The 56,574-nt window shown below is 59.5% G+C and carries 57 protein-coding genes and 3 pseudogenes; 35 read left to right on the forward strand and 25 right to left on the reverse strand.

The annotated features are described in order from the left end of the window. The first annotated feature begins 358 nt into the window (after positions 1–358). Together PMN64_RS06665 and PMN64_RS06670 are read left to right on the forward strand one after the other, a co-directional pair. On the forward strand, positions 359–688 hold the full coding sequence (locus PMN64_RS06665; protein WP_411780129.1) for a hypothetical protein: 330 nt from the start codon (positions 359–361) through the stop codon (positions 686–688). Positions 689–2,048: 1,360 nt separating this feature from the next. Then, positions 2,049–2,234 (forward strand): hypothetical protein, encoded by a 186-nt coding sequence (locus PMN64_RS06670; RefSeq protein WP_083633112.1) that lies wholly within the window; start codon positions 2,049–2,051, stop codon positions 2,232–2,234. An 874-nt stretch (positions 2,235–3,108) separates the two neighbouring features. Here PMN64_RS06670 and PMN64_RS06675 read toward each other — a convergent pair. Further along, positions 3,109–3,573, reverse strand: a complete 465-nt coding sequence (locus PMN64_RS06675; protein ID WP_411780130.1) for a MarR family winged helix-turn-helix transcriptional regulator — start codon at positions 3,571–3,573, stop codon at positions 3,109–3,111. A gap of 1,068 nt (positions 3,574–4,641) precedes the next feature. Then, complete coding sequence (locus PMN64_RS06680; protein ID WP_411780131.1) at positions 4,642–4,833, reverse strand: hypothetical protein; 192 nt, start codon at positions 4,831–4,833, stop codon at positions 4,642–4,644. 574 nt (positions 4,834–5,407) lie between these two features. Here PMN64_RS06680 and PMN64_RS06685 point away from each other — a divergent pair. Then, complete coding sequence (locus PMN64_RS06685) at positions 5,408–5,866, forward strand: N-acetyltransferase family protein (RefSeq protein WP_411780132.1); 459 nt, start codon at positions 5,408–5,410, stop codon at positions 5,864–5,866. Between the two features lie 608 nt (positions 5,867–6,474). On the opposite strand, the pseudogene PMN64_RS06690 reads toward PMN64_RS06685, so the two are convergent. Further along, positions 6,475–6,701, reverse strand: a pseudogene (locus PMN64_RS06690) (ATP-binding protein); the annotation flags it as partial. Positions 6,702–8,105: 1,404 nt separating this feature from the next. On the opposite strand from PMN64_RS06690, the gene PMN64_RS06695 reads away from it, so the two are divergent. Genes PMN64_RS06695 through PMN64_RS06720 form a run of 6 tightly spaced genes read left to right on the forward strand, consistent with a single transcriptional unit; the run spans position 8,106 to position 16,058 of the window. Continuing rightward, positions 8,106–10,517 carry a 2-aminoethylphosphonate--pyruvate transaminase gene (locus PMN64_RS06695; RefSeq protein WP_411780202.1) on the forward strand — a complete coding sequence of 804 codons (2,412 nt, stop codon included), beginning with the start codon at positions 8,106–8,108 and terminating at the stop codon, positions 10,515–10,517. A 29-nt stretch (positions 10,518–10,546) separates the two neighbouring features. Beyond that, entirely contained in the window at positions 10,547–11,605 is a 1,059-nt protein-coding gene (gene rtxC, locus PMN64_RS06700; protein WP_411780133.1) for a dhydrorhizobitoxine desaturase, read from the forward strand. Then, positions 11,602–12,420: a gamma-glutamyl-gamma-aminobutyrate hydrolase family protein gene (locus PMN64_RS06705; protein ID WP_411780134.1), complete on the forward strand. Its 819-nt coding sequence runs from the start codon at positions 11,602–11,604 to the stop codon at positions 12,418–12,420. The genes rtxC and PMN64_RS06705 overlap by 4 nt, the downstream gene beginning before the upstream one ends. After that, positions 12,389–13,444: an EamA family transporter gene (locus tag PMN64_RS06710; protein ID WP_411780136.1), complete on the forward strand. Its 1,056-nt coding sequence runs from the start codon at positions 12,389–12,391 to the stop codon at positions 13,442–13,444. Before PMN64_RS06705 ends, PMN64_RS06710 begins: the two co-directional genes overlap by 32 nt. Continuing rightward, positions 13,441–14,727 carry an ATP-grasp domain-containing protein gene (locus PMN64_RS06715; protein WP_411780137.1) on the forward strand — a complete coding sequence of 429 codons (1,287 nt, stop codon included), beginning with the start codon at positions 13,441–13,443 and terminating at the stop codon, positions 14,725–14,727. The genes PMN64_RS06710 and PMN64_RS06715 overlap by 4 nt, the downstream gene beginning before the upstream one ends. A 26-nt stretch (positions 14,728–14,753) precedes the next feature. Next, positions 14,754–16,058 (forward strand): glutamine synthetase family protein, encoded by a 1,305-nt coding sequence (locus PMN64_RS06720; protein ID WP_411780138.1) that lies wholly within the window; start codon positions 14,754–14,756, stop codon positions 16,056–16,058. Positions 16,059–16,171: 113 nt separating this feature from the next. Here PMN64_RS06720 and PMN64_RS06725 read toward each other — a convergent pair whose 3' ends face one another. The 6 genes from PMN64_RS06725 to PMN64_RS06750 form a co-directional block, all read right to left on the reverse strand. After that, complete coding sequence (locus PMN64_RS06725; RefSeq protein WP_411780139.1) at positions 16,172–16,447, reverse strand: hypothetical protein; 276 nt, start codon at positions 16,445–16,447, stop codon at positions 16,172–16,174. Between the two features lie 150 nt (positions 16,448–16,597). Next, positions 16,598–17,275, reverse strand: coding sequence for a helix-turn-helix domain-containing protein (locus PMN64_RS06730; RefSeq protein WP_411780140.1), 678 nt, complete (start codon positions 17,273–17,275; stop codon positions 16,598–16,600). Between the two features lie 189 nt (positions 17,276–17,464). After that, positions 17,465–17,623 (reverse strand): hypothetical protein, encoded by a 159-nt coding sequence (locus PMN64_RS06735; protein ID WP_283088612.1) that lies wholly within the window; start codon positions 17,621–17,623, stop codon positions 17,465–17,467. Between the two features lie 19 nt (positions 17,624–17,642). Continuing rightward, positions 17,643–18,365 (reverse strand): CBS domain-containing protein, encoded by a 723-nt coding sequence (locus PMN64_RS06740; RefSeq protein ID WP_411780141.1) that lies wholly within the window; start codon positions 18,363–18,365, stop codon positions 17,643–17,645. A gap of 62 nt (positions 18,366–18,427) precedes the next feature. Then, on the reverse strand, positions 18,428–18,736 hold the full coding sequence (locus tag PMN64_RS06745) for a c-type cytochrome (RefSeq protein WP_411780203.1): 309 nt from the start codon (positions 18,734–18,736) through the stop codon (positions 18,428–18,430). 62 nt (positions 18,737–18,798) lie between these two features. Continuing rightward, positions 18,799–19,635 carry a universal stress protein gene (locus PMN64_RS06750; protein ID WP_411780142.1) on the reverse strand — a complete coding sequence of 279 codons (837 nt, stop codon included), beginning with the start codon at positions 19,633–19,635 and terminating at the stop codon, positions 18,799–18,801. Between the two features lie 163 nt (positions 19,636–19,798). On the opposite strand from PMN64_RS06750, the gene phbB reads away from it, so the two are divergent. After that, complete coding sequence (phbB, locus tag PMN64_RS06755; RefSeq protein ID WP_411780143.1) at positions 19,799–20,524, forward strand: acetoacetyl-CoA reductase; 726 nt, start codon at positions 19,799–19,801, stop codon at positions 20,522–20,524. 15 nt (positions 20,525–20,539) lie between these two features. Then, positions 20,540–20,665 carry a hypothetical protein gene (locus tag PMN64_RS06760; RefSeq protein ID WP_411780144.1) on the forward strand — a complete coding sequence of 42 codons (126 nt, stop codon included), beginning with the start codon at positions 20,540–20,542 and terminating at the stop codon, positions 20,663–20,665. Positions 20,666–21,166: 501 nt separating this feature from the next. Here the strand turns inward: PMN64_RS06760 and fixJ are convergent. The 4 genes from fixJ to PMN64_RS06780 all read right to left on the reverse strand — a co-directional run bounded on the left by fixJ (position 21,167) and on the right by PMN64_RS06780 (position 23,880). Further along, positions 21,167–21,775: a response regulator FixJ gene (gene fixJ, locus PMN64_RS06765; protein ID WP_411780145.1), complete on the reverse strand. Its 609-nt coding sequence runs from the start codon at positions 21,773–21,775 to the stop codon at positions 21,167–21,169. Next, positions 21,772–23,202: a PAS domain S-box protein gene (locus tag PMN64_RS06770; protein ID WP_411780146.1), complete on the reverse strand. Its 1,431-nt coding sequence runs from the start codon at positions 23,200–23,202 to the stop codon at positions 21,772–21,774. Before PMN64_RS06770 ends, fixJ begins: the two co-directional genes overlap by 4 nt. Positions 23,203–23,295: 93 nt before the next feature. Further along, on the reverse strand, positions 23,296–23,472 hold the full coding sequence (locus tag PMN64_RS06775; protein ID WP_411780147.1) for a hypothetical protein: 177 nt from the start codon (positions 23,470–23,472) through the stop codon (positions 23,296–23,298). Positions 23,473–23,523: 51 nt separating this feature from the next. Next, entirely contained in the window at positions 23,524–23,880 is a 357-nt protein-coding gene (locus PMN64_RS06780) for a hypothetical protein (protein WP_411780148.1), read from the reverse strand. Between the two features lie 471 nt (positions 23,881–24,351). Here PMN64_RS06780 and PMN64_RS06785 point away from each other — a divergent pair. The 17 genes and pseudogenes from PMN64_RS06785 (at position 24,352) to PMN64_RS06865 (ending at position 38,526) form a co-directional block, all read left to right on the forward strand. Further along, positions 24,352–25,092: pseudogene (locus PMN64_RS06785) on the forward strand (CBS domain-containing protein). Further along, positions 25,089–25,298: a hypothetical protein gene (locus tag PMN64_RS06790; RefSeq protein WP_411780149.1), complete on the forward strand. Its 210-nt coding sequence runs from the start codon at positions 25,089–25,091 to the stop codon at positions 25,296–25,298. Before PMN64_RS06785 ends, PMN64_RS06790 begins: the two are co-directional and overlap by 4 nt. Before the next feature lie 178 nt (positions 25,299–25,476). Continuing rightward, the gene (locus PMN64_RS06795; protein ID WP_028332743.1) at positions 25,477–25,704 is read left to right on the forward strand and encodes a hypothetical protein; all 228 of its coding nucleotides are present in this window, start codon (positions 25,477–25,479) and stop codon (positions 25,702–25,704) included. A gap of 111 nt (positions 25,705–25,815) precedes the next feature. Beyond that, positions 25,816–26,313, forward strand: coding sequence for a hypothetical protein (locus PMN64_RS06800; protein ID WP_411780150.1), 498 nt, complete (start codon positions 25,816–25,818; stop codon positions 26,311–26,313). A 26-nt stretch (positions 26,314–26,339) separates the two neighbouring features. Then, entirely contained in the window at positions 26,340–27,962 is a 1,623-nt protein-coding gene (gene ccoN, locus PMN64_RS06805) for a cytochrome-c oxidase, cbb3-type subunit I (RefSeq protein ID WP_411780204.1), read from the forward strand. Between the two features lie 8 nt (positions 27,963–27,970). After that, on the forward strand, positions 27,971–28,705 hold the full coding sequence (gene ccoO / locus PMN64_RS06810; RefSeq protein WP_411780151.1) for a cytochrome-c oxidase, cbb3-type subunit II: 735 nt from the start codon (positions 27,971–27,973) through the stop codon (positions 28,703–28,705). A 10-nt stretch (positions 28,706–28,715) separates the two neighbouring features. Beyond that, positions 28,716–28,880, forward strand: coding sequence for a cbb3-type cytochrome c oxidase subunit 3 (locus PMN64_RS06815; RefSeq protein ID WP_411780152.1), 165 nt, complete (start codon positions 28,716–28,718; stop codon positions 28,878–28,880). A 6-nt stretch (positions 28,881–28,886) separates the two neighbouring features. Beyond that, complete coding sequence (gene ccoP / locus PMN64_RS06820; protein WP_411780153.1) at positions 28,887–29,759, forward strand: cytochrome-c oxidase, cbb3-type subunit III; 873 nt, start codon at positions 28,887–28,889, stop codon at positions 29,757–29,759. 94 nt (positions 29,760–29,853) lie between these two features. Continuing rightward, positions 29,854–31,311, forward strand: a complete 1,458-nt coding sequence (gene ccoG, locus PMN64_RS06825) for a cytochrome c oxidase accessory protein CcoG (RefSeq protein ID WP_411780154.1) — start codon at positions 29,854–29,856, stop codon at positions 31,309–31,311. Positions 31,312–31,326: 15 nt separating this feature from the next. Then, positions 31,327–31,827 (forward strand): FixH family protein, encoded by a 501-nt coding sequence (locus PMN64_RS06830; protein ID WP_411780156.1) that lies wholly within the window; start codon positions 31,327–31,329, stop codon positions 31,825–31,827. A gap of 11 nt (positions 31,828–31,838) precedes the next feature. After that, positions 31,839–34,025: a heavy metal translocating P-type ATPase gene (locus tag PMN64_RS06835; RefSeq protein ID WP_411780157.1), complete on the forward strand. Its 2,187-nt coding sequence runs from the start codon at positions 31,839–31,841 to the stop codon at positions 34,023–34,025. Next, complete coding sequence (ccoS, locus tag PMN64_RS06840) at positions 34,025–34,192, forward strand: cbb3-type cytochrome oxidase assembly protein CcoS (protein ID WP_411780158.1); 168 nt, start codon at positions 34,025–34,027, stop codon at positions 34,190–34,192. The genes PMN64_RS06835 and ccoS overlap by 1 nt, the downstream gene beginning before the upstream one ends. 353 nt (positions 34,193–34,545) lie before the next feature. After that, a complete protein-coding gene (locus tag PMN64_RS06845; protein ID WP_411780159.1) occupies positions 34,546–34,833 on the forward strand; it encodes a hypothetical protein in 288 nt (95 codons plus the stop codon). An 889-nt stretch (positions 34,834–35,722) separates the two neighbouring features. After that, complete coding sequence (locus PMN64_RS06850) at positions 35,723–35,866, forward strand: hypothetical protein (protein ID WP_411780160.1); 144 nt, start codon at positions 35,723–35,725, stop codon at positions 35,864–35,866. 430 nt (positions 35,867–36,296) lie between these two features. After that, positions 36,297–36,536, forward strand: a complete 240-nt coding sequence (locus PMN64_RS06855) for a hypothetical protein (RefSeq protein WP_411780161.1) — start codon at positions 36,297–36,299, stop codon at positions 36,534–36,536. A gap of 32 nt (positions 36,537–36,568) precedes the next feature. Next, a pseudogene (locus tag PMN64_RS06860) lies at positions 36,569–36,829 on the forward strand (transposase); the annotation flags it as partial. Between the two features lie 536 nt (positions 36,830–37,365). Beyond that, positions 37,366–38,526, forward strand: coding sequence for a sulfotransferase family protein (locus PMN64_RS06865; RefSeq protein WP_411780162.1), 1,161 nt, complete (start codon positions 37,366–37,368; stop codon positions 38,524–38,526). Positions 38,527–38,793: 267 nt separating this feature from the next. On the opposite strand, the gene PMN64_RS06870 is transcribed toward PMN64_RS06865, so the two are convergent. After that, on the reverse strand, positions 38,794–39,048 hold the full coding sequence (locus PMN64_RS06870) for a hypothetical protein (RefSeq protein ID WP_411780163.1): 255 nt from the start codon (positions 39,046–39,048) through the stop codon (positions 38,794–38,796). 477 nt (positions 39,049–39,525) lie between these two features. On the opposite strand from PMN64_RS06870, the gene cysD reads away from it, so the two are divergent. Together cysD and cysN are read left to right on the forward strand one after the other, a co-directional pair. Continuing rightward, positions 39,526–40,425 (forward strand): sulfate adenylyltransferase subunit CysD, encoded by a 900-nt coding sequence (gene cysD / locus PMN64_RS06875; RefSeq protein WP_411780164.1) that lies wholly within the window; start codon positions 39,526–39,528, stop codon positions 40,423–40,425. Then, the gene (gene cysN / locus PMN64_RS06880; RefSeq protein WP_411780165.1) at positions 40,425–42,314 is read left to right on the forward strand and encodes a sulfate adenylyltransferase subunit CysN; all 1,890 of its coding nucleotides are present in this window, start codon (positions 40,425–40,427) and stop codon (positions 42,312–42,314) included. The genes cysD and cysN overlap by 1 nt, the downstream gene beginning before the upstream one ends. Positions 42,315–42,624: 310 nt before the next feature. Here the strand turns inward: cysN and PMN64_RS06885 are convergent, their stop codons facing one another. Both PMN64_RS06885 and PMN64_RS06890 read right to left on the reverse strand, forming a co-directional pair. After that, positions 42,625–43,272 (reverse strand): DUF938 domain-containing protein, encoded by a 648-nt coding sequence (locus PMN64_RS06885; protein ID WP_411780166.1) that lies wholly within the window; start codon positions 43,270–43,272, stop codon positions 42,625–42,627. Positions 43,273–43,711: 439 nt separating this feature from the next. After that, positions 43,712–44,641, reverse strand: coding sequence for a TauD/TfdA dioxygenase family protein (locus PMN64_RS06890; protein ID WP_411780167.1), 930 nt, complete (start codon positions 44,639–44,641; stop codon positions 43,712–43,714). Between the two features lie 440 nt (positions 44,642–45,081). Here PMN64_RS06890 and PMN64_RS06895 point away from each other — a divergent pair, with 440 nt between their 5' ends. Continuing rightward, positions 45,082–45,864: a type IV toxin-antitoxin system AbiEi family antitoxin domain-containing protein gene (locus PMN64_RS06895; protein WP_411780168.1), complete on the forward strand. Its 783-nt coding sequence runs from the start codon at positions 45,082–45,084 to the stop codon at positions 45,862–45,864. Then, positions 45,851–46,765: a nucleotidyl transferase AbiEii/AbiGii toxin family protein gene (locus PMN64_RS06900; RefSeq protein WP_411780169.1), complete on the forward strand. Its 915-nt coding sequence runs from the start codon at positions 45,851–45,853 to the stop codon at positions 46,763–46,765. Before PMN64_RS06895 ends, PMN64_RS06900 begins: the two co-directional genes overlap by 14 nt. Here PMN64_RS06900 and PMN64_RS06905 read toward each other — a convergent pair. Both PMN64_RS06905 and PMN64_RS06910 read right to left on the reverse strand, forming a co-directional pair. Next, entirely contained in the window at positions 46,689–47,273 is a 585-nt protein-coding gene (locus PMN64_RS06905) for a HipA N-terminal domain-containing protein (RefSeq protein WP_411780170.1), read from the reverse strand. The genes PMN64_RS06900 and PMN64_RS06905 overlap by 77 nt on opposite strands. A gap of 58 nt (positions 47,274–47,331) precedes the next feature. Then, positions 47,332–47,586, reverse strand: a complete 255-nt coding sequence (locus PMN64_RS06910) for a helix-turn-helix domain-containing protein (protein ID WP_411780171.1) — start codon at positions 47,584–47,586, stop codon at positions 47,332–47,334. Positions 47,587–48,341: 755 nt separating this feature from the next. Here PMN64_RS06910 and PMN64_RS06915 point away from each other — a divergent pair. The 3 genes from PMN64_RS06915 (at position 48,342) to PMN64_RS06925 (ending at position 49,933) form a co-directional block, all read left to right on the forward strand. Further along, positions 48,342–48,545, forward strand: a complete 204-nt coding sequence (locus tag PMN64_RS06915; protein WP_076865209.1) for a cold-shock protein — start codon at positions 48,342–48,344, stop codon at positions 48,543–48,545. Positions 48,546–49,403: 858 nt separating this feature from the next. After that, on the forward strand, positions 49,404–49,613 hold the full coding sequence (locus PMN64_RS06920) for a hypothetical protein (RefSeq protein ID WP_411780172.1): 210 nt from the start codon (positions 49,404–49,406) through the stop codon (positions 49,611–49,613). Next, positions 49,610–49,933: a hypothetical protein gene (locus PMN64_RS06925; protein WP_411780173.1), complete on the forward strand. Its 324-nt coding sequence runs from the start codon at positions 49,610–49,612 to the stop codon at positions 49,931–49,933. The genes PMN64_RS06920 and PMN64_RS06925 overlap by 4 nt, the downstream gene beginning before the upstream one ends. Before the next feature lie 496 nt (positions 49,934–50,429). Here the strand turns inward: PMN64_RS06925 and PMN64_RS06930 are convergent, their stop codons facing one another. The 7 genes from PMN64_RS06930 to mdcA are packed head-to-tail and all read right to left on the reverse strand — an operon-like array spanning position 50,430 to position 56,445. After that, a complete protein-coding gene (locus PMN64_RS06930; protein ID WP_411780174.1) occupies positions 50,430–51,350 on the reverse strand; it encodes an acyltransferase domain-containing protein in 921 nt (306 codons plus the stop codon). Further along, the gene (mdcB, locus tag PMN64_RS06935) at positions 51,351–52,199 is read right to left on the reverse strand and encodes a triphosphoribosyl-dephospho-CoA synthase MdcB (RefSeq protein ID WP_411780175.1); all 849 of its coding nucleotides are present in this window, start codon (positions 52,197–52,199) and stop codon (positions 51,351–51,353) included. It lies immediately after the preceding gene. After that, positions 52,196–52,843, reverse strand: a complete 648-nt coding sequence (gene mdcG / locus PMN64_RS06940) for a malonate decarboxylase holo-[acyl-carrier-protein] synthase (protein WP_411780176.1) — start codon at positions 52,841–52,843, stop codon at positions 52,196–52,198. The genes mdcB and mdcG overlap by 4 nt, the downstream gene beginning before the upstream one ends. Positions 52,844–52,853: 10 nt before the next feature. Then, complete coding sequence (mdcE, locus tag PMN64_RS06945; RefSeq protein ID WP_411780177.1) at positions 52,854–53,573, reverse strand: biotin-independent malonate decarboxylase subunit gamma; 720 nt, start codon at positions 53,571–53,573, stop codon at positions 52,854–52,856. Then, a complete protein-coding gene (locus tag PMN64_RS06950; protein WP_411780178.1) occupies positions 53,560–54,474 on the reverse strand; it encodes a biotin-independent malonate decarboxylase subunit beta in 915 nt (304 codons plus the stop codon). The genes mdcE and PMN64_RS06950 overlap by 14 nt, the downstream gene beginning before the upstream one ends. Beyond that, a complete protein-coding gene (gene mdcC / locus PMN64_RS06955; RefSeq protein WP_411780179.1) occupies positions 54,471–54,788 on the reverse strand; it encodes a malonate decarboxylase acyl carrier protein in 318 nt (105 codons plus the stop codon). Before mdcC ends, PMN64_RS06950 begins: the two co-directional genes overlap by 4 nt. 10 nt (positions 54,789–54,798) lie before the next feature. After that, entirely contained in the window at positions 54,799–56,445 is a 1,647-nt protein-coding gene (gene mdcA / locus PMN64_RS06960) for a malonate decarboxylase subunit alpha (RefSeq protein ID WP_411780180.1), read from the reverse strand. Positions 56,446–56,574: the final 129 nt, after the last annotated feature.

Here is a 56,574-nt window from a genome sequence, read left to right on the forward strand (position 1 = left end):
TGGATATCGCGGCGACGCGCCACGCGAACAAAATAGGCGTCAAGCGCCATTCAAAAGGGCCGCAGAGCTACGCTTACTCTAGAACGACTTATTGCGTTGAATCGTCGCGCGGCGCTTGAGCGGCTGGCTTCTCGGATTGTCGCTGGGGGGGTGCCCCTCGCAACCTGTCTTGAAGCCGTGGCCTCCAGGCTCATCGCAGCGCCGGTCCTATTTGATGCGCGTCAAAAGCCGGCGTGTCTCTATGAGCTAAGGGTGGCACATGGTTACTCGACCCGAACACAGCGGTAGTTTTTGGCTCTTCGGAAATCTGATCAGCCGGTTACGGACTATTCTGTCTCGACAGTCCGAGCTGGCTTGTTTGAGCCAGCACGATATCGACGCAATCGCGCGTGAGCTCAGACTCTCCACGGCCGAGTTTCGAACATTGGCGCAACGTCCTGGCGTACCCGAGCTTTTAAGTAAGCGCCTCGCACTTGCGGGGCTTCCAGAGCAAGCGTTCGCCGTGCATCATGGCGACGTATTACACGATCTGCAGCGCGTGTGCGGCCTATGTCAGGCCAAACGCCGCTGTGCCGCTGAGCTCAATCAAGAGAAGCATGCAAGCCCTCCAAAATGGTGTCCGAATGAACAAACGCTGCGTGCGCTTAATCGCGAAGCCGCCAGCCACGCACAGCGCTACCTCGATTGATGCCACTCATTCCCCCGTCGCTGGCCACAGCGCGGCCCGCGGCTTCCGTCATCCTCAACCGCATGATGGATCGCCCTCGTAGATCAGCCGACCGAATTACGAGCTCGCTTGGGGCAAATTCGCCTCGATCGATCCGCTCGGCCAGGTCTTACAGAGGGTTCAGTTCGGCGCGGCTTCATGTTCAATGGGCTGCGAGCGCCGAGAACCCGATGGAAGCCCAGTCCATCTGCCTCCGCCGCATTGTCGGGCTGCCGGCATTCTATAGTCATTGAAGAGCGGCCATTATGACGATCTCGATGGCTCGGCCATGGCGTGCCGTCGCCGCCGACGAGCCCGGACACGGCCATTTCGATCCAAACAGTCAAAATGAAACCGTGCGACCGCGGTCCGATCGTCAACGCGCTTCGCCGGCTAGCGCCAACGCGAACGTCCGGTTGGCGTGGCCGCGGTTTGAGTGACGCGGACCTAAGACGAATGATCGGCCTGTCATTGATGGTAGCAAGCCGTTACGGTCGTCAACAGTTCAGCTCGTTCGAGTTGGCAGTTGCGTCGCGCTGTGACAGCAACCGGCTCCATAGTCGCGGCATCGAGCAACACGTCGCCATGGCAAAGGAAAAGCCGACACAATTCCGCTCGTTATTGGTCACCGCAAGTCAGATCGTGCGGTCGCGGGGGACACAGAAATATCTCGCCGTCCAAAGGAGTAGCTGGCTAATAACGAGGTGAATGTTCGGCGCATGAGGCAAGTCACCTGGCATCGGCGAGGCTAAGCATCACACGTCGCATCGCTGAGCGCGACTGACATCGCTCAACGGGGCGCGGTGCAATGGCTCGGTCAAGAAGCGCGTAATCTCTACTCGTAATCGCAGCGATCCGCTCCATCGTAGACCGTTGAGCAGACTGTTGTCGATACTGTTACTGCAACTTCTCGCTTACGGTTTCGCCCGATCTCGATCTACGTTGTCGCGAGTGTTCTCTTCCCAATCGTTGCTCACATGCGAGCAGCCATGGCAGTGATGTGTCGCATATCGCCTGCTTTTTGAATGGTGGACGTGGTTAGTCCGCCATACGGAAAAAATACAAAGTCGCATTGGTTATCTGATATACGTTTGCAATCCAATCATCTGCAAAGTCTAGAAACATGTGCGGCTTCCTCAGCCAAGCCTCGCCTTAATCACGTATGATTGTCGATAGTTTGCTCGATTATTACATTCGAGAACTTATAGCGGGGCCGTGTCAGAGTCACTTACCCAAGCACGTCACCTTGTAAGTCTGCACGAGTTCCTGTGAGTGGCACTTTTAAGGTCGTCGCTCCGAAAAAACTGTGTTACAAGCCGCCCTCTCACAAGGAGCATTCAGGGTGAAGAAAGTAACGAAGAAACGCATCAAGCGGCGCGAGTGGACCAAAGAAGATATCAAGGAGCTCAAGGCCCATTCGAAGGCCCGGACTCCGGTCATAAAAATATCAAAGGTGACCAAACGCACGATCGGTGCGCTGCGTCAGAAGGCCTTACATCTCGGGATCGGCCTCGGTCATCAGCGATAGCTTACTAAGGCGGTACCAAAACTCGCAGAGTAGGGCGGCTGACAGGCCGCCCTTGATCGCTCTTCGAGCTTTGCAATTGCCGGTGAGATGGTCCCCGACCCCAATTCTGCCAGGTCCTGCGCACCGTTTGTTTAGGCGTAGTGATGTCGGGCTTCATCCCGCTTGCCAGCGACTCTGATCCGCTTGGATATGGAGCGGTATGGGGCGGTTATCGTACCGTCCCTTTCGTCGCCGCCTAGAAATCGTCTGGCTCGTCGGTCGCCTAACGGTGCATATGCTGAATCCGCTGTGCACGTTCTTGGCCCGAAGCCTCGCAACGCGTCGACATTCTCTATCGACGAAGGCCTTCTACGTGAACAGGTCGTGTTAGAGGAATGTCGGTGCAGATTCGGCGTCGGCTTTATCTTACAATGAGCCGATCTGCTTCGCCTGTTCGAAGGGGGCCCGGTGGACGTGCTGAGCCACGTGCTGGGCGCGGTGGCCTTCTGACAAGTGCCGAACGCTGACCATCCCGCGGTCCTCCAGACGGGAACGACGTTAAATCAGGTCGTTCGCCGCTGATCGTGATAGCTTTAGAGCTCGGTAAAAAGCGAGCGCCTAGAAACGAGCCTGCGGATTAGCTCAGACTTGTTCCAGTCGAAAGTCCCGAGCGATATGGCGCGCTCAGCAGCAACAGAAAAAGCGCCCTGTTGGCTCCATAGCTGGCGGCAGATCGGCTGTTTCCTGAGCCCGTCATAACCACGGTGCCATCGGTTGCGCATACCGACCACAACCACCTTCGCCCACGCTGCTTCAATAAAACTTCGAAGGTTGGCAGATCAGACATTGCCGCAGTCCAACGTCATTTCCGAGGACCATGCATTGATTCTCAGAATTAGAGAGCGGCTTTCAAGCAAGCGCTCTCCAGGCGATGCCTGACTGCAGCTAGCTTGCTAACTAGCTCGAGGGAGTCCGGAACGCCGAACTCGGCTAAAACGAACTCGTCCAGTGCTTCCAGCTTTGTAGAGACGCTCATGAGATGCTTGCAAGTCTTGTCCGTTAGCGACAATTGTACGACCCGAGCATCGCGTTTGGAGGGCCTGCGTCGAAGAAATCCATTTTTCTCCAGCAGCTTTGATTGGGTCGTCACGAATGAAGCGTCTACGCGCATCAACTTTGACACCACATTGACCGGAATTCCGTCTTCGCCTTCCAAATCCGCCAAGGCCGTCAAGATCGTCCATTGTGGCCCAGTAACGCCAAGCATATTGGCCCGAAACTGGCGAAGCTCCTCCAAACGCGCATTGATGGATCTGATCTCCCACGTGAAACGGCAGACCATCTCCTGCCCGTCGGCCAAATTTGTACCCATCGCGCTTGTTGGACTAGACAAATCTGGCGGCATCGTGTGTGAGGGTTTCCATCCTTGGTTTGCTTCCCCTTAGCGCGAATCAAGAATGTGGACAATCTCATCTGAGGAAAGCGGTCGAATACTTGGTACGATTCGAACGAACGGGGTGCCCCGGGGATGCAGCGACGGAATTCTAGACTCCTCCATGCGCAGTGACATTCCGAGCTGCATTGGCTTCGCGGCGGCCATCATCGACGAGACCTGCATTACCGAGCATCCGATCGAGGCGCAGGAATCGTTGTCAGCGAGGAGTGCGCCTAGGCTGAGAGAGGCTCCTGGTCGCCTGTCGTGGAGAACGAAATTACAAAGGCCATCCAGAATCGACTTGCCGTCCTTGGCCTCTATACCCTCGAGCGCCAGTGCAGCATCCTCGTGTGGCAGACTTCTCGATTCAGCAAACTCGCAGCGAGCATGGAGGCCGCTTCACCAGGCAACTGCCGCGGCTCGGCAGGGTTATCGAGCGTAAAGTAAAAGCGCCCAGCCACGGAGCTGCGGGGTTATCCGGTGGAGAACGCCAGTGAACGGGAGGTCGCGTGACGCCGCACGAGACTGCTGAGCTGGCGCACGTCTCGCGCGCAACGCACTATGTCGCTCTAGGTTTATCCGATTAAGAGGGCGCCTAAGGAATCGGCCGAGAAGTGGATTGATGCCGAAACTCGCGAATAGGCAAATTGCTGAATGCCATCCGCGAATGCCGGCGGGCTCCTTGGTTGTGTGATGTGGCAGACGTGGCACCGCGGTTCCGCGGGCTGCCTGGCGCGTCTCGAGCCAAGGCCGCCGAAACGGCTCTTCATGATGGCGCGGCCGTTTGCCAGAACACTCGCCGAGCGCCGTTTGTGTAATCTGAGGCCGCGAACGCTATGGACACGATAGACAAGCTGACGCGTTGACCGCATGCCGCAGCAACAGCGGCGGCAGCAGCAGACAGAGTCTTTGGCAGCGTGATTAGAAAGAGATGAGAAGCGGTCAATTTCCAACTAACAAACCGGTTCAAGCGGTCCCGCTCCGCGGGCCATTTCAGACGCGACCTTCTTCATCAACCGCATGGAGGTGATAAGCGAACTGCGCGGTGCCCAACCCAATAGTTGCGACGTTCATCTTGAACAACTCCTCTGCAGCCAGCACATCTGGCATCATATCACGGGCGTCGAGAGAGCGGGACCGTCTTCCCATCAACGGCCGGCTGCGTGTTGAAGAGACGTCGTTCACTTCGCTAGCCCAGGCCCGCGTCGGATAGCGAACAGATTCTTTCGCAATTTCGGGATTGCTTCTTCTAGAATGAAGGTACAAGGCTGAATGATGGGAATGCCATGGGTCAGGTGATACAGAATGATGAAGCGCAGATTCGGGATCACCGGGGCGAGATGGTGCGCAGGACGGTCGAAGAGACGCTGAATGCCGTGCTGGAGGCCAAAGCGGACCAGCTTTGCGGCGCTGCGCGCTATGAGCGCAACCAGCTCGGCAGGACACGCGAGCCGGCAGCTACGAGCGAACGTTGCAGACCAAGGCGGGACACATCAATCCGTGCGACTGATTTTTGCATCGAGGGAGCCGCAGAAGGCGGGCCGCTTAGATGCCGAGCAACAGATTAGTCGAGGTCCGGGACCGTGCGTTTCGAACTGGCGACACTCATCTGGCTGAAATCACCAATCGATTGAGAGCGACGGTCCAAACTTGTATTCTGCTAACGGTCTTCGTCGAGCCTGTCGCTAGGATGATTGGGAGTTCTTTCTGGGAAGGTGACAGCAAGGCGCACTTGTCAGTCGAACGTAGGATCCCAAAGATGGCCGAGATCATCACGAGGAGAGTGGCCGCTGCAGATGCAGAAGTCGTCGGTCGCTTTGTCGATGCACTTTTGGTCGAGCTGAGTGGCAATCCGTCCGATGCAAGTCGTAGGGTCGACAGCGCGCGAGCAATCCTCGCAGACAAGGGTAATTATCTGGGGTTTCTCGCAGAAGAGAACGCCGGTCCGCTCGGGCTCATGATGATCACCGAATTCACCGCCGTCTACACGTTGGGTGTCGCCGCGACGATCACCGAATTGTACGTTTTGCCCGCGCATCGCTCACGCGGTGTCGCTGAGCGGTTGCTCGGAGCCGCGATCGACCATGGCAGGCTGCGCGGCTGGAATAGGCTCGAGGTGGGTGCGCCTAGCCAGCCGGCGTGGCAACGATCTCTTCAATTCTACAAGCGAAACGGGTTCACCGAAATCGGACCGCGCCTACGATTGAAACTTGGTTGATCGACTAAAGCCGCTTATCTGATTGCGGTCGCATTTCGGAGCGGTTCCTCGCAACGAGGCAATAATTGAGTTTGCTCGCGTTGACTTCCGCTAACCGGTGTTGCGGGGACGCTGATCTGAAAGAGCCCGTGACCGGTATACCCAGATACAAGGATGATGTGACGAAGACCATAAGCTTCTCGGTCGGACCTGACCGGTGGCAGGTCCTGGTCATGGACCGCCCCGGATTTGCCGGAGGCTCCAAGTCTTGAGAGCATGGAGCTATGATGAGCAAAAAACGAACAAGTGTTCACCCGAGGTCCGGGCCCCAGCGGTGCGGATGGTTCTGGATCATGCCAGCGAGCACCCGTCTCGCTGGGCAGCAGTGACATCGATTGCGGCCAAGATCGGCTGCACGCCGCATTGCATGACTGGGTGAACCGAGGTTGACTGTGAGCAGCGGGGCGGCGTTCCGGTCGACATCGCCGAGAAGCTGAAGGCACTGGAACGCGAGAACCGTGAGCTTCGGCACGTCAAGGAGATCCTGCGCAAGGCTTCCAACTGTGAGCCCTTTCGCGCGGCGTGGTTTGATGGTAGCGCTCGCCCCGTCGGCGCCGGCCGATCGAGCACGCAGTGGTCCCTTTGGCGTCGCCGAACACACTGGGCCATTCTCCGAAGGCGAGATTGGTGGTGACGATGACGAGGGTGCGCTCATAGAGCCGGCTGATTAGGTGGAGAGAAGCTGGCCGCCAGACTAGGCCAAGGGTAAATATCCGAGTTCTCCAAGAAGTCCATCCGGGTGCTCAGCAAGGCGTCCTTGCCGTGCATTGCGGGTCTCGATCTCGAGGCGTTTGACGCCAATGAGCGAGAGGTCGCGTGATGCCACGCGAGCCTGCTGAGCTGGCGCACGGTCTTGCGCACAACGCGCCGAGTCGCTCGACGTTATCCGCGACGGCTGTGAGCTCTCGCTTCTGTGATGTTTGCACACGAGGCACCGCGCTTTCTTGGGCTGCCTAGCGCGAGTGTCAGGCCATTGCCGCCGGATGCCGCCGGGTAGCCTTTGACGATGTCGCAGCTGTTTGCCCGGGCACTCGCTCAGCTGCCTTTTGCGCATCCCGATATTTTCACTTTCGCTCGAAATGCGCTGCGTTGCTCCGGTGTTGCTGCTGCCGTCCCCATGACGACATGCCGACTGATATCTAGCCGGCATCGTTCGCTTGCGTAATGTGTGGGGAGGAGCTCATGTCGGGAGCATGCCACCCGGCCCGGTCCTAACGTTTGCGATCCCGTGCGTCTCGCCAAAGGGTAGCTCGATACACCGCAAGGCCGGGTGATCATAGATAAGCGGCTCGATTCGGCAATCGGCGAGGTGCTCGTGACGGGCGACGGGCGAGGGCATCCGGACCGTGCTTTCGATATGCGGCGCAGAGCAATGTCAACGGCTGCAGCCCGCTTTCCGCCAACCATCCTGCAATGTACGGCTTCGCCGAAGCTGCGTCGACTATCGGATGGTATACGGCCGCGGCCGTTTTCCGTCGGTCCGTGCCCTCAACGGCACCTCTGTCGTTCTCCGCCAGCGCTACGGCCCTGAATTGATCGCGGCAGAAGAGCAATCGCAGGCGCCGCGGCTTGCAGTCAAATCCGACTGGAGAAGCATGCCAAGGCCGCTGTGTTTAGGCGCAAAGGCGTCATGCTGGCTGACTTTGGCAGCAGTAGGCGTGGGCTAGAGAGCGCGTGGCCGCACGTCAGAATGCAAATTCGGAAATATTCGTCCCACGAGCTGAAAGGGGGTTGAATCGCACGTGGCGTCAAGTTGTACGATCTCAAACATAGCCGGTTAACGAGTGGCAAAAAGTGCGAATGTCCCAATTCTTAGGCTCTTGTAAGATGAGCGCGGTCAGCAGCGGCAGTTGTGGGTTCGCTGGCTGGCTCAGTGCCCTCGCGCGATGGTCCGGCGAAGACCGCTGGCGAACTTCCATTTTTCACTGAACGGCAGCGGCCAGACCCAGTCAAATTGGCTGACTGTCTCGTTCGCGACTCGAGATGGTGGGGCCGTCTTGACCTGTGCTTCCGTCATGATCTCCGCGGTGCAGATCGCTTCAAGGATCTCGATGTCAAATGCCAGGAAGAGCCGGGCGCCTCGCGCGGCGGTGCCCCAGAGTCGCGGATTAATACAACTATAGGGGAGGATGGGGTGACAAGGCAGCGTTCTTTGTTAACGCCTGGTCCGCTTGCACTCGCGCCAGCGGTCAAAACGCAGATGCAGTTCGACCTTGCATCGCGTGATTTCGAGTTCAAGGAAGTGACCGCCCGTATGAGGCGGTTGATGCTCAATCTGTCGGGAAATCCAAAAGGATACTCGGTTGTCCCTATTCAGGGAGGTGGCTCTTTTGCAATGGAAGCCGCTCTCTCGTCATTTGTGTCGCAGGGCGACCGACCGCTTGTTTGCATAAACGGCATCTATGGTGAGCGCATGCTCAAGATTCTCCGGCTCTGGGGTGTTCAAGCAGTTCAGCTTGTCAAGCGAGCCACCGATGCTTTGGACCCTCAGGAAATCGCCGCCTGTCTGAACCAAGATCCAGCCATCACTCACCTATGCTTTGTCCATTGCGAGACCACGACGGGGATCGTCAATCCGCTCGAGCCAATCGTAGACGGTGCAAGGCGGCGAGGGATCAAGACCATCGTCGACGCAATGAGTTCGTTCGGCGGCATCCACATCGACCTAAATCGTGGCGGGCCAGACGTCTTGGTCACGTCGAGCAACAAGTGCGTAGAAGGCCCTCCAGGGCTCGCTTATGTCATTGCGTCTCACGAACTTCTGGAGAATTCGGTTCAAGAACCGAAATCATTTGTGCTCGACGTTAGAGATCAATGGCGCTCGTTTGAGGACACAGGTGAATGGCGATCGACTCCGCCCACACATATCGTTCAGGCCGCCACGAAGGCGCTCGAGATCTTGGGAGACGAAGGCATCGACGTTAGGCGCCGCAGGTACGAAAAGATAAAAGATCGCGTCATCAACGAACTCGACGGTTTGGCTACCCCGCTTCTCGCGACGAACTTACAGTCTCCCATCTGCGTGGCGTTCGTTGCGCCGGCCGGGATTTCGGATCAGGTCGCGTTCGATCGGTTGTATTGTCACTTGGCGGCCCACAATCTGTACGTCTATTCGAAGCTCCATCTTCCGACCCGGAGTTTTCGCATTGGCTGTATTGGAGAAATTCAACCCAGTTGGATCGAGCAGTTGGGGTGCGCCTTTCGCACATATTTTCGGTCTGGTCGCACCGGGCTTGCGGGACGGACGTCACCCCGGGAGACTAGCGAAAGTCGTGCCGACACATCGCATTCAATCGCGACCGCCTCGCGGTACCCATTTTCCACGGAAACTGCTGTTCTGCACGCCGGATATCGTCGCGACCCCACAACTAAGGCCGTGGCAGTGCCGATCTACCAGAATACGGCTTACGAACTCGACGGTGATCTCAACCATATTGCGGACGTCTACAACGTAAAGGCCGATGGTTTCACTTATACGCGGATTATCAATCCGACGACCCGTGCGCTGGAAAGGAGATATGCGGCTGTCGACATGGGAAGCGACTCTCTCGCCGTTGCATCGGGCCAAGCGGCGACGTTCCTTGCAATCGTCAACTTGTCGAGTGGCGAAGTGGGGGACAATGTCGTCGCATCTCCGTACCTATATGGCAATACGTGGAACCTGCTCCACAACACGTTGAGGCGTCTCGGTATCAGCGTTAAGACGGCAGATCCTCGATACCCAGAAACCTTCGAACGTGCCATTGATGACCGCACAATATGCCTGTTCGGAGAGGTGATCTCGAATCCCTGTCTGATTCCGCTTCCCGTCAAGCAGCTGGCAGAAATCGGCAGAAGGCACGGCGTGCCCCTGGTCGTAGACAATACGACAACGCCGCTCGTGTGCCGTCCATCAGCGCTCGGTGCCGCGATTACGACGTACTCCGCGACCAAATACATCTGCGGCCATGGCACGACCCTGGGCGGACTAATCGTTGACAACGGCGCTTTCAATTATAGGGGGAGCTCACGCTTTCCCTTGTTCAACAACCCTGACGACGCCCACGGTGGCATCATCTGGCGCAACGCGTTGCAGGATATCGAGGATCTTGCCCAGAGCGAGTTTCTCTTGAAAGCCCGGATGACTTGGCTGCGCGATACCGGTGCGGCCATCGCCCCCTTTGCAAGCTTTCAACTGATCCAAGGGCTTGAAACACTGCACCTTCGCATGAAGCAGCACTGCGCAAACGCGAAGATCGTAGCCGAGGCTCTTAAAGAACATCCAAAAGTATGTCGCGTCTTTTACCCAGGCCTATTTGAAGGAGCTGATCGAGAAACCATCGATCAAACACTCAACGCAGAGTATGGGCACGGGGCGATGGTCATGTTCGAGGTCGAGAACGAACAAGCCGGACGCAAGTTCATCCAGAACGTCGACTTGATGTACCACGTTTCAAACGTGGGGGATGCCCGCACGCTTGTGACACATCCTGTTTCGACGACCCACACTACCGTCCCACGGGAAAAGCGCGAAGCCGCCGGCATATTTGGTGGCTCGATCCGGCTTTGTGTCGGCATCGAAGATGTCAACGACATCATCAAGGACTTGAACAAGGCACTTTCGGCAATCTGACAACCTGAAGCTGTCAGGAAGGGGTTCGCATGAAACAGGCAGATGCTTGGAAACTGAGGTCGTCACGTTATGAGGCGGTTCAATTCAGCCGCGAGATCAACAAGCAGCTCTCCGAGCTGAGACCAGATAACATAACGGGAGCTGCTTATATCGCCAAAGACTATGCTGTAATCGCAGCCTGCGTGGTCGCGACGATCTCTTTCTCCTGGTGGCTCTATCCGCTCGCTGTCCTACTGATAGGTGCCTATCAACGTGGATTGACGACAATCGCTCACGATGCGGCCCATCGTACCCTCGCCAGAAACACCACCTGGAACTATGTCCTGGGGATTCTGTTCGCGGCCTATCCTCTGTTCCAACGCCATTGGGCATACCGGATCTCACACGTCTATCTGCATCACCCGTTTTTGGGCGACCCGGAGAAGGATCCCGATCTAAAATTCTTTTTGGCCCGCGGTGTTTACGACGTCCAGCCTCCTGGGCGGTACGCCTTCAATATGATCTGGAAGCCGATACTGGGTGGCGCGACGGTCGCGTATATGAAGTACCTTTGGACGAACCGGTTTTCAATAGCAGATAGCGAGGACCAGGATCGGTCGGGCATTCTTGTCGATACGTATGGCTTCTATCTGTTCTGGTTCGCCATACTGGGCGGGTCATATCTTCTTGGTATCCTCCACTTCGTCATCCTGTTCTGGATCGTGCCCTATCTCACCACGTTTCAGGTCCTCGGCTGGTTTATCGAGCTCGCCGAGCACTCGCCCATGTGCGAGACCGAAACCAAGAACGTCTATCTAACTCGCAACAGAAAGGGGAATTTTCTGGAAAGAGCGATCTTTGGGCAGAATTTGGATGAATACCACCTAGAGCATCATCTGTCGCCCGGCATCCCTTTCTGGCTCTTGCGCAAAGCTCAGAAAATTCGAATGCAGGATCCTCAGTACGCAAGCGTTGCTTCAACTTGGGGAGGGCTATTCGTCAAGGGACCTCAAGGTCAGCCGAGCGTAATCTCCCAGTTAAAGCAGCGAAATCGACGCCTGTATGAGCAGTCCCTGGCTGGCGCAAATGCGCGGGAGAACCTGGCTTGATCTCGCAACAGGCAGAATCAGTCCGAGCCGTGGTGGGCATCACCTCAAACCGTCTTTTGGCTGATGGCGTGCACCGCGATTGGTTGCGGCGCAAATACGTGCATGCCCTCGTTCGTTACGCGGGGGTGACGAACGTGATACTACCGACTATCGATGCCGATGATGTGGGGATCGATGGCGTTCTTCCAATCATGTCCAGGCTGGACGGTCTGGTGCTGACTGGAGATGAATCGAATATTGATGCTGCCGTCGTGCGGTCGCCTGCTTCCACTACACCGACGAACCAACCGGATGTTGAAGTTGGCATCCGCGACCGTCCAAGGGACAGGCTGTCCGCGGCAGCCATTGGTGCGGCCGTTGCATTCGGGATGCCCATATTGGGCATTTGCCGTGGCCTCCAGGAGCTTAACGTCTATTTCGGCGGCACGCTTCATGCATCGCTGGCGGAATGGAGGCCGGAGAGTGGAGCGATGCACGCCGAGAAGCCATGTCTCCCAAGGGATCGTCAGTACGATGTGTCGCACTACGTAACAATACCGTCTGATGGTGTGCTCTTCCCGATAGCGGGCGCGACCGAGGCGCAAGTCAACTCGTTGCATAACCAAGGCATAGAAAAAATTGCCTCTGCGTTGAAGCCCGAAGCGTGGACGTCCGACGGCCTGGTCGAAGCCGTTTCCGTAATTGGCGCGCCGACCTTGCAGATTGGTGTGCAATGGCATCCGGAGTGGCACGTGGCTACCGATCTTTTGAGCAAGCGACTCTTCAAGGCATTCGGAGACGCTTGTGTCGCATACTGCCAGAGAAATAAGCGATAGGGATACTGTGAAACGCCAAGGGAAATGTCCTCCTTGTAAATCGAAACAGGAGTCTCTCGAATTCGGTTCGAGAAAGGCTCCTGCATCGCTCGATTCCACGCGCGTGCAGACGGAGCGAACGGGGGCGCGTCGTTTCGCCGTGGGAGTTCTCTATGTCGTCCTCTATGTCATCGTTAGTGCGGCAGGTGACATCTATGCGGCATCGTATTTTCAGCAGGCAGATATTTACAGCACTCTCCTGCTGTCCTTTGCCCTGGTATGTCTGACGTTCAACCTTTTGGCTCGGCGCGAAAGCGGTCGACCAAGGATCACGAAGTCCTCGCTTACAGCCCTGGCGTCGCTCAACGTCGTCACCGCAATCAGCTGGGTTGGGCTTTTCATCGGACTGAAATATGCCGAACCCGCTATCATCGTCACGTTCATGGTGGCGTTGGGGCCTGCTGCGACTGTGTGGCTGAACGCCTGGATCAGAAAACAGGGCCATCCCCCGAAATCGGACGTTGCCGTAAGTGCTTTGGTTGCGCTCATCGGGGGGTACATGATTTGGATTTCGGCAAGCGGCAATGCCGGCGTCGAATGGGGGCCTCGGTCATCATTCGGCATTTTTGTGGCTATTGTGGCCGGTCTATCGCTCGCCCTTACCAATGTCCTCATGAAATTGCTGTTCGACCGTGGATTGTCGGGCCGACAAGTGCTTGCTCATCGCTTCTATGGCACGCTTTTGTTGCTGCTGCTTTTTGTCGATCGCTCCTCAATCGTACTTGAGGTTTCGCAGCGTTGGTGTGCGATCGCGATCATTGCATTATCGACGATCATTGTTCCGTTGCTCCTGATTCAGGAGGGCATCCGCCGCGTAGAACCAATGACGGTAAACATGGTCCTATCCGCGGCTCCGATCATTTCGTTTCTGTTTCAGTATTGCGATGCTCGTATTGCGCCCTCTTCATACACCTTCATTGGAAATATTCTCATTACGGCTGTCGCCCTTTGCGCCATTTATGTCCAGTATCGGAGGTCCAGATGAACAAGCGCCATTGTGCAATAGTCGACGCGTACTCGACAGGCCGTTACCTGCCGGAAGAGTTCAGACGTTACGGGATTGGAACGGTGCATGTGATGTCCGCTGCGCAGGTTCCTCCGATCTTTCGCTCGCATTTCGACACTGCTTCATATGATGAGCTAATTCGTCCGGACGAGCACATGAGGGACGAGGAGGTGATCGAATATCACCTGGCGGCGCTTCGATGCCGAGAGACGGAATTCATTATAGCCGGATGCGAGACCGGAGTTGAGCTGGCGGACTCGTTGTCTGAGCGGCTCGGCTTACCTTCGAATGGAACCGCCCGGTCAGCTGCAAGACGCGACAAATCGCGCTTGTCTGAAGCGTTGTCCTCCGCAGGAGTGCGATCGATCAGGCAGGTGGTATCAAGTAATGCTGAAGACTTCACAAGCTGGAAGCGACAAGCAAGCTTCGACGAAATCGTAATCAAGCCGCTGAATAGCACCGGCACGGAGGATGTGTTCTTCTGCTCGAGTGATGCTGACGTCCGGCGGGCTACGAGTGCCATTGTAGGAAAGACAAATCGTGTCGGAGCCTTGAATCACCTTGCTCTTGGGCAGGAGAAGATAAGGGGACAACAATATACTGTAAATGCCGTGTCTATCGACGGAGAAAGTTTCGTCACGGAGGTCTGGACTTATGACACCGTCCCCGTAAAGGGCGCAGCGTCGATCTGCTCGCTCGAACGTTTGCTGGATGGCGAGGATCCAGTCGTGGGACAGCTGTCCAACTATTTGATGCGTGCGTTGCAAGCGCTTGAGATCGTCAACGGACCCGCTCATGCAGAGATCATCGTCGACAAGGCGGGGCCCGTTCTGGTGGACTTTGGAGCGAGGCTTCAAGGAACAATGTCCAGAAAAGCCCGGACGATGGCGTTGGGTCACAATCACATGACACTAACGGCGTGGCGCTACGCAGATCCTGCTGGCTTTCTTGCACATATGAGACAGCGCGGCCCGTACAGCCGGAGGGCTCACGCGCTGTGTGTCTCGCTTATCTCTGACGTAGGCGGTCTTGTCCGCGGTTATCCGGGGCTCGAAGCAATCCGTAAGCTGCCAAGTTTCGCGGATGCAATTGCATTCGTTCCGGTAGGGGAAAACTTGGTTCCGACGACCGATTTAGCGTCAACACCGGGTATCGTGTACCTCGTGAACAACGACTTGAACCAGCTTGAGAGTGACTATCGCAAGTTGCGAGCAATGCGGATGGACGAGGTATTCGATCTAGCGAGCCTAGGTCAGAACTAATGCCAAGCGAGATCGGAACGACTGGCATGAATACGGCTCGCGTCGCGGTGGCTGGAGTGTGCGACTTTGACGGGGTCCTTCGAGGGAAGCATGTCGCGGCTGAGGATCTTTCGAATGGAGATAAAATCGTCAGATTTTCTGAAGCCGTGCTTGCCTGGGATTGTTCGGACCGAGTGATACCAGCGAGTTTTACCAAGAGGCCGCCATCAGCGTTCGGGGATGCGGACCTGCGCATTCTGTCGCGCACCGGTCGTCCCGTGTCCAATCGGCGGGATCTGTACCTAGCTGAGTTTGTGGGCGCCCATGAGAGCATCTGCCCGCGTGGTGTTCTGCGTAAGGTCCTAAGAAGAGCAGCTGAGCATGGATATAACTGTACTGCTGCGTTCGAGTTTGAGTTTATGCTTTTCAAGGAGAGCGCCGAGACCATCAATAATAAGCCATTTGATGAATGGGCTCCTTTGACGCTTGGACCATTCGGTTACTCACTGACGCGAGCCATTGCGAACGAAGAGCTGTTCGACGAGATCCTAGCACTGTGCGAAAACGCTAGGACACCTCTCAGTGGGCTTCATTTTGAAACCGGGCCCGGCGTGATTGAGGCGTCGCTGCGTCATTGTGATGCCCTGGATGCAGCTGATCGAGCAGTCATATTCAAGTCGATGATAAAATCGTGGGCGCAGACGAAAGGGATGACGGCCTCGTTTATGGCCAAAGTGTCTGAGAACTGGCCGGGTCAGTCGGGACATATTCACATCTCAATGTCATCAGATGGCAACAGTGCGTTCTACGACAGCGAGACGAGGTGGAACATCTCGGAAACTATGAGCCAATTCATTGGCGGACAGCTGAAGTACATGACGGAGTTTTGTGTGCTGGTTGCGCCGAACGTGAATAGCTATAAGAGATTGGTCGCCGGCTTTTGGGCTCCAATCTGCCCAAGCTGGGGGGTCGACAATCGTTCCTGTGCGGTGCGGGTCATCCCCGGAGGCTCGGAAGCGCACCACCTTGAGTACAGACTGAGTGGCGCAGATGTGAATCCATATCTCGCTCTCGCGTGTGCCCTCGGCTCCGGCATTCTAGGAATTGAGGAGGATGCTGACTTAGCAGCTCCGTTTGTTGGTGATGCAAGCGAGGAAAATGAACGTTCCCCGGAGCGGCTTCCCCAACATTTATTAGAGGCCACAAGCCGGTTTGCGCGATCTCAAAAAGCCATCGATCTATTTGGAGATAGGTTTGTCGAAGCCTTCTCGTGCTCCCGCCGTTGGGAGTGGGAAGCCATTCAACATCGAGTTACTGACTTTGAGCGCGAACGATACTTCGAGATTATTTAGCGTGCGCAAACTCTTGCGGCCGCGCTCGTGGGCAGCATCGGTGACGCCGCCGCGGATGCTGACGAAGAACTCGAGTAGGCGATCGCCTACCTCCGGTGCTGATCTCCAGCGCGCTACGGTACTCGTTTTTCGTGCAGCCCGACGACAAAGTCGGCAAAGGTTTCGGGCGTCATGATCGTCGGAGTGCCACCGCCGAAATGGATGTGGGAGACAGGTAATCGCCCACCGATCGCTTCCGCAACGAGATGCGCTTCGAAGCCGGCGGCGTAACGGGTTCGTCGCGCCTGGTCATAGAAGTGTGGCACCCGCAGTACCAGCACATTGACCGGCAAAACGAAACATGCAGGTAGATCGAGGCCGGCCGCCGAGTTGGAATCGACCTGAGCCATGTCCGGTAATCGGCCTCGCCGACCGCCGCAGAAGAATGCGGAGCCGTGGGTGTAGCGCGGTAGCTGTCCTGCCCATAGGTGATCGCCAGGTTCGACCGCATCTCCTTGCCTCTCACTTGCGGCTAATTATCGGATTCTGGCGCGCCCTTTTCACGCCGCCATGATCCGGTTCGACATCGCGCGGTTGCGCAGTTCCACCCGACGCGAGGTCGCAAGGGAGATCACGCCGTTCTGCTCGAGCTGGGTGAAGGTGCGTGATACCGTTTCGATCGTCAGACCGAGATAGTCGGCGATATCCTGCCGCGACATCGGAAGCTCGATCGCCGCATTCTTGACGGCGCGGCGCGCCATGTCGTGGAGGAAGCCGACGACACGATCTTCGGCGCTGCAGATCAGCAGCATCAGATGCTCCTGGAAGCGACGCAGTTCCTGGGCCGTCGCATCCCAGAGTTGGCGTGCCAGCTCCTTTTCGTGTATCGCACGGACCATGAGCGCGGCGCGCTTGACCACGATGACCCGCGTCTCGGAGACGGCCTCGGCCGAGGAGATATGGGTCTCGCCGGCCTCGAATCCGAAAATATCCCCGGGCAGATAGAATGCGCCGATCTGGCGACGTCCGTCTTCCAGAATCTTGTAGGTTCGGACGGCGCCGGAAACGACCTGATAGAGGTATTCCGCGGGCTCGTCCTCGCCGTAAATTTCGCTGTTGCGGGCGAACCGCATCGGCGTCCCAATCATGCCGAAGGGCCCTTCAACGCGCGCCTGCCGGCTGAGGATGCTGGTCGGGTGACGGCTGTTCTCGAAAGAAGTGGCGTTCTGGGTCTGCATGGCGACGCTCCATGAATGGGAAGATCGATGGAGGCAGATTGATCGCATCTCGTGGATCGGGAAATTTGGATATTTCCCCTAAGTAGAAGCCACTTACGTATTTGTACGTAGCTCCGGGGAGTGCAGGGCAATGAATGGTGGCCGCACGGCGAGACATCAGTGTCTCGGCGCGCGAGGCAAAAAGCGCTGCTAGGTCCCGTTCTTATCGGGATAGGCAGCGCGTGTGCTGGCTCGGTCCTGTTCCTGACGCCAGCGCGTCGTGTTGCGATCGGTCAAGGCGAGCACGAGCGCAAAGATCGCGAAGACGAGACAGACGGCTGAGACGACAAGCAGTGTACTCATTGCCATGTGCGGCTCCTCGATCTGATCAGCTAGCCGCCTTGACGTCTTCCGGCGATTCCACGTAGTAGCCGGAGTAGCCGTCGACGAAGCAGAGATGATCGTGGACTTCCCTGACGCCCGAGGTGTTCTCGGCGAGCACGATCGCGGCCTGACGAGCTCGTTCATCGAAGATCAGGCCGTGCAGATGCACGGCGCCGTTGCGTACCCAGACCTGGAAGCCGGCCGGCCGCCAGCCGGTGGCGTTGATTTCGCGCAGGATCCGTTCACGGATATGGCTGTCGTCGGCGGTCGGATCGGGAACTTCGCGCGCCAGCGATGCGACCGCCTGCAGGATGTCCGCCCGGGTGACGATTCCGATCATGGTCTTGCCGTTCACGACCGGCACCCGCTTCACGCCATGCTTGTGCATCAGATGCACGATCTCGTCGAGTGGTGTCTGCTCCTCGACGGTGATCGGGTTCGTCGCCATGACATCCTCGACCTTGCGGCCGCGTTCGTGCACGAAATCGGTCGCAGCGCGACCCACGCCGGTGAATAGCTCCAGCCATGCCGAGCGCTTGTGCCCTGTGCCGATCTCGCCGCGTTCCAGGAAATCTCCCTCGGACACCATACCCCTGAGCGTGCCGTCTTCGTCCATCACCGGCAGACCGCTGAGGTGGCATCGCAGCATGATGTTGGCCGCATCCAGGATCTTCGTGTGCGGACTGACGGCGATGATATGCTTGGTCATGATCTGATGCGCACGCATGTCGGACCTCCGTGTTGAAGCTTGAACAATGAGGCTTTGTGCGTTCCGCGCATTGACCTGGCTCAACGGTCCGCTTGGCCCCGCTCGAGAGATTCCAAGAACAGAATGAAGTCGCCCACCTGGTCCGGCTCGAAGCTGAACTGGGGCATGGTCGGATGGCCGGTAACGATTCCCTCCGCCAGCGATTCCTGTAGCATCTCGACCGGATAGCGTTCGTGCAACGTCCGGAACGGAGGTGCTATCCTCAGTGGGCTCGGGCTCACCCGATCGATTGCATGGCAGCGGGCGCAGTAGAGCTGCGCAAGGCGACGGCCCTGCTCCTGGTCCGCAGCGGCTGGAGTCAGCGCGGCGCAGATCGCGCTGATGACCACGAAGCCACGAGCGATATGGCTCTGAAATGTCCCGGCTGGATGCTTCACAGTTCGGCTCGCGCTTAGTGAGACATCAGGACCGGAACGGTCATCGCGCGCAGCATGTCGCGCGTCACGCCGCCGAGCAGAGTTTCCTGCAGGCGGGAGTGGCCGTATCCGCCCATCACAAGAAGGTCAAGGCTTTCATCCGCCGCGATCGACAGTAAGATTGACTGAACCTCGGACTTGGACGCCGACAACGACGTGATCTTGGCCGGAAGACCGGCCGTTGCAAGATATCGGACCAAATGGTCGGTGGAGCTTTCCGAGGGGATTGGGTCAGGGCCATCAATGGTGATGACCACGAGAGCGTCGGCTGCGTGCAATAGGGGCATCGAGTCATGCAGCGCGCGGGCGGCAAGCCGGCTGCCATCCCAGCAGATCCCGATTCGCTTCGCCGAGAACGCGCCGTGGAACGTATAGGGCATGAACAGAACAGGACCCCCGGCCTGGAACAAGAGCTCGCGCGGGATCACGTTGTCGTAGCTATTATATTCGCCCAGCGGCTGCACCACCACGGTCAGGTCATGCAGTCGCGCGCTCGCGCAGATCATCTCCCGCGCATCGATGGGGAGCGCACCCACGGCGCGGCTCGCGAAGGATATCCCCGCATTTCGCGCCTCGATATCGAAGACGCGCAGCGCAACCTCGGCGCGTTCGAGGGCCTGCTCATGTTCAGCCTCGAACAGGGAGGCGACCGCCGCGCCGCCTTCAACGACGAGCGGTACGCTGGCGGTCTCGTAGCCGATCGCCATTGCGTCGAGATGCGCGCCGGTGCCGAGCGCGAGCGAAACCGATCCGTCGACCGCGGGACGTGGCGACAACTCCGTCGGAATGTGGACCAGGATGTTCTTGAACATGGGCCGTTCTCCAAAGGGGGTGGAAGAGCAAGTGCTATCAAAGCACGGGTCGAGGTGAACAAATTTGATCTGCCTCATGCGCTGTCGTGGATTTTGATTGAGCGAGATCAATTCATCGAGCGTCTACTTCGCGCAAATGTTGTGCCGAACTTGGAGGGCCGACATGGCGCGCGTCGCATTGGTTACGGGTGGAAGCAGAGGAATTGGCGCCGCGATTTCGCGTGCCCTCGCTGCCGCCGGATGCCGGGTTGCGGCCTGCTATGCTGGAAATGCGGGAGCCGCGTGGTCGTTTCAGGATCAGACGGGAATTCCCGTATTCCAGTGGGATGTCGCGAACTTCCAGGCCTGTGCAGCCGGCGTCCGCGAGGTGGAGGCGGCGCTGGGCCCGATTGACATCCTGGTCAACAATGCCGGTATCGTGCGCGACGCCACGCTGCATCGAATGACCAAGCTGCAATGGGACGCGGTCATCCGGACCGATCTCGATTCGCTGTTCAACATGTGCCGGTCACTCATCGAGGGCATGCGGGCGCGGAAGTTCGGGCGGATCATCAACATCTCGTCGATCAATGGGCAGAAGGGTCAGATCGGCCAGACGAACTATGCCGCGGCGAAGGCCGCCGAGCTCGGCTTCACCCGTGCACTGGCGCTCGAAAGCGCGCGGTTCGGCATCACGGTCAATGCGATCTGCCCGGGCTACATCAACACCGAGATGGTGGCCGCGGTGCCGGCTGATGTCATGCAGAATTCCGTTCTGCCGCAGATCCCGGTCGGGCGGCTGGGGCAGCCGGAGGAGATTGCCCGTGCCGTCGCGTTTCTTGCTGCCGACGAAGCAGGGTTCATCACCGGATCGACGCTGTCGATCAATGGCGGCCAACACATGTGTTGAATAGGAGAGATGACAATGCTCGCCACCGATGTGATGCGTAGTTCGTTCGCGACGATCAAGCCGACTGCCACCGTGCTCGATGCCGTCGAGCTGCTGCTTGAGATCGATCAGTGCGGCCTGCCGGCCCGTGCGCAAGTTTAATTGGAGGGCGACGGTGCGTGTGCGCGGATTGCTCGAATCCAGTGACAGCAAATGCTCTTCAACGCACTCTCCGCGTCGCCCCCGCTCGACGATGCGCTGCGTAAGAGAGATCTTGAAATTCACCGCGTTTCACCAACCGGTTTTCCGCAAACGGGTTGCCCGATCTGACCTGGGCATGGGCACAGCAATCTGGGCTCGCCTGACAGCCGGCACAGACTATTGGAGCGCGTGATTTAACTCGCGATAAAACCCCCTATCGGAATCCTGCAGCAGGTTTTTTCGCATGGCAACGAGCAGGACGATCTATCGTCAGTCCGATGCAATGTTGCGTTCTGGCGGCAGGTGACGCCCGCAATGAATAAATACTTATGCCTTTGCGAGCGGCGGTACATGGCTCGAAATTCCAAGATACGCTTGCCCATGTGCTGCCTCACCAACGTGGCTTGGCGCGTCTTGATCTCCATGGACGAGCAGCCTTGAATGATCGCTTTCTAGGGATGCCTAGAGCCCAGCAGCGATCGCGATCCGCATCAATTCCGACATGCTGCGCACATTGGTCTTGGCCATCAAGTTAGCCCGGTAAACCTCGACTGTTCGCGGGCTGATGCCAAGGTCGTGGGCGATCACCTTGTTGATCTTGCCCGCCACGAGCCCCCGCAGAACGTCACGTTCGCGCGGCGAGAGATCCACAAGGCGAGCCTCGGCCTCGCGCTTGACCGTACCGTCGGCGGGGGCTGCCGACTGTGTTTGCAAGGCTTCGCCGATCGCACGCAAGAGCGCCTCGTCCTCGAACGGCTTTTCGATGAAGTCAACCGCGCCTGCCTTCATCGCCTCGACCGCGAGTGCGACGTCTCCATGACCAGTCATCAGAATGACGGGACATGCGACCGCGTCGGCCTTGAGTTTGCGGACCAATTCGAGGCCGCTCATGCCGGGCATACGGATATCAGATACAATGCAGTCGACCGTGCTGCCGGCGAGATGATCGAGAAAATCGGTTGCCGTCTCATAAGAGGTTACGGCAAAGCCATTGACGTCAAGAAGGAAGGCCAGTGAGTCCCGCATCGCTGGATCATCGTCGATCACGAGAATTGTACGCCGCGTTGTCATGCTTCTTCTCCGTCCTCCGCGAACGGGAGGATGAACTGAAAAACCGTGCCGCCTCCAGCGTTGGGCATCACGTCGATGCGTCCGCCATGGGATTCGATGATGGTCCGGCAGATCGAGAGGCCGACGCCCATGCCATGCTCCTTGGTCGTGATAAAGGGCTGAAATAAACGGTCGGCGATATCGGGGCTGATGCCCGGGCCGGTATCGGCGATGGTGAACGTCGCAACACCGTTAGTCTTGGTGACGCCGACGGTCAATTCGCGGCGCGGGCCCAAGGCCATCGCCTCGATCGCGTTGCGAACCAGGTTGAGCACGACCTGCTGAATCTGGATTTTGTCGACGATGATCGGGGGCATGTCCCGGTCGCTGCGGATCGCCACCCGGACGCCCTGTTCCTTGGCGCCGAGCAGCGCTAGTGCGACAGCCTCTTCGAGCAAGGTGGCCGGGCTCTCCAGGGACTGTTGGGTCTCGCCCTTCGCGACAAATTCGCGCAGGCGCTTGATGATGTCGCCGGCCCGTAGCGCTTGCTGCGCGGCCCGCTCGAGCGCGTCCCGAATGCGGGCAGCATCCGGTATCTCCGACGCCAGCAGCGCCTTCGCACCGCGCATGTAGTTCGTGATGGCTGACAGCGGCTGGTTGATCTCATGCGCGATTGAGGATGCCATCTCACCCATGGCGGTCAATCGCGACACATGCACCAGCTCGGACTGCAGCTCCTGAAGCCGCCGTTCCTGCGCTCGACGCTCGGTGAGATCGCGGATAAAGCCGGTGAAGAAGCGCTCTCCGCTTACCTTGGCCTCGCCGACGGCGAGCTCCATCGGGAACGTCGAGCCGTCACTTCGTTCCCCGACAACGATACGGCCAATGCCGATGATGTGCCGCTCGCCGGTCGTAAGGTAACGCTCGAGATAGCGGTCGTGCTCGCCGCGATACGGCTGGGGCATCAGGTTCGAAACGTTCTGTCCGACGACCTGGTCCGCTTTCCAGCCAAACAAGCGCTCGGCTGCAGCGCTGAAGGAGCGAATAATGCCGCGGTCGTCGATGACGATCATCGCATCAGGGACCGTGTCGAGGATCGACTGCAGATGGGCTTGGCGATTTCGCGCCTGATCGCTCTCCTTCAGTAGCCGGTCACCCATAAAGCCAAGGATCGGGCCGAGGACAGCAAAACAGGTGATATCGATCAGATTTGCAGGTTCAGTGACCAGGCTCCTGCCGAGGAATTTGGCGCTGATGACGAGGCAGAGCAGGGTGGTGAGGACCGCCGGACCGCGGCCGCCGGCGAAAGCGGCAAAAAGCACGGCCGGGACAAAGATGATCGTGAAGGTCCGGTCCTCGAAATAGTTATCTAGTCCCGCGCGCACAGCAAATACGAGTGCGGCCGCTGCCGCGGCAGTGCCATAGCGGTACCAAATGCGGTCGGACATATTTCCCCGGCAAAGCCCTCAACCTATTTGATGTTACAACGTCCGGAGGCGTGCTGCCACTGGCTGCTCTGTTCAAGACAGTGGGCGGACGACCTATTTGATCCAGGAACGCCAATGTGTCGGCTGCACCAGGATGCGTTCGATGGTCCCCGCCTTCATCCAGCCGCCCAGAATGCAGCGGCGGGGGAAGACGAGCTTGTGAATCGCGTTACCTTCGATGAAGGCGAGTTCAAGGTTTCGATCGAAGGGGGCGTCGCGACCGCCTCCCATGTCTCGCTGACGCCGGGCCCTGGGCGCTCTGGAGCGTCCGGTACGGGCATGTCAGACGGCCTTCTGAGTAGCCTCGTCGACACTGCTGGTCTTTCGTGCAAACAGGTTCAACTCGATCGTGCCCAGCGAACGCGCGGTCTCGATCGCGTACGTCGCGTCGTTCGCGCTACGCGCGGTAACGCCCTTGGCCCAGTCCTGCAGCGCTGTGATCTTCTCGGCGACCGAGGCGGTGGAATTGAACCTGCGGAAGAGCTCCCAGGCCTCGTTCGATTCGGTCTGCATCTGCTCGAACCAGTGCTGGTTTGCCTCGACCAGTTTCTCCGAGAATTGCGACTGGACGGCCATCGCGCGCTTCGCATAGCTTTGGATGGCGTCGGAGATGGGACGGGCTTCGCTGTGGTCTGTCATGTTCAACCTCCTTCATTGAGGAAGGCCCTGCTTTCCATACGTCCGGCAATTGCGTGTTGATGTGCGTCAACTCGATAGCTTTCCGGATCGCACGGCTCGAACGGCATCGTCTGGCGGGACGCGTCATGCCGCATTGATGCACGTCAAAATTCCGCTGAACGGTCGAGGCGGCGCCGGCGGCCTAGAACGGGCCACGGCGATGGTGCCGGGGAGGGCTGGACCCGGCCGGCTGGCTCAACGAAGGCCGATTTGCGTGCAAGATCATCCGGACGAGGGACAAGACAACGATCGCGAGCGCGCTCCGATCGAGGCGACCAGCTGCAACATGATTTTGTTCTCCTGACTAACTGCCAATGTCTTCGATGATGGTCGTAGCGCCTTGATTCCCATCAAGTGCGGGCATTGAGAACGATCAAGATGAACGCGCGGATCATGTGCGAGCTTGGTGTGGGCGTTGAAAGGAGAACGGCTATGCGCGCACACCAGATCATGACGAGACATCTCATTACTGTTGGAACCGAGACCTCCATTATCGAGGCCGCCTAGTTGATGATGGATCATCATGTCAGCGGTCTGCCGGTGGTCGAATCGTCTGGAAGACTGGTCGGAATCCTGTCGGAAAGCGGCGTTTTGCGGCGAAGCGAGATCGGTACGCAACGCCGGCGCGGCCGCTGGCTTCAGTTCCTTCTCGGTTCCGGTCATGCAGCCTCGGACTTTGTCCGTGAGCGCGGGCGGAAGGTCGGAGAGATCATGTCGTGTGATCCCGTCACCGTGACGGAAGAAACGCCCTTACCTGATCTGGTCAATCTCATGGAGAAGATGGGCGTTAAACGGCTGCCAGTGATGCGCGAGTGGCGCCTCGTTGGCCTCGTGACACGTGCCGATCTACTGCGGGCAGTCGCGTCTATCGCGCACCAGATCCCGGATCCTACGGCTGATGACAAGCACGTCCACGATCGCATCGTGCGCGCACTCGACGGTGCAAATTGGTGTCCGCTCGGGCTGCAAGTCTCGGTGCGCAACGGCGTGGTGCACATGCGGGGGATCATCGTGGACGAGCGGGCGAGGCAGGCGGCAATTGTCGCGGCGGAGAATGTCGCCGGCGTCAAGGAAGTGCACGATCATCTGTGCTACGTCGACACTTATTCCGGTTTCTATATCCAATCCGCGGAAGACGAACGAGCAGCGAAAGCGAAGGAGATGGCAGGATGATCGTTCGCCCCGTAATCATTCTGATCCCGTTGACCGCAACTGCGGTGGTCGGCGCCGGTGTCGTGGGATTCGCCGCAACATTGATTACGATCTTGGTGATCGTGGGCTTCGCGGTCGTTGCCTGCGGATCGACCGTCAGCAGCAAAGCAACGTCAATACCGGCAGTCCGGCCGTCGTCCACAGGCTGGACATCTGACCACAAATAGTACTCGTCCGATCCGTTCGCAGTTCCTGACCATGTGAGCCGCACGTCGCGAATAGCGCGTCGCTCCTGTTCCTGGCGGTAAGATAGCCGCGCCTCAGAGCATTCCGTTGCGGCAGATCAATACGGGCGTCTCGTACCAATGGCAGCATGAGCAAGGAATCAGCCCATGCGAGGGTCCCATGACATCATTTGACGTTCGTTTCATCAAGACGGTTTGCGACGATACCGGCCACGAACATCGCGCCTGCCAGGCAGCATTCAAGGTCGACGCGGTCTCGCTTTCCGCGGCTGCACAGCTGGCCGAGGCCGACTTCTGCAGACAGAAGGGCGTCCGCGACTGGACGATCTTTGCCGATTCCATGGAGCTTCGAACGCCGCCAGCTTTGCCGTCGGCGTGGGGCGGCTAGCGACCCATAGACGGCCGTCGCGATCGATTGCCGCGATATCGCGCGCTTGATCAAGATCAAATCGACAATCGGATCCTTCGGCTAGAGGTGGAGAGCCAAAAGGGGTGAGAAATGACCGACCGATCAGCTGGCAATAGCTCGCCGCAATTCGAGAAGCTTCTCGCTCGCTTGCGCGCATTTCTTGCGCGTCGACACGAATTCGATCTGTTGACCGCCAGGGAGGTCGACGAGATCGCTCACGAGCTCAATCTCGCGACGTCGGACCTTCGTGCGCTTGCCCGTGAGCAAGGTTCACCGGAGTTGCTCAGCAAGCGTCTCGAGCATGCAGGTTTGTCCGAGCAGACGCTCGCTTCGTCCCATTGCGATGTGTTGCGTGATCTGCAGCGGATGTGCGGTCTATGCCATGAGAAGGCTCGCTGCGCCGCGGATCTCGCGCGGGAAAGGCGGGCCAGTCCGGAACGATACTGTCCGAATGAACTGACCCTGACGGCGCTGATCCGCGGCGCCGGCAGCGCGCGGCGTGGCGCAGAAATTGACGCCGATCAAGTGGCCAGCGGCGAGATTGTGGTTTCCATGACGCCACCGCATCCAAAGAAAGCTTCCACATGACCAGTCCATCTTCCATTTCAAAGTCGATGACGATGGGCGAAGCCGGCTTGACATCGGCACTTGCGGTTTTTGCCTTCGTTAGCTTTCTGGGCGCGGCGATGGGGCACGATGCGGCGTTCAGTCTTCACGCGTCGCTTGCTTGTGTCGCCAGCCTGATCTCCGTGGTCATGATCGGTAATCGCTACCTTGACCGTCCGGCCCAACTGCCTCCGGCGGAGATCGGCGGGCGTCCCAACTACTATCTCGGACCGATCAAGTTCGCGTCTGCGATGGCGATGTTCTGGGGCATCGCGGGCTTCACTGTGGGTCTGATCATCGCCATGCAGCTGGCCTGGCCGGCGCTGAACTTCGATCTGCCCTGGACGACATTCGGCCGGCTGCGGCCGCTGCATACGTCGGCCGTGATCTTCGCGTTCGGCGGCAACGTCCTGATCGCATCTTCGTTCTACGTCGTGCAGAAGACCTGCCGCACGCGCCTTGCCGGCGACCTCGCGCCCTGGTTCGTGGTGGCGGGCTACAACTTCTTCATCCTGATCGCCGGTACCGGCTACCTGCTCGGCGTGACCCAGTCGAAGGAATACGCCGAGCCGGAATGGTACGCCGACTTCTGGCTGACGATTATCTGGGTGACGTATCTGCTCGTGTTCCTGATGACGCTGGTGAAGCGCAAGGAGCCGCATATCTTCGTCGCCAACTGGTTCTACCTGGCGTTCATCATCACAATCGCGGTGCTCCACCTCGGCAACAATGCCGCGCTGCCGGTTTCCTTCCTCGGCTCGAAGTCCTACATCGCCTGGGGCGGTGTGCAGGATGCGATGTTCCAGTGGTGGTACGGCCACAACGCGGTCGGGTTCTTCCTGACCGCCGGCTTCCTGGCGATCATGTACTACTTCATTCCGAAGCGGGCGGAGCGTCCGGTCTATTCATACCGGCTTTCGATCATCCATTTCTGGGCCCTGATCTTCCTCTACATCTGGGCCGGCCCGCATCATCTGCACTACACGGCGCTGCCGGACTGGGCGCAGACGCTCGGCATGACCTTCTCGATCATGCTCTGGATGCCGTCCTGGGGCGGTATGATCAACGGTCTGATGACGCTGTCGGGAGCCTGGGACAAGCTGCGCACCGATCCCGTGCTGCGCATGATGGTGGTTTCGGTCGCCTTCTACGGCATGTCGACCTTCGAAGGCCCGATGATGTCGATCAAGGTCATCAATTCGCTGAGCCACTACACTGACTGGACCATCGGCCACGTGCATTCCGGAGCACTCGGCTGGGTCGGCTTCGTCTCATTCGGCGCGCTCTACTGCCTGGTCCCCTGGCTGTGGAATCGCCCATTGTACAGCCTGAAGCTGGTCAACTGGCACTTCTGGATCTCGACGATCGGCATCGTGCTCTACATTTCCGCGATGTGGGTCTCGGGAATCCTGCAGGGCCTGATGTGGCGGGCCTACACCTCGCTCGGTTTCCTCGAATACTCCTTCATCGAGTCCGTCGAGGCCATGCATCCCTTCTACATCATCCGTGCAGCCGGCGGCGCGCTGTTCCTGATCGGGGCCCTGATCATGGCCGTCAATCTCTGGATGACGGTCAATGCCGGCAAAGCCAGCGAAGCCGAGGGCGCCGCTGCCCTCCAGCCTGCCGAATAGGTCGCGCAATGTCCTTCTGGAATCGACACAAGATCTTTGAGAAGAACTCGATCATCCTGATCGCCGGTATTCTCGTCGTCATTGCCATCGGTGGGCTGGTCGAGATCACGCCGCTGTTCTACCTGAAGAGCACGACCGAAGCGGTCGATGGCGTGCGGCCCTACACGCCACTCGAGCTCGCCGGTCGCAATATCTATGTCCGCGAGGGCTGCTATCTCTGCCATTCGCAAATGATCCGCCCGCTGCGCGACGAGGTCGAGCGCTATGGCCACTATTCGCTCGCCGCGGAAAGCATGTACGACCACCCGTTCCAGTGGGGCTCCAAGCGCACCGGGCCGGATCTGGCGCGCGTCGGCGGCAAATATTCCGACGATTGGCACGTCACTCACCTGATCAATCCGCGCTCGATCGTTCCGCAGTCGGTGATGCCCGGGTACCCCTCGCTCGCCAAGACGGAACTCGACCCGTCCGACGCCACGGCTCATCTGCGGACCAATCGCGCGGTCGGCGTACCCTATACCGACGAGCAGATTGCCAACGCGGTCGCCGATATCAAGGCGCAGGTCGATCCCGACAGCCCCGGCTCTGATGCTTTTCAGAAGCGCTATCCGAAGGCCTTGGTCCGCAACTTCGACGGCAAGGGCGGCAATCCGACCGAGCTCGACGCATTGATCGCCTATCTGCAGATGCTCGGCACGCTCGTCGACTTCAAGCTCTACAACGAAAAAGCCAATCTGCGCTGAGGGCACGAGCATGAAAGCGATCATTCAAGCCGAGAATTTTGCGTCGAGCCTGGTCGGCACACTCTGGACGCCGATGTTCGTTGGAATCTTCGTAGCGATCGTCGTCTACGCGCTCTGGCCCCGCAACAAATCTCTCTTCGATGCTGCAGCTCGGATGCCGCTGCGGGAGGACTGACCGATCATGAGCGAGCACAATGAGATCGACCGCGTTTCCGGTCGCAGCACGACCGGTCATGAGTGGGACGGCATCAGGGAACTGAACACGCCGCTGCCACGGTGGTGGGTCCTGACGTTCTATGCAACGATCATCTGGGCGATCGGTTACTGGGTCGTCTATCCGGCTTGGCCGCTGGTGTCGGGCTACACCACCGGTCTGTTCCAGTATTCTACCCGTGCCAGTGTCGCGACCGACCTTGCCGATCTGGAGAAGCTGCGCGGCGAGAAGATGGCGGTGCTGGGCATCGCCTCGCTCGCCGACATCGAGAAGGATCCGGCCTTGCTGGCGCTGGCTCGCGCGCGCGGCAAGACCGTGTTTGCCGATAATTGCGCGCCCTGTCACGGCAGCGGTGGCGCCGGCGCCAAGGGCTTTCCCAACCTGAACGACGACGACTGGCTGTGGGGCGGCTCGCTTGACCAGATCATGCAGACAATCCAGTTCGGCGCGCGGTCGGGACACGCCAAGACGCACGAAGGGCAGATGCTGGCGTTCGGTCGCGACGGCATTCTGAAGAAGGACGAGATCGTGACCGTCGCCAACTATGTGCGTTCGCTGTCGGGCCTTTCCACCGCGCCGAAGTTCGACGCCGCGGCAGGAAAAAAGCTCTTCACCGAGAACTGCACGAGTTGCCACGGCGACAACGGCAAGGGCAATCCGGAACTCGGCGCGCCGAACCTGACCGACCAGATCTGGCTCTATGGCTCCGACGAGGAGACGCTGGTCGAGACCATCACCAACGGCCGCGCCGGCGTGATGCCGGCCTGGGTCGGTCGTCTGGACCCCGTTACCGTCAAGGCGCTGTCGGTCTATGTGCATTCGTTGGGCGGCGGCAAATAGCTGCCGCCGCGAGGGCGTCCGGTATCATTGACCGAGGTCAAACCCGGACCTGGTGCAGGGATGTAGGTTTCAACGACGCCTCATCGAGCAACCCATGAACAAGTCCGCGTCGCCTGATCAATTCATAACCGACGAAGACGGGCCGCTCTACGCGCCTCGCAAGAAGGTGTACCCGCAGAGCGTCTCCGGCCGCTTCCGCTCGATCAAATGGCGGCTGATGGCTATCTGCCTCGGCGTCTACTATTTGCTGCCGTTCGTGCGCTGGAATCGCGGTCTCGGCGCGCCTGATCAGGCCGTGCTGATCGATTTTCCCAACAGTCGCTTCTACTTCTTTTTCATCGAGCTGTGGCCGCAGGAGGTCTATTACTTCACCGGCCTTCTGGTGCTCGCGGCCCTCTCCTTGTTCCTGATGAATGCGCTGGGCGGCCGCATCTGGTGCGGCTATCTCTGCCCACAGACGGTCTGGACGGATCTTTTCTATGCCGTCGAGCGGCTGGTAGAAGGTGACCGCCGCGCCCAGATCAAGGCCGACGCTGGCCCAATGACCGTAAGGCGCGCCGGTCGCCGTGCATTGAAGCACGCAATCTGGCTGATGATTGCCTGGTGGACCGGTGGCGCCTGGGTGCTCTACTTCGCCGATGCGCCGACCCTGGTGCGCGATCTGGCGACCTTTCAGGCCCCGGCGGTCGCCTATGTCTGGATCGCGATCCTGACCGCGTCGACCTATCTGCTCGCCGGCTACATGCGCGAGCAGGTTTGCGTCTATATGTGCCCGTGGCCGCGGATCCAGGCCGCGCTGACCGACGAATGGGCGCTCAACGTCACCTATAAATACGATCGCGGTGAGCCGCGTTGCTCGGTGAAGAAGGCGTTTGACATCCGCGCGCTCGGCGAGAAGGCCGGCGATTGCATCGATTGCAACCAGTGCGTCGCCGTGTGTCCGACCGGCATCGACATCCGTGATGGCGCGCAGCTCGGCTGCATCCAGTGCGGCCTGTGCATCGATGCCTGCGATGCCGTCATGACCAAGGTCAGCCGCAAGACCGGCCTGATCGGATACGACAACGACATCAATGTCCAGCGCCGTATCGCCGGCAAGGTAGAGATCTTCAAGCCGGTTCGGGCACGGACGGTGGTCTATGCCGGCCTGATCACCGTGGTCTGCGCGGTGATGCTCTACGCTTTGATGTCGCGGACCCTGCTCGACGTCAACGTGCTGCATGATCGCAACCCGATCGGGGTGAGGCTCAGCGACGGGGCGGCCCGTAACGGCTATACGCTGCGATTCCTCAACAAGCGCGGCTTCGATCGTGTGATCGCGATCGATATCGATGGGCCAGCCGAGGCCAAGCTTCACGTCATCGGCGCGGATTCCGTGACGCCGGACCGGCCGATGATCGTCCTTGGCCGCGACACCACCACCGAACTGCGTGTGCTGGTGACCGCCCCGTTTGATGAAAAGGCGGAAAAATCGGTGCCGGTTACATTCCGTATCACTGACATCGGGCTCGGCGAAGTCGCCTCGGCAACCGACCATTTCGTTCTTCCGTAACGGCGAGATTTCATCATGGCAGCCTCAAGTCCAGCCGCGCGGCCCATCACCGGACGTTTCGTCCTGATCACGACGATCGCGTTCTTCGCTGTGGTCATCGGCGTCAACATCGTCATGATGCGGCTTGCCATCACGACGCTGCCAGGCACCGAGGTCGACAGCGCCTACAGCGCAAGCCTCGCCTATCAGCGCGAGATCGTGGCCGCGCGGCAGCAGAACGAGCGTGACTGGCAGGTCCAGGCGCATATTGATCGGCAACCCGATGGCACTGCCGCGATCGCACTCGAGGCGCGCGACCGTGCCGGCACGCCCCTGACGGGGCTGAGTTTCTTCGCCCGGCTCGAGCGACCGATTGATCGTCGGGCCGATCGGGCGATCGAGGTCAGTGAGGCCGGTCTCGGAAGCTATCGCGGTCGTGCCGAGGGAGTTTCCGCAGGGCAGTGGGACCTTGTGATCGAGGGCGATGCCGACGGTCGCCGCATGTTCCTGTCGAAGAACCGCATTGTCCTGAACTGAAGGCGCGCCGCATGCACGCGGATATCGATTTCTCGCATTATTTGAAGAACGCCGGAGCCGGGCTCGTCCACCTCGATCTTGCGGTCGAGGGCATCAACTGCGCGGGCTGCATGGCCAAGATCGAGCGCAACCTCTCGAACATTCCCGACGTCACCTCGGCCCGCGTCAACCTCACCGACAGTCGTCTGGCGCTGGAATGGAAGGCCGGCACCCTCGAACCGGCGCTGTTCGTGAGCCGGCTCGCCGAGCTCGGTTACAAGGCCTATCCGTTCGAACGGGACGATGCCGAAACCCAGGAGGCCCGGCGTGCGCAAGGCCTGTTGCGCCGGTTGGGTGTCGCCGCCTTTGCGGCGATGAACGTCATGATGCTGTCGGTCCCGGTATGGTCCGGCAACGTCTCCGACATGCTGCCGGAGCAGCGCGACTTCTTCCACTGGCTGTCGGCGCTGATCGTGCTGCCGGCGGCCGCTTACTCCGCGCAGCCCTTCTTCTCGTCGGCGTTGTCAGCGCTGCGGGCGCGCGGCGTCAACATGGACGTGCCGATCAGCATCGGCATCGTGCTCGCCCTGGCGACTTCGGTGATCGAGACCATCAACCACGCCGAACACGCCTATTTCGATGCCGCGATCATGCTGATCGCGTTTCTGCTCGCCGGCCGCTACCTTGACCAGAACATGCGGCGCCGCACCCGCGCTTTCGCCGGAAATCTCGCCGCGCTCAAGGCGGAGACGGCGACGAAGTTCGTCAGTCCGACCGAGATCAAGACGGTCCCGGCAGCCGCAATCCGGCCCGGCGACATCGTGCTGCTGCGGCCCGGCGAGCGCTGCGCGGTCGATGGCAATGTGATCGAGGGCCGCTCGGAGGTTGATCAGAACCTGATCACGGGCGAAACCTTGCCGACAATGGCGGCGCCCGGCAGCGCGGTGTTCGCGGGCACGGTGATCCGTTCCGGCACGTTGCGTGTCCGCGCGTCGGCGGCCTCGGGCGGAACGTTGCTCGACGAGATAAGCCGGCTGCTCGATCACGCGCTGCAGGCGCGCTCGCGCTATCTGCGTCTTGCGGAGCGCGCCTCGAGGCTCTACGCCCCGGTCGTACACGCGACCGCGTTGCTCACGATGCTCGGCTGGCTGGCCTATGGCGCAAGTTTTCATGATTCGATCGTGACCGCGATTGCAGTCCTGATCATCACCTGTCCCTGCGCGCTGGGACTTGCCATTCCCGCCGTGCAGACCGTTGCATCCGGCGCGCTGTTTGGCTCTGGCGTGCTGCTCAACGCCAGCGATGCGATCGAACGGATCGCCGAGATTAACCGGGTGATCTTCGACAAGACTGGCACGTTGACGCTGCCCGAGCTCGATGTTGCCAACCTCGCGGACATCCCGGACGATGTCGTGAAGCTTGCGGGCCGGCTCGCACTCTCGAGCCGTCATCCGGTCGCCGCGGCGGTCGCGCGCAAGGCGGGCGCGGCTTCGCCGCTGCCGGACATTCAGGAAGAGCCTGGTCAGGGCGTGCACGGCTTCCATGAGGGGCGTGCAATCCGGCTGGGCCGCCCGTCATTCTGCGGTGCCGACGACCTCGCCAATGAGATTCTGTGCCGCGATCCGGAGGCTTCCGTCGTCGCATTCAGCCACGGCGAGAGCAGGTATGCGTTCGCGGTTCGGCAGCGGCTGCGGCCGGACGCGGCGGAGGTGATCGCAGCGTTGACCCGCATGGGCATCGCCGTCGAGATCGTGTCCGGGGATCGCGAGCCCGCGGTCCGGCATGCGGCGAGGATGCTGGGCGTGCATGAATGGCGTGCGGAGGTCTCTCCGGTCGACAAGATCGACCGGATCGAGGAACTGGCGCGCCAGGGCTGCAAGGTATTGATGGTCGGCGACGGCTTGAATGACGCGCCAGCTTTGGCCGCGGCGCACGCTTCGATGTCGCCCGTTACAGCCACCCACATGAGCCAGGCAGTCGCCGATGCTGTATTCCTGGGTGAGCGGCTCACGCCGGTCATGGTCGCGGTCAAGGTGTCCTGCAAGGCGTTGCGGCTGATGCGGGAAAATCTTTGGCTTGCCGTCGTTTACAATGTGCTAGCCGTGCCGATCGCGATCGCCGGCCTGGTCACGCCCCTGATCGCGGCGGCGGCGATGTCGGGTTCGTCGGTGATCGTTATGCTCAATGCGCTGAGGGCGCGTGCGAGGGAGGCGATCTGATGGAGGTTTTGGTCATATTGGTGCCGCTGGCTCTCGCACTTGGCTTTGTAGGCCTGCTCGGCTTTCTCTGGTCGCTCAAGAGCGGGCAGTATGACGATCTCGATGGCGCAGCCTGGCGCGCTATCGCCGATGACCAGCCAGTCAGTGATCACGGCCGATCGAAGTAGTGGAAACACACCAGTAAAACCGCGGATGCGATGGTCAGCGTCGCAAGACCAAGAGAGGCTAACCTGCTGATGGGTCGATCCGCGCCACGGTCAGCAGCAGCTCTTCGGCAGCACGTCTGGCTGCCAGTAGCGCCAGTGCGTCGGCTCTGCTGCTACGGGTTGTATCGTGTCTAAATCGAGCCACCCATCCGCGCGGCGAATGCAGGGGCAGCCCAGCGGACGTTGCTTGTCATCGATCACGGCAAGCTCGATCGCGCAATCGAATGGTGCCGACGCGATATCCCGCCATCCCAAAAGGGCTGGCCGGCGAAGCCATGAGGTGAATGCTCGACGCATGCGGTTCAGATTGCTTGATGAGCGACGGCCCGATCGTCGCACATCGGGAGGTCGACACCGTTGATGTAGCTCAACCTTGCACACGTTGGTTCGTCGTGGTGATTAGTCATCCTTTCGAGAAGGGTGGCACTCAGCCGAACCTTACAGGGGCTGACCAAAGGCAAAAGCGCCCCGTAGTCTTTCTCGAGGGCACCAGCGTCGATAGCAATGCAATCGTCCGACGGATGCGGGCGTTCTGCGCCGCTAAAAGCGCCAACGGCAAGCCTCAGCTCGTCTACTATTCGGTCGGCGCAAATGGTTTCTAGGCGGTGTCTGTACGAATTGTGACCGGACTTCCGACATCGGCATTCCCCTGCATCTCCGACCTTGCAGAAGATGCCAGTCTCCGACTTGCTGGCTCGGTCCGGGCGACTCAGGTTAAGCAGTGGTCATCGATCAGACTAACCTGCGAAAGGAACAAAATGGTCGCCCCCACACGTGGACTGCCCGCTTCTGGCTATGCGCTCGAGGTCGATGGCCGATTGAAAACCGAATTTGCGAGCAGAGATGCAGCTTGGGCAGGAGCGGAAGAGCTAAAGAAGCGCTTTCCTATGCTTCAGATCAGAATCTACGATGCTCTGGCAAAGACCAGAGATGAGGTCCAGCTTCCACGAGCTTGAGCTGCTTCAGTTGATGCTCTTTTGCGCGTGCGCCTGGCGCCGCACCGGGCTCTTGTCGAACCGAGCCGCGCAGCGTCTCGGTTGTCTCCGGCGTCGATCCCTCGCGCACCATCAAGGCGCGATCGGGACCCCCGGCCGGTTTCGGCTGCATGGCTATGCCAACAAGCGATGCTGATTGAGAGCCGAAGACTAGGGGGGCCTTGAGCAAACCCGCTGCGGAGGCCGTAGTCAATCACCGACGTTCAGTGCAGCTATGATCTTCGCGAGACTTCTCGTCGTGAGGCCCCGCGCCGAGGCCGAGGTGATGCTGCCGTCAGACCCAAAGATCGCGCTCACGGGCGGACTCGACTTCAACAACGTTTCGCCATCCGGGATCGGTTCGACAAGGTCGACGCGAAACATTACGACGTGATTCTGCTTCACGGCTCGCCTCGCTGAAAAGCGCTCAATCGAGCGCTCCAAAATGAGGGATGCCGCAGATTGCCTCCAAACCGACCGGGTATACCAACGCCCCTCCGTTCAATCAGGACATGCCATGCTGGCAGTCATGCCGATCGGCATCGCGCAGTTCCTCGATACCGGAATCCAGGACAACCTCGCCGACAAGACGAGGGAACTCGGCATCCGGTCTGGACGTCCGGCAATGTTAGGCGTGAGCAAGCTGCCCGGCCGCATATGACAGGCGAATTTAGAGATATGTACGCGAGAAGGTCTCAAAAGGGTTGAATCGCACGTAGCGTCAAGTTGTAGGCTCTCGAGCCGGCGGCCAACGAGCAGCAAAAGAGTACGAATGTCCGAAGTCTTAGGCTCAGTTAAATGAGTGGTTTCATCAGGGGCTCTTGTAAAGTCGCGGCTCAGTATCCACACGCGATGCCCGCCGGACCGTCGGCGAACTGCATCTGGCTGCAAGGCGCGACCAAACCTAAGCAGATTGTCTGATCGGTTTCGTTTATGACGTGAAAGGTGACGCCGCCGCTAACCTGAGCGTCCGTCATGATCTCCGTGGCGCGGAAGCCTCAAAGGATCTCAATGTAATGTCAAGTGTCAGGAACCCGCCGCGCGGCCGTGCGCCAGATTCGCGGATGGATGCAACTATACGGGAGGATGGGGTGACCAAGCAGCGCTCATTGCCGACGCTTGGTCCAATTTCGTTCTTAATCAAGGTGAGACTTTGGAATGGAAGCCATTCTATCGTCATCTGTCCTGCCGATATACCAGAATTCGACTTACGAGGCGACGGCGACCTAAACCATATTGCTGAGGTCTGCAGCGAAGAGGCTCATGATTTCACTTGTACTCGGATTATCAATCCGACGACCCGCGCACTGCGTGGGCTTGATCCACTATGAAGTTCGTTTTGGCCCAAGACGAGCACCAGAGCATGAAGCGCAGCCGCTTTTCGGAAGAGCAGATCTTCGAAATATTGAAGGAGCACGAGGGCGGCGTTTCGGTCGCTGATCTATGCCGCAAGCACGGTATCAGCGATGTCAGCATCTACAAATGGAAGGCGAAGTTCGGTGGGATTGAAATGTCAGAAGCCAAGCGGTTGAAGAAGCTGGAGGATGAAAATACGCGGTTGAGGCGGCTGCTGGCCGATGCCATGCTGGAGTATGCGGCGCTGAAGGACCTGTTGGAAAAGAAATGGTGACTGCGGCGAAAGCGGACCGGCGCGCCGGCTTTCGGGACCGCCTTCGCGGCGCACTCGTCGTTGTTGATAGAGCGGACTTTGACCATTTGCCTTGCGTCAGTATTTGGTTGGTCGGCGCGCAACCCAAGTGAGTGCCTCTGCGTGACCAGTGCGATATGTCGGTTCTGTACGACGCCTGCTGCTTCGTTAGGACATTCAACCCTGCGCTCGATCGGCTCGTGAGGTCACCAGAACGTGCGCCTATATGGTAATGACGTATGCTCCGGCAAACCTTCGTATAGTGCCCGCAAGCCTTTCTATAATGATCGCCTATCTTCGTACAAATTGAGCCAGCCCTCAACTCCACTTGTAATCTGGAGCGCAAACCGCAGCGTCAAAAGCTTTTGTGAGCAAGTGGGTCGAATTTCATTTTGCAGCCACAAGGTGCAGGTGAAGCCCTTCGATGGCGGGAGGAACGGCGCTGCCGTGTTTCTTCGAGTGATGTCCCTCGGGCAGCTAATCACCTAGTGCAGGCAAAGGGGCCTAGTATCATGAGTAGGGATCTTAGCCATTCGCCTACGGTCGGCTTTCTTCTTGGCCTTCCTCGGTCGGGCACGACGCTGCTGGCGCATCTGCTCCAGCGACATCCAGATATTATGTCTCCGCCTGAGCCCTGGCTGATGCTGGCACTTGAGGCATTTGGCACGGTGGACCATCGACACCCGGCGGGAAGCTCACTGGTCGGGGCCGCCACTTCCGAATTCCTGGACCGGATAGATCGCGCTGTCGTTAGCCGGGCTCTTGCCGATGCCGCTTATGGCCAATATTTGGCAGCTGCGGGCAAGCGCACGTTCATAGACAAGACTCCGCGCTATTGGATGGTGCTCGATTTCCTGGATTCGCTTTACCCGGAAGCGCCACGAATCCTCATAACGCGCAATCCCTACGCGATTGCCGCATCACTGAAATCGACGTGGGACATTTCGCTCGTATCTGCAGGCTGCCCGTCTGCCATCGCATCCTGTCTCACCGATCTCGCGCGGGACTTGCCTACGCCTGCCGTCGTATCCTGCCTGGCTGATCTCGTTCTGGGCTTGCCGACGCTCGCTGCGCTGCGTGGCCGCCGGCAGACGCAAGTGGTGCAGTACGAAATGCTAGTGGTGCACCCCGACGAGGAAATCCGGCGTGTTATCGCAGGACTAGGCTATGATCCTGCGGACGTGACATCGGCGACAGTGGAGCGAGCTGACGTTTTCCGGTCGAGTACTTTTGGGGATCGAAAGATATTCGAGAAAAAGACAATCGATGATCGGTCGGTCCAGGCTTGGCGAACCGCATTGAGCACCGAAGAGATGCAGGTGGTAACCGATCTGATCGGCACCGAGCTCTTGATAGAGCTCGGTTATGAGCAGGACCTTCGGTACGCACAGCAAGTCGGGACTGTCGATCGGGGGCCGGCGGTAACCGAGGCGTATCGTCAACTATTTCGAACCTGCTGGGATCTGCGCGGCGGTACGGGAGGCTCGTCGTTCGGCGTCACCACTCACGCGCGTGAGCTAAATGGCATTGCCCGACAAGCTGAAGGCAGCTCCTCAGTTTCCGAGGCGCAACGACTGACTGAGAAGACGGAAGAGCATTTGCGGTTGATGAACTCCATGGCGGCACAGTTGGAGCAGGCATTGACAGCTGCGAAAGGCGGTCTTGGACACTAATCGCGTGACGAACGTCTCAACGTCGCTGGTGACATTGTGCGGCTTGAGCAGGCCTCGGTCGAGCTGGGGCGCTGCTGCTACGCTGAAGAATGTGGCCGCAATAGGCGTGCGGCTCGAGTCTCCATCCGAACCGGAACGTCTGTAGTGGGGCCTCCTTTTCAGTTCTTACGGTTAGCTGGGCCGATGCGGTGTATTTCCAGACGCTATGCCGCAAAGGCAGGCGTCCCACCACGAGAATCCGGCTGCCGGGCGGGACGCTTGCACTTGTTAGATCAAATCTTCAGTTCGAGACCTTTGAGACCGGAAACGGTCAATGATGAGGTCGCTCGCCGCGCCAATCAAATAACACAACTGCATAGCAGTGGAACTTGAGACGAAGGCCAGAATTGCGCCCGTCAGACCGTGCCCGACAAAATAGGCTGCCGGGATCAAAATCAGGATTGTAGGGAAGCATACATAGACTTTGAAATAGCGTCCCAGCAGCAATCCGCAGATACCGCTTGCCAAGATGAACGCCAACATCGCGCCTTCTAGTGATGCTCGATATACACTAGGGAATTCTTTTCGAAATCGTCAGAGTGAAGGGCGATCATTCGGACATTCCTGAGTCGTCCAAACCAACGTTTACTATCCGTTATTCGCCAAAGCTGGTAAAATCGATTGTCTTGATAAAACACATTCTTGATCTGGATGAGTCTTGATCATCCTTTGGCATGTCCATGATTGAGATCGTCGCGGTCGCTCAACGCCTTCATGAACGAGCAACCTCATCGCAGCGGAGCGGGGCAAGCTGCGTGTCGAGCCAGGCCGTCATGCGCCAGAACGATGCTGCCAATCCTTGTGGGCTGGCTGCACTTTCATTGCGGTGCTGATCGCAGCGTGCGTCTAGATTGTTGACAAGCCATGGCAAACCTCGCACCTCAAGGTCACTTCGTCGATCAGGAGATGCCTGCATCAAGCGGCACCTGACGAACTCAAACAGAATGTGCATCGAAGAACATGTTGCCCAAACATCTGCGTCGCCTCGAAGCTGAATCGATCGCGATAATGCGTGACGTAGTCGCCGAGTTTAGAAAGCCGGTCATGCTCTATTCGATCGGAAAAGACTCAAGCGTCATGCTGCACATTGCAATGAAGGCGTTCTTCCCGGCCAAGTTGCCCTTTCCCTTGCTTCACGTCGACACGACGTGGAAGTTCCGCGAGATGATCAGCTTCCGGGATGAAACAGCCAAGCGGCTCAACGTGGACCTGATCGTGCATGTGAACAGGGAAGGCATCGAGCGCGGGATCAATCCAGTCGATTCCGGTTCACTTCTTCATACGCAGGTGATGAAGACCGACTCTCTGAAACAGGCACTCGACCTCTATCGGTTCGACGCCGCCTTCGGTGGGGCGCGACGTGACGAGGAAAGGAGCCGTGCGAAAGAAAGGATCTTCTCCTTCCGTACGGCCGGCCATGTGTGGGATCCGCGGGATCAGCGGCCGGAGCTATGGAATCTGTTCAATACGCGAATCCGCCAAGGCGAAACCATGCGCGTGTTCGCTATGTCGAACTGGACCGAGCTCGATGTCTGGGAATACATCATGCTCGAGAAGATCCCGGTCGTCCCACTCTACCTTGCAAAGCAGAGGCCTGTGGTCCTCCGAAATGGCGCAACCATTATGGTTGACGACAAGCGACTGCCGCTCAGGTCCGACGAAACGCCGCAGATGCGGATGATTCGCTTTCGAACCCTGGGGTGCTATCCATTGAGTGGGGCCATCAACTCCAACGCTGCCACGATCGAGGACATCGTCGCTGAGATGCGGACTGCGACGGTATCTGAACGCCAGGGACGCTTGATTGATAGTGATGAAGCCGCTTCGATGGAGAAGAAGAAGCGGGAAGGCTACTTCTGATGGCATCCAAAGCGGCTGTCGAACTAGTCCAGGCCAGAACAAAGGACCAGCTCCGTTTCATCACTTGCGGTTCGGTGGACGACGGAAAATCGACGCTGATTGGCCGGCTGCTGCATGACAGCAAAATGATTTACGAGGATCAGCTGACGGCGCTGGCACACGATAGCGCCAAGCACGGCACGAACGGTAATGACGTCGATTTTGCGTTGCTAGTCGACGGGCTCGAGGCAGAGCGAGAGCAAGGCATCACGATCGACGTGGCCCATCGCTTCTTTACCACGCCGCGCCGCTCGTTCATGGTGCTCGATACGCCCGGCCACGAGCAATACACCCGTAACATGGTAACCGGTGCCTCGAACGCCCAACTCGCCATTATCCTAGTTGACGCCCGCAAGGGCGTGCTGGTGCAGACCAAGCGTCACTCTTTCATTTGTTCGCTGCTCGGTATCCGTAATATCGTGCTGGCTGTGAACAAGATCGACCTCATCAAGTACAAGAAGGAGATTTTCGACCGGATCGTCGAGGACTATATCGCCTTTGCTGCCGGTCTTCGCTTTACCTCGATCATTCCGATTCCGATCTCCGCCCGCTACGGCGACAACGTCGCTAGCCGCTCTGGTAACATTCAGTGGTATGATGGTCCCTGCGTGCTCGATTACTTGGAGAGCATCGATATCCAGTCTAACGCCGTGATCCAGCCTTTCCGCTTTCCGGTCCAGTGGGTGAACCGGCCCAATTTGGACTTCCGGGGCTATGCCGGATCGGTTGTTACCGGTAGTATCTCGGCAGGGGACGAGGTCGTTGTCGCAACGTCTGGACAGACCACGCGCATCAAGCGGATCGTGACCCATGACGGCGACCTTACCCGCGCTGAGGCGGGCGATGCCATCACCATTTCGCTCGAAGACGAGCTCGATATCAGCCGTGGCGCTCTCCTGGCGCGCTCGACGGAGCCGCCAGAGGTCTCCGACCAGTTCGCCGCGCATCTGATCTGGATGGACGAGGACCCCCTCGTTGCCGAACGCAAGTACATCCTGCGCATTGGAACGCAGACTGTACCCGCAGGAAGTATAACGGCAATCAGGCATCGGATCGACGTCAACACCGGTGAGCATCTCACAGCTAAAACGCTTGGCCTGAACGAGATCGGCTTCTGCCAAGTTTCAACGGCGCTGCCGATAGCGTTCGATCCTTACGAGATCAATCGCGAGACCGGCTCGTTCATCGTCATTGACCGCTATACGAATCGGACGATCGGCGCCGGGATGATTGCATATCCTCTGCGGCGGGCCACCAATATCGCTTGGCACCCCCTTTCAGTGAGCAGGAACGAGCGCGCCGCACTCAAAAATCAAAAGGCTTGCATCATCTGGTTCACGGGCCTATCCGGCTCGGGAAAGTCGACAATAGCCAACATAGTCGACCAAAAGCTGTTTACTATGGCGTACCACACCATGCTGCTCGATGGCGACAACGTGCGGCACGGACTAAGCGCGGACCTCGGCTTCAGCGAGGCTGACCGCGTCGAAAATATTCGACGGGTCGGTGAAGTCGCCAAGTTGATGGTGGACAGCGGCCTTATCGTGATTTGCTCGTTCATCTCGCCCTACATGGCCCAGCGAGACATGGTGCGCAACCTGGTTGGTAAGGAGGAGTTCCTCGAGATCTTTGTTGACACGCCTATCGGAGAATGCGCGCGGCGCGATCCCAAGGGGCTCTATGCCAGAGCGAAGTCTGGAGAGATCAAAAATGTCACCGGCATCGATGCGCCCTACGAAACACCGCTAAGACCCGAAATTCATCTGGGGACAACAGATAAGACGCCGGAGCAACTAGCGGAAGTCGTGATCGAGGTCTTGATCGCGCGTGCAATCGTCGACAGCCTTTAGCATCTGCCGATTACCATCATTGTCGCGGCAGCAGTGCAATCGTTCAAGCCTTGCGCACAGGCGCCGCTGATTTGCTGAACCGAACTTGACAGCAGAAGGGTGGTCCTTGCCAATGAAGCGCGCCAACATGGGCATTGAGCTGGTCGGCACGATAGGCACGCCTTGGCCTCGCAGGCCCTGTGCTCGTCGCGAATTCTCAGCCGCTAGTCACTCATCGCCAAGCGTCTGGCACTAGGTAGGTGTGGGAAGGCGCCATGAGTGCGAAATAGCCGGACTCGCCGCGCCATACACTGGAGATCTGATCCGCCGTTCAGGATCTACCGAAGAGCAGAATGAAATTACTGGCGGGTAAATCCAATAACCGTTTGAGCGTCAGTCCATGCTTTCGGGCCTCCCTTTCAATATCCCGCACGTCTTTGAGACCCCATTCGGGCACGCCGGTCGCCCGAATCTCCCTGTCGAATGCCTCGTTCGACGACGTGGTGTATTTCCCGTCAATTTTAAAGGGACCATAGATTGCGATGAAGCCGGTTGGTTTCAGGAGCTTTGCGCCAAGCGCAGCAATGTCGTCGGCGATCGAGACGGGGGCAACATGGAAGACGTTGATGACGAAGATGACGTCGTAGAGCTGCGCACGGGCATCTGGCCAAGTTGACGGGACCGTGAGATCGACCAGAATGGGATCAGCAATGTTATTGTTATCGCCTTCGAGGCGCTTCCTTCTAATGGTCTCGAAGACACCTTGATCGCAATCGGAAGGCTGAAACCGAATGTGCGGGAAATGGGGGGCGAGGTAGTTGATATGTAATCCAGCTCCAGTCGCTACTTCAAGGGCGTCACCCCTAGTAGGAAAGAGTTCTTTGAACGCTTTTAGGATCGCGTCCTTATTGCGGTTGCCTGCCCAGGCGACATAAGGGCTGAGCGGACAAGGATCGATAATGGGTCTGTCGTCGGACAATCGCGTACTCCTTGCTTCGATGGCGAAGACATGGCCCGGACCCGTCGTTCAGGGCAATTAGGAGGCGCGTGCTAGCCTCGGTTTGCTCGACCGGTATCGGCCTGAAGAGGATTTATGGAGCCTCGGCGTCCGCTGTCAGGCGGAGCGAAAGCGTATCGCGATGGAGCATGGGAGAATCGTCTGGTGGACAACCCCTTCCCGGTGGTCGACGTTCACACCTGCCGGCTGAGACCGGATCCCGCTTGACCTCGGGCAGACCAAACTCCATCTCTCGAACGGGCTCCTGCGCCGCCAAGCTCCGTACGCGCGGCGGAATTCAGTCTGTTGCAAACTGGCTGATCCAAGGCGGTCGACGAGGGCGGCAGCGACTAAAGGTAGAATCTTGCTTCGCCACGCGCGCCGCTTAGTCTGCGGATTTAGTACCGTGAATTTGAGTGGGCTAGGTGACCTCCATGGGTGGCTGCTTGGTGATCTTGTGGCGCGTTACACTGGCCCGGCCGTCGACGCTGATGGGCACATCACCATCGATCGTGGCGCGACGCATGACGCGATGCTGGTCGCCGTAATCATTGACCGCATAATGCTGTGTTGCGCGGTTGTCCCAGATCGCGACATCGCCCTCCTTCCAGTTCCAGCGCACGGTGTTTTCGGGTGCCGTGATATGAGACTGGAATAGGTCGAACAGCTTCTGGCCATCACGTTTGGGGATGTCAACAAAGCGCTGCACCACATCGCCGAGCACCAGCGCGCGATCGCCGGTCTCGGGATGGATGCGCACGACGGGATGCTCGGTCTCAAAGATGGTTCTGGTAAAGACCTCATCAAAATGCTTCTTGTCGATTTCGCGGACACGAGCCGTTCCGGCGTAATCGAAGGCGTTGGTGTGAATTGCCCAGAGTTCATCGGCAAGCCGTTGCAGCGGCAGCGGCAGATCCAGGTAAGCGGCCGCGGTGTTCGACCACACCGTATCGCCACCAAAGGGTGGGATCACAATGGCTCGCAGCACCGAGATTTTGGGATAGGCAGCAGTGAACGTCCCATCGGCGTGCCACACGTCAGCCCGGCTACCTCCGCGGGCTGAATCGAGCTCGATGATTGACGTCGTTCCCTTGGTGGTAGCGAGCGTCGGATGCGGTACAAGCTTTCCCAAACGAATAGCAAAGCGTTCCTGCTCCGGATCGTCGAGATGATCCTGATCGCGAAAGAAGATCACCTTGTGTACGAGTAGCAAGCTGTTGATTGCAGCAATCGTGTGGCTCGGCAAATCGCCCGAGAGCTTGATATTCCTGATTTCAGCACCGATGCGCGCGGCGCGTTTGACGACGTCGCTACACGGAATGATACTATCGATCAAAGCTGCTTCGCTCATGGTGGCACCTTCCAAGCTTCGGGGTTCTTAGTCGAACAACGTTATTCAGCTGACGCGATTAGGTGAACGCCAGATTGGAAATTGTCGAAAACTGCTGCACTCGGCTCGTTGGTGTGCTTCGAGCGAAGCATGATCCCCCACGCACGGATCGCATTGAGCATTGCTGGTTTCGTGTGTCTGCATGCTCTTCTCTAAATCGCTGTTGCTGAGGCGAAAGCAATGACCATGCCAGTGCTGCCAGGCACGCCAAACGTCTGACCATGCCTTAAAAATTCTCGCGCCTTTTGTGCTCACTGTGTTCCAAACCTGACAGGACATTTATGCCGATGTCAGTGCACTCGATCAGTCGTACCAACAGGATCTTCAGAGATCGGCTATCCGGTGTTGAATGCGCTACGGACCATCGGGAAACGTGCCAGCAATCTCGGCCAACAGCGCCGTTGAATAGGTACCTGCAGGACAGTAGCGCCCTCCCGCAGGGCCTTTTGGTCGATGCTGCTTGGATGGAACGGCATGGATATTCCACTAGCTTGCGCAGCCAATACGTGTCGGCCGGTTGGCTGGTTCAACCGGCACGGGGAACCTTCAAGCGCCCACTCGGCGAACTCTCTTGGCAAAGCGTTGTCGTTTCACTCCAGCGCCTGCTCCGCTCCGACTTCGTTGTCGGCGGACGTACCGCCATCGAAGCGCAAGGCCTCGGCCATTACTTGAGCCAGACGGGTCCTTCGACCGTACATCTATACGGAACGCGGCCTGCTCCCGGCTGGCTCGGCAAACTCCCGCTCAAACAGAAATTTCGCGTTCACCGCGCGCAAAGCTTGTTCAAAACGCACGCGAGCCTGCCCGGATCAAAGTCGGGTACGACGCGGGAAATACCAGGACCATTCGACTGGCCCCTCACGGTATCGACGCCCGAACGTGCGTTCCTTGAACTGCTCGATGAATTACCTCGCCACGAAAGCTTCCATCAGGTTGATGCACTGGCGGAAGGCTTGCGGAGCCTAAGTCCCCGGCGGCTGCAAACGCTTCTGAACGACTGCAAAAGCGTCAAGGTCGAACGACTGTTCTTCTGGTTCGCGGAGCGGCATCAGCACTCCTGGCTCGAGCAGATCGACAAGGCCAAAGTCAATCTCGGCACGGGAAAGCGCATGCTCGTCAGGGGCGGCAAACTCGACACCAAATATCTCATAACCATCCCCGACGACCTCAATGCCCCTGTCTGAGAAATATCGGCATCAAGTGGCTTTGTTGATCGAGACGATCCCGTTCGTCGCGGCGGAGCCCGATTTTGCGCTCAAGGGCGGCACTGCCATCAATCTCTTCCATCGCGACATGCCGCGCCTGTCGATCGATATCGATCTGACCTATCTGCCAGTGGCTCCGCGGTCTCTTGCCGCGATCGATGCGGCGATGAAGCGCATGGCGGCGGCCATCAAGAAAGGATTGCCGGGCGCGCGGGTGACGGAAGTCGTCAACACCCGTGAAAAGATCGTAACCAAGCTGACCGTCCAGAAAGGCGACGCGCAGATCAAGATCGAGGTCACGCCCGTTATCAGGGGCCGCGTCTTCGAGCCGGAGCTGCGCGATGTGTCGCCGAGCATCGAAGAAAATTTCGGCTTCGCGCAGATGAAAGTCGTTTCATTCGCCGATCTATACGCCGGCAAACTCGTCGCGGCGCTCGACCGGCAGCATCCGCGCGACCTCTTCGATGTCCGCGATCTGCTGGCCAACGAGGGCATCACGGACGATCTCCGCAAGGCGTTCATCGTCTATCTCATCAGCCACGACAGGCCGATTTCCGAGGTCGTCGTTCCTCGCCGCAAGGACATCCAGCACGAATTCACGCACGGCTTCGAAGGCATGACCGCCGATGAAGTAACGCTGGACGAGTTGCTCGAAGCGCGGGAGACACTCATCGCCGAAATCGCGGGAAAAATGCCGCAAGCTCACAAGGATTTTCTTATAGGATTCAAGCGCGGCGAGCCGGATTGGGGCCCGCTGGGCATCCCTGGCGCGGCGGACCTGCCGGCGGTGCGCTGGAAGCAGATCAATTCGGACAAGATTCCTGCCGAGCAAAGGGCGAAGCTTGTCGCGCAGCTCGATCATGTTTTGCGCAATGCCTGAATCCGCCTCGCATGAAGCCGACGGGACGAAAAAAGAGGCGCTCGGTATCCGCGGTGGATGCGACTTCGCCTCCCTGCTGACAGCGTTGCGAACAAAGCGAAACGGGTTTCGAAGGCCTGATGCGGGATTGCCTGGATGGGTCGCTTTTTCGGGGGCTCTGGAGCAAGCAAAGCAGCCGGACGCACTGCTCATTCTCTTGGCTTCGGCAAAGGAGTTCGCGCGCGAAGATGTGCGGCTGGGCGATGAAGCCCTTCCGAAATGCTGCTTCGGCTGTGAAGCGACCCGCAACATTGACCCCATGGATATGAAGGCGATCAACCTCGGCGACACGTCTTCGTATCGGCTCACTGTCCGGCAGAAGATTGCCGAACACATTGATCACGGGAGCGCCGATGTAGCGGTCCTCACGAAGCGGCAATGAGAGCGAAATCGGGAAGGTTGACTCCCAGGCAAGCCAGTTACGGTCGTATCGGACATCGACGGCCCCACTGGTCTCGCGATTGAGCACCCTGCATGGCGTCCGTTTACGAATACGTTCAACGGCGCATTGGCTCTCGGGCGGCCCATCAAAAGATATCCTCGATATCGGTTGCGCTGGCTTTGCTCCGCGGGCGGACCACAAGCTCGAGATCAAGCGCCGCCAGCGCTTCCATGACGGTACGAAGCTGAATGGCCGGCGCCCCGCCTTCCAGCCGGGACACAGTTGCCTGACGCAGGTGGATGTTTTTTCCCAGATTAGCTTGTGTCAGTCCGGCTTTCTTGCGAGCTCGGCGCAGGATAGCGCCAAGTTGCTTCTCGGTTCGTGCGATCTGTTGGGTCACGTGCATCTCCGGACGAGAATACGGGTTCGCGTATGAAACGGAAATATCCGCGATCGCGTATAAAGCTAATTATTCGGCTTTGCGTATAAAATTGGTGCATACGCGATCTCGTATACGAACTGGCGCGAGCAATTGCTCGCCGTTGATGAAGGCCGCGCTGGGGGCCCAGGGCGCCGAGAGCAGTCTGTTGCACTAGGTGTGCGGCTCAGACAGCCCTCCGGGCCGCGACTTAGATTTCTCGCTGCAAGCCGAGCGTGAGCTGGCGGACGATGAGGCGGTCGGCTCCCTGTCGCCCGAGCCTATTACTTCTTCTCCGCGGGTGCGCCGATGCCGCTGGGGGGCGGTGCAGCCGGGGATGGCGGAGGCGGAGTTTCCAGCGCACCAGCCGCGGCCGCGCAGTCAAATGCCCAGAGCTTGGTGCCTCTGACCATGCCAACTAATTTGCAACCGATGGGCCTGAGGCCTTGCCTGGACTGGCCTTTTAGCCGCTCTCGGTGGAGCAGTTTGCGCAAACGCGCTGGTCGTAAAGAGCACTGCGATAACTCCGATCAGCGGCTTCATGGGGCTTCCTTGCTTTGGCAATTGGTCCAATCTTGACCAATGCGCACAGCTTCAGAGGGGGCCGGAGTTCATTCCTGAACCAGGACATTAAAATTCCCAGCAACATCGAAACTGCTCGGTCGGCGGTGATTTGTCCTTGCGGGGCACAGCGCTATCAACTTAGGCTGCCACATTGGCTCAAAGGAGTTCTATCTGTGGCGACAGGTACTGTGAAGTGGTTTAACCCGACGAAGGGTTACGGATTCATTCAACCGGACAACGGTGGCAAGGATGTCTTCGTACATATTTCGGCCGTCGAAAAAGCCGGACTGAGCAGCCTGAATGAGGGTGCAAAAGTAAGCTACGAAGAGAGGGAAAACCGCGGCAAGACCTCCGCAGAAAATCTGCGGGTCGGCTAACGCCAGTCTGGGATTGTGAACCCGCCGATTCACGCTGGCGGGTTTTTGCGTCCCTATTCTACGGGGACGGTTTTTCGCGCCACATCGTCAGACGTGGGACGACATGTTGTCAGAACAAACACCGTCTTGCTGCAACGCCATTCACTGCCGAGCGCGGCATTTGGGGCGGCCCGTGGGGCGACGACCATCGCTGGGGCCAGTCTAGGTCATCGCTATGCTTGGAAATGCGCCTCGGTACGCGTCGGCAGGCGCCGCGCCCCCCCCCGTGTCCTGAAAGACTGTGCGGGCTTGTCCGAAGCCGCAGTCAGAGGCTCGGCGCCGCCGCGGCAAAGACCGATCCAAACGGCGTACAGCGTGAAGCCGCGTCACCATCTTTGAGCTGGCGTCTGCTAGGTCGCGGCGCACTCCAATCGTTAGTAGAAATGCAATCTTTCTCGCGCGGCATCGATCAGATTTTCATTAGTTATTGATGGGTTAGGAAATGATTGCGTTTCCAGACAGGCGAAGTGCCGCGCGCAATCCATCGCTGGACAATGCCATGATCAGGGCTGGCGGCCTATCACTGTGCCGTGTCGTGCGAGACATCACAGGGGATGGTGCGGCGTTGAAGGCAAATCCAAAATCGTCGCTTCCTGACCAGTTCACGCTTATAGTTCCACCGAACAAGACCCACTCGTGCAACGTCATCTGGCAAAAATGGCGCATGGCTTGGCGTCGCGTTCGCAATCGGGTGACACGAGCGCCGGCTTCTAAAGCGCCGGCGAATTGGGCAAAAAATCCGTGGGGTAGTGTAACCTGCTTCATAAAGGCACCGAACGCTTAGCTGACACTATCCCGCTTTGATTTCAGCGGGACGCCATGGACGACGACTTTTGCAGAGAGAGGGCGCGGACCGTGCGGGCGCTTGCTGAACAAGCCGACCCGACCATCAAGAAGCGCCTGTTACAGCTGGCCGCTCACTACGAACGACGCGTCGATCAACCAGAAAAGGCCGATCGAGACGGCAAGCGGGTCAACGATCCGGCCGTCGTGTCGATCCGGTTCGTTCTAGCACGCGGTTACCGGTGAGCACGCTATCCGCGCGACACTACCGCGAAGCCGTGTTGAAGTGCCCGCTGGAATACGATTTTCAGGCCTTGATCGGCCAATATAGCTTCGCCAGGTCGGAAGTCGCTGACGACGCGCCATTCGAAGCCTGTGTTCGCCTTGGGCAACTTTGCCCGATCAAGGACGTAAGCAGTGCGACCCGGCCCTTCGCCGACAGCGCCTTCCTCAACGAATTTCTGAAGCCTGTTCATCGATCCCCCACTGCACGAGTAAAGGGCAGCATGCCATTCCTGGAGGAGGGCAGCAACGTCGTCGGCACAGCTATCACGCCGGCGGCATGAGCGATCATATTCTCGGCCGCGGCCTTCATTTAAGAGTGCATAGTAGGACTCGTCGCTCGCCGAGTGCGTCGGATCCGTATCGAAAAATGAATTGGCGCACGACCCAAAACCGCTAGCGGTCGCGGCGATAGGGCTCCGGCAAACAACGTATGGGTCAAGGATCGAACTATGCTGCGTCGGTGATTTGCTTGACCGAGATGATCTCTCTGGGAGACGCTTTTCGAGGCTGGCAAAGGACCATTTCCGCAACTCGCATGCGATCTGGTGGAGACGGAGGGCCGTCCCCGTTGGGGTGAGCTCTCCACCACTACGGCAATTCCGCCTATGTGCTCTTGGAAGCGTCTCGAGGTAGGTCGAGAACTGCCTGAGAGTTTGGCTTGATAACCGTCAAGTAGGCACGCTCGCTCCCTAGGGGGCGCGAATGATCTTGCCCCCAGTCTTTGATTTGACCGGACGTAAATCCAAATTTTGCGGCAAATCAAGCGGGCACTCTTGGCTATTCAGAGGCAACCCAGCTTCGCAGGCCGTCGACCGTTCGAAATCCGTCGGCAGCGTAGCAGCGGACGGAGGAAAGGAAGGCTTGCATCATCTCGGCAAGCGCATGTCCTGGCCCCAGGTCCAGCACCCGGCTCACCCCCAGCTCTGCAAGGGCCTCCAGGGTAGCGGTCCAGTCGATGGGGCGCGCGACCTGGGAGGCGAGCTTCGATGTGGCGCTGGCTGGAGAGAAGATGCGCTCGCCGTCACCGCCGGCGAGCAGGATCCGCTGGTTTGTGATGGAGGAGCGTCTGCTCGCCGCGAGCTCCCGTTGCAGGGGCGCGCAAGCCTGGTCGAGCAGTGGCGTGTGCGATGCGATCTTGACCGCGAGAAGACCGGAGCGGACCGTGCCTTGCGTTGCCGCCTCACGGCAGAGGTCGATGACATCATGCTCTGCGCCACCGACCACGAAGAGAAGGTCGGGATTCCTGATTGCGATCTCGCAGCGGTGTTTTTCAAGTAGAGGTTGGAGCGCCGTCTGGTCGAGCCCGCGGACATAGCCCAGGCGGCCATCCGGTCCCGCCTCGCGGTCCATCAGTCGGGCGCGGACCTCCGTCAGTCGCAACGCTTCGTCGGCGGTCCATATGCCCGCAATGCTCCAGGCCGCCATCTCGCCAACGCTGTAACCTGTAACGGCAGTCTGATCGGCCAGCAGGTCGGCAATGCAGGTGTGGATCGCGAGAGCCGATGTGACGGTCAGGATCTGGCTGACATGATTGGCGGACAGTTCCTCCGCACTCCGAGTCCTGACGACGTCCCGCGGATCCTCGCCAAGACAACCGGTTGCGGCGGCGAACACCGGCTCCGCGGCAGGCTGGCGCGTGACCAGATCAAAGGTCTTGTCCGACAGGGCGCCTTGTCCGCCGCAGAGCAGTGCAAGCATTCAGCTCTCCAGCCGATCGACGAAGAGCGCCATGGCGAGCAAGTCGGCCGAGCCACCGGGGCTCAGATTGCGCGCTATAAATGTGTGATGGATCTCGATCGCCCGCTCGCGCCACCCTAGAGATGCCACGCCACCCGTGGCAAGGAACTCGGATGCGCTGTCATGCGCGAAGCGCAGTCCGTCAGGACCGCCCCGGTGCAAGAGGTTGGTGTCGGCGACTTCGGCGATGAGCGTCATGCAGGTCTGAACGCGAACCGCTTCCTCATCATGAGGCGCAAGTGTTTGCGCCGCGTGCAGCGCGGGCAGGGCGACATCATACACGGACGGGAAGCCACGGGCTGCTTCTGCCCTGGCGCCACCAGCGCCGTAGCGCCGCGCGGCCACGGCGCCGTGGCTGCGCAGAGATATCGGGCCGGAGAGAATGGCCTCGCCCCACCGTTGCGACACCAATTCGCCGAGCGGTTTGCGAATACCGAGTGTGCTCCGATACCCGGCTGCGGCGCAGAGCAGGCCCAGCCCGAAAATCGCGCCCCGATGGGTGTTGACGCCGCGGGTCACAGCCAACATGGCGCGCTCCGCCGCCACCCCGATCGCGCGCAATCGATCCATTCCTGCGCCCTCGCTGCCGGTGGCTGCCAGATCGCGGAAGAACGGGGCGAGGGTGTCGGCGCTTCGGCACAGCAGTTCGGCGTCCATATCGTGATGCGAACCATTGTCGATATGGCTGACGAGTCCCGGTTTCGGATAGGTCTCAACCTCGAGCCTCAGACAAAGCGATGCAAGATGGCCGATCTGCTCGGCATGCAGCTCGCGTCCCGGCAGCGATTGCCATTTCAGGGCAAGGTTCATGATACCCTGCCGGAGAGAAACGCTGCGCGCGTCCTACCGTGGACGCCTGTGGGTCCTTTCACGAGGACTTCGTGCTCGTTACTGGCGGTCAGTTCGCGCCATTGCACTCCGCCAGCCGCGCCGAGGATCTCTCCATCCAGCCGCATTGGCGCCTGGTCCGCAATCCGGGCGATATCGGACGGCAGGGTCTTCGCTTGCTTGGCCGACGACAGCGGCCAGAGCAGATCGAGGTCCGAACTGTCCGAAAGATAGGGCAGCCCCGTGATATGCTGCCACGCCAGGCTGCCGAAAGTGCGGGTCTCCGGCACAAGCTGAAGGAGGAGGTCGATCGTCTCGCGCCAGTGTGCAGGCGCCGCTGCAGCCGCATCGGCGAGCAGTGGCGGCGGAGCGGATGCGACGATGTCGCCAGGTGCGATCGCGACCGCGATGCGCCGCTTGCCATGGCTGGGAGGCAGCGGCAGGCCGAGCGGAATCATGCCGGTGGGATCGCTGCAAGCTGGCCGGCGAACGATGAGGGGGCGGTCGGCGCGCGTCCACCCTTCGATGATCGGCTCGTCGGCGAGTTCGGGATAGCGGTCCATCACGGTCGTCCAACCGGCCGACGAGACCTTCAACATGGTATGGCGCGCGAAAGCTTCAGCCAAGTGGCGCTCCCTACGAGGCTGCTGCGAGCGTGACGACCCGATCGGCGATCTCTGCAGCCTTCCGCCGTCCGCCGCGCTCGGCGCCGAGCCGGCTGCGCTCGTCCAGTCCGGGCGGGCGCTCCAGTATTGCGGCAAGCTGCGACGCCAATGGCGCGTGTTCGTCCCAGACGACGTGAATGCCGCCGGTTTGCACGATGTTATCGAGACCGGGAGCGAACACTGGCGTGGCTTCTGCCTTCGCTTTCAAGACGTCGATCGGAAGTTTGGTGACCCGCGCCATCGACGGCAGATCCATCACCGCGGGATGCGCGCCAGGCAGCGCGACTAGCGTGCCGGTGGCGAGCGCCGTCGCGATGAACGCCCCGGCTGCGCTGCCGCCATAGAGCAGGCCGACGGTGCGGTGCCCTTTCGCTTCCGCAAGCAGCAAAGCCTTGGCGAGATGCGACAGGTACTCGCTAAGGCCAAGCAATTCGTCGCGCCGGCTCATGCGCTGGCTGGCGGAGTCCACCAGAAATAGGATCGGAGCCCGATCGCCTGTTCTAACGATCTCGATCACGCGCCCTGCGAGCGCTATCGCTTCGTCCACGCCGAGCGGCTGTCCCTGCGTGATGCCGAGCACGTGGACCGGACCCGCACCGGGAAGGGTCGCTCTTCCCGCGATCGCCGCGCCGGTGACGTCGATGTCGCCGGCGTTCGGGAACAGGCCTGCCAGAATTTCATCGAGCGTCATCGGCGTTCTCCCTGTTGTTTGCCGCGCAAACAAACGCGTCGGTCGGAAGTGAGGGGACATCGGCCGGTTGGCCGATGCCCAGCGCCTGCCAGATCTCGACGGCATCCTTGGCCGCGCCGAAACGTTGCAGCCGTCGCTCCAGGCGCTTCTGCTCAGCTTCGAGAACCGCCACGTCGCAACGTCGCTTGATCTCGAGGGCATCGATCGCAGCTTGACGAAACGCCAGCGCCTCGTCGTCAACGAACGTATCGGCGCCGCCGATCAGGTAGCGGTGCTTGCCGCCCATCGTGCGCCAGACGAGGGCGCGGTCGCGCGAGTCAAATTCCTCGATGCCTCTGTTGGTCTCGATCACCTCAGGGCCGCTGACGCTGATCCGCCCCTGCTCCGACACGATCAGGCGCGAGCAGGTGCCGGCGATCAGGCTGCCGCCGCCATAGCATCCGGCGCGTCCCCCGATCAGTCCGATCACATTGACGCTCGCGCGCCGCGCCTCGACCACCGCGCGCATGATTTCAGAGATGGCGAGCTCGCCGGCATTGGCCTCCTGAAGGCGCACGCCGCCGGTGTCGAACAGGATCAGCACATCCTGCTGAAGCGCGCGCGCTGCGCGCAGCAGGCCGGTGAGCTTGGCGCCGTGGACCTCACCGAAGGCGCCGCCCATGAAGCGTCCTTCCTGCGCTGCGACGAATACGGGCGTTCCTTCCAAGCGGCCCCGGCCGACCACGATGCCGTCGTCGAACTGCTCCGGCAGGTCGAAGATCGCGAGATGCGGACTCATCTCGCGCAATTCGGGGCCGATGAACTCGGAAAAGCTGCCGGCATCGACCAGCGCGTCGATGCGCTGCCGGGCGCTCGCCTCGTACCAGCTCAGCGACTCCGTGTTGGCTGTGACCGTCATCATCGTTCCGGCTCCTCGATCTTGCGGATGCCTTGCGCGAGGCGCAGCGCGACTGTGTCGGGCCGGGCTCCGCCGTCATTGATGGAGATGCGCAAGCCGCCGGCCGAGCGGCGGTCGACGAAGTCGCGGACGACGGCGTCCCACACCGCACCGAAGCCATGAGCTGCGGTCGCTATGTCGATCGTGCAGAGGTCCGCCGGCGAGGCGCGTTCCAGCAGGACTTCGAGATTGCCGGAGGCAACGACGCCGACGATCGCCTGCGTGCGGGTGCCGCCGGCACGCGTCGGTGCAGACAGTTTGAAGCTGAGCTTTTCCATGCAAAACTCCTCACCAGTTGCGGAAGCGGCTGGGTGGACGGTAGAGGCCGCCGGATGCCAGCATGAGGTCCTTGATCGAGCGCGCCGCCAGCAAGCGGCGATCGGCGTCGAGTGGATCGATGCCGAGATCTTCGGGCCGCCGGATGACGCCGCGCTCGCGCAGCCTCTCGACCAGCTTGGGATCGCGCGCGCGGCCGATGTCGGTATATCCGGCAACGCCGCGGATCGCCTGCTCGCGCTCGTCCTTGTTCCGGCACATCAGGAGGTTGGCGATGCCTTCCTCGGTCACGATGTGGGTCACGTCGTCCGAGTAGACCATCACCGGTGCGAGATCGAGCTCGAGCGCGCGCGCCAGCTCGAGCGCATCGAGCCGTTCGACGAAGAGGGGGGCATTGCGCTCGCCGAAGGTCTCGCCGATCTGCACCACGAGCTTGCGGCCGCGGCGCAGCGCCGCGTCGGAGCCGGGATCGGCCTCGGCACCGGCCTTGAGCCAGGGCTCGCTCGGGTGCCGGCGGCCACGCGGATCGGATCCCATGTTGGGCGCGCCGCCGAACCCGGCGATGCGGCTGTTCGTTACCGTCGAGCTATGGCCTTCGAGGTCAATCTGGAGCGTCGATCCGATGAACATGTCGCAGGCATACAGGCCTGCCGTTTGGCAGAAGGCGCGATTTGATCGCAGCGAGCCGTCGGGCCCCGTGAAGAACACGTCCGAGCGCGCGGCGACGTAGTCCTCCATGCCGACTTCCGATCCGAAGCAATGGATCTGGTCGACCCAGCCGGATTCGATCGCCGGAATCAGCGTCGGATGCGGATTGAGCGCGAAGTGCGTGCAGACCTTGCCCTTGAGGGCGAGCTTCTCGCCATAAGTCGGCAGCAGCAGTTCGATCGCGGCGGTGTTGAAGCCGATCCCATGATTGAGCCGGCGTACGCCGTAGGGCGCGTAGATGCCCTTGATGGCGAGCATTGCCGTCAGGATCTGGGTCTCGGTGATGGCGGCCGGGTCGCGGGTGAACAGCGGCTCGACATAGAACGGCTGGCCGGCTTCGACCACGAAATGTACGAGGTCGCCGGGGATATCGACGCGCGGCACCTTGTCGACGATCTCGGTGACCTGCGCCACGACGAGGCCGTTCTTGTAGCTGGTTGCCTCGACGACCGTCGGCGTGTCTTCGGTATTCGGTCCCGTATAGAGGTTGCCGTCCTTGTCGGCGCTCACCGCCGCGATCAGAGCGACGTTAGGCGTGAGATCGATGAAGTAGCGGGCGAACAGCTCGAGATAGGTATGGACGGCGCCGAGCTCGATCTTGCGGCCGAACAGCATCCGCGCGATGCGGGCCGACTGGGGGCCTGAATAGGAAAAGTCGAGCCGCCGTGCGATGCCCTTGTCGAAGACATCGAGATGCGCTGGTAGCACCACACCGGACTGCACCATGTGCAGGTCGCTGATATCGGCAGGGTCGAGGTTCGCGAGCGCCGAGGCTAGGATGTCGGCCTGCTTCTGATTGTCGCCCTCGAGGCAGACCCGATCGCCCGACCTGATCACCGCCTTCAGAAATTCCGGCAGGCTCGGGATCGGGACGATCTTTCCCTTGGCGTGCCGTCGGCCGGCCGCCAGGCGCTCGCCCAGGGCGGCCTTTTGCATACCCCAATTGGTCATTTCGGGCTCCTTGGCATGCCGGATTGGGTTCAATGGCCGTCAATGTATGCGTATTGCCTTCTTCTGTCAATTAATGTATACGAAAATTCATAAGCGATGGACATTCGCATACACAGGAGGAGATTTTCG

The sequence above is a fragment of the Bradyrhizobium sp. UFLA01-814 genome (assembly GCF_046718885.1).
Lineage (GTDB): Bacteria > Pseudomonadota > Alphaproteobacteria > Rhizobiales > Xanthobacteraceae > Bradyrhizobium > Bradyrhizobium elkanii.

Excerpts from the sequence above, each read along its gene's own strand:
- PMN64_RS06685 (WP_411780132.1), top strand. The coding sequence starts at position 5,408 with ATGGCCGAGATCATCACGAGGAGAGTGGCCGCTGCAGATGCAGAAGTC.
- PMN64_RS06695 (WP_411780202.1), top strand. The coding sequence starts at position 8,106 with ATGCAGTTCGACCTTGCATCGCGTGATTTCGAGTTCAAGGAAGTGACC.
- rtxC (WP_411780133.1), top strand. The coding sequence starts at position 10,547 with ATGAAACAGGCAGATGCTTGGAAACTGAGGTCGTCACGTTATGAGGCG.
- PMN64_RS06715 (WP_411780137.1), top strand. The coding sequence starts at position 13,441 with ATGAACAAGCGCCATTGTGCAATAGTCGACGCGTACTCGACAGGCCGT.
- PMN64_RS06720 (WP_411780138.1), top strand. The coding sequence starts at position 14,754 with ATGAATACGGCTCGCGTCGCGGTGGCTGGAGTGTGCGACTTTGACGGG.
- PMN64_RS06725 (WP_411780139.1), bottom strand. The coding sequence starts at position 16,447 with ATGGCTCAGGTCGATTCCAACTCGGCGGCCGGCCTCGATCTACCTGCA.
- PMN64_RS06730 (WP_411780140.1), bottom strand. The coding sequence starts at position 17,275 with ATGCAGACCCAGAACGCCACTTCTTTCGAGAACAGCCGTCACCCGACC.
- PMN64_RS06735 (WP_283088612.1), bottom strand. The coding sequence starts at position 17,623 with ATGGCAATGAGTACACTGCTTGTCGTCTCAGCCGTCTGTCTCGTCTTC.
- PMN64_RS06740 (WP_411780141.1), bottom strand. The coding sequence starts at position 18,365 with ATGCGTGCGCATCAGATCATGACCAAGCATATCATCGCCGTCAGTCCG.
- PMN64_RS06750 (WP_411780142.1), bottom strand. The coding sequence starts at position 19,635 with ATGTTCAAGAACATCCTGGTCCACATTCCGACGGAGTTGTCGCCACGT.
- phbB (WP_411780143.1), top strand. The coding sequence starts at position 19,799 with ATGGCGCGCGTCGCATTGGTTACGGGTGGAAGCAGAGGAATTGGCGCC.
- PMN64_RS06760 (WP_411780144.1), top strand. The coding sequence starts at position 20,540 with ATGCTCGCCACCGATGTGATGCGTAGTTCGTTCGCGACGATCAAGCCG.
- fixJ (WP_411780145.1), bottom strand. The coding sequence starts at position 21,775 with ATGACAACGCGGCGTACAATTCTCGTGATCGACGATGATCCAGCGATG.
- PMN64_RS06770 (WP_411780146.1), bottom strand. The coding sequence starts at position 23,202 with ATGTCCGACCGCATTTGGTACCGCTATGGCACTGCCGCGGCAGCGGCC.
- PMN64_RS06775 (WP_411780147.1), bottom strand. The coding sequence starts at position 23,472 with ATGGGAGGCGGTCGCGACGCCCCCTTCGATCGAAACCTTGAACTCGCC.
- PMN64_RS06780 (WP_411780148.1), bottom strand. The coding sequence starts at position 23,880 with ATGACAGACCACAGCGAAGCCCGTCCCATCTCCGACGCCATCCAAAGC.
- PMN64_RS06790 (WP_411780149.1), top strand. The coding sequence starts at position 25,089 with ATGATCGTTCGCCCCGTAATCATTCTGATCCCGTTGACCGCAACTGCG.
- PMN64_RS06795 (WP_028332743.1), top strand. The coding sequence starts at position 25,477 with ATGACATCATTTGACGTTCGTTTCATCAAGACGGTTTGCGACGATACC.
- PMN64_RS06800 (WP_411780150.1), top strand. The coding sequence starts at position 25,816 with ATGACCGACCGATCAGCTGGCAATAGCTCGCCGCAATTCGAGAAGCTT.
- ccoN (WP_411780204.1), top strand. The coding sequence starts at position 26,340 with ATGACGATGGGCGAAGCCGGCTTGACATCGGCACTTGCGGTTTTTGCC.
- ccoO (WP_411780151.1), top strand. The coding sequence starts at position 27,971 with ATGTCCTTCTGGAATCGACACAAGATCTTTGAGAAGAACTCGATCATC.
- PMN64_RS06815 (WP_411780152.1), top strand. The coding sequence starts at position 28,716 with ATGAAAGCGATCATTCAAGCCGAGAATTTTGCGTCGAGCCTGGTCGGC.
- ccoP (WP_411780153.1), top strand. The coding sequence starts at position 28,887 with ATGAGCGAGCACAATGAGATCGACCGCGTTTCCGGTCGCAGCACGACC.
- ccoG (WP_411780154.1), top strand. The coding sequence starts at position 29,854 with ATGAACAAGTCCGCGTCGCCTGATCAATTCATAACCGACGAAGACGGG.
- PMN64_RS06830 (WP_411780156.1), top strand. The coding sequence starts at position 31,327 with ATGGCAGCCTCAAGTCCAGCCGCGCGGCCCATCACCGGACGTTTCGTC.
- PMN64_RS06835 (WP_411780157.1), top strand. The coding sequence starts at position 31,839 with ATGCACGCGGATATCGATTTCTCGCATTATTTGAAGAACGCCGGAGCC.
- ccoS (WP_411780158.1), top strand. The coding sequence starts at position 34,025 with ATGGAGGTTTTGGTCATATTGGTGCCGCTGGCTCTCGCACTTGGCTTT.
- PMN64_RS06845 (WP_411780159.1), top strand. The coding sequence starts at position 34,546 with ATGAGCGACGGCCCGATCGTCGCACATCGGGAGGTCGACACCGTTGAT.
- PMN64_RS06850 (WP_411780160.1), top strand. The coding sequence starts at position 35,723 with ATGCTGGCAGTCATGCCGATCGGCATCGCGCAGTTCCTCGATACCGGA.
- PMN64_RS06865 (WP_411780162.1), top strand. The coding sequence starts at position 37,366 with ATGAGTAGGGATCTTAGCCATTCGCCTACGGTCGGCTTTCTTCTTGGC.
- PMN64_RS06870 (WP_411780163.1), bottom strand. The coding sequence starts at position 39,048 with ATGTTGGCGTTCATCTTGGCAAGCGGTATCTGCGGATTGCTGCTGGGA.
- cysD (WP_411780164.1), top strand. The coding sequence starts at position 39,526 with ATGTTGCCCAAACATCTGCGTCGCCTCGAAGCTGAATCGATCGCGATA.
- cysN (WP_411780165.1), top strand. The coding sequence starts at position 40,425 with ATGGCATCCAAAGCGGCTGTCGAACTAGTCCAGGCCAGAACAAAGGAC.
- PMN64_RS06890 (WP_411780167.1), bottom strand. The coding sequence starts at position 44,641 with ATGAGCGAAGCAGCTTTGATCGATAGTATCATTCCGTGTAGCGACGTC.
- PMN64_RS06900 (WP_411780169.1), top strand. The coding sequence starts at position 45,851 with ATGCCCCTGTCTGAGAAATATCGGCATCAAGTGGCTTTGTTGATCGAG.
- PMN64_RS06920 (WP_411780172.1), top strand. The coding sequence starts at position 49,404 with ATGGACGACGACTTTTGCAGAGAGAGGGCGCGGACCGTGCGGGCGCTT.
- PMN64_RS06930 (WP_411780174.1), bottom strand. The coding sequence starts at position 51,350 with ATGCTTGCACTGCTCTGCGGCGGACAAGGCGCCCTGTCGGACAAGACC.
- mdcB (WP_411780175.1), bottom strand. The coding sequence starts at position 52,199 with ATGAACCTTGCCCTGAAATGGCAATCGCTGCCGGGACGCGAGCTGCAT.
- mdcE (WP_411780177.1), bottom strand. The coding sequence starts at position 53,573 with ATGACGCTCGATGAAATTCTGGCAGGCCTGTTCCCGAACGCCGGCGAC.
- PMN64_RS06950 (WP_411780178.1), bottom strand. The coding sequence starts at position 54,474 with ATGATGACGGTCACAGCCAACACGGAGTCGCTGAGCTGGTACGAGGCG.
- mdcC (WP_411780179.1), bottom strand. The coding sequence starts at position 54,788 with ATGGAAAAGCTCAGCTTCAAACTGTCTGCACCGACGCGTGCCGGCGGC.
- mdcA (WP_411780180.1), bottom strand. The coding sequence starts at position 56,445 with ATGACCAATTGGGGTATGCAAAAGGCCGCCCTGGGCGAGCGCCTGGCG.